This window comes from Hoylesella buccalis ATCC 35310 (genome assembly GCF_000177075.1).
Taxonomy (GTDB): domain Bacteria; phylum Bacteroidota; class Bacteroidia; order Bacteroidales; family Bacteroidaceae; genus Prevotella; species Prevotella buccalis.
This window is the reverse complement of the sequence record NZ_ADEG01000110.1, coordinates 1-55,705: the sequence shown is the minus strand read 5'-3', so window position 1 is coordinate 55,705 and position 55,705 is coordinate 1. Positions and strand designations below refer to the sequence as shown.

At 45.9% G+C, this 55,705-nt stretch carries 41 protein-coding genes, 1 tRNA gene and 3 pseudogenes; 24 read left to right on the top strand and 21 right to left on the bottom strand.

What is annotated here, in order from left to right; translation table 11 throughout:
- Window positions 1-143: 143 nt before the first annotated feature.
- From HMPREF0650_RS11880 to HMPREF0650_RS11865, 4 genes are all read right to left on the bottom strand, one after another.
- Window positions 144-1,028, bottom strand: coding sequence for a carbohydrate kinase family protein (locus tag HMPREF0650_RS11880; protein ID WP_004351079.1), 885 nt, complete (start codon window positions 1,026-1,028; stop codon window positions 144-146).
- Between the two features lie 10 nt (window positions 1,029-1,038).
- On the bottom strand, window positions 1,039-2,214 hold the full coding sequence (locus HMPREF0650_RS11875) for an MFS transporter (RefSeq protein ID WP_004351078.1): 1,176 nt from the start codon (window positions 2,212-2,214) through the stop codon (window positions 1,039-1,041).
- Window positions 2,215-2,264: 50 nt separating this feature from the next.
- Entirely contained in the window at window positions 2,265-3,965 is a 1,701-nt protein-coding gene (locus HMPREF0650_RS11870) for a glycoside hydrolase family 32 protein (RefSeq protein WP_004351077.1), read from the bottom strand.
- Window positions 3,966-4,145: 180 nt separating this feature from the next.
- Entirely contained in the window at window positions 4,146-5,615 is a 1,470-nt protein-coding gene (locus tag HMPREF0650_RS11865) for a hypothetical protein (RefSeq protein WP_004351076.1), read from the bottom strand.
- A gap of 58 nt (window positions 5,616-5,673) precedes the next feature.
- Between HMPREF0650_RS11865 and HMPREF0650_RS13615 the strand changes: the two are divergent.
- The 4 genes and pseudogenes from HMPREF0650_RS13615 to HMPREF0650_RS11850 all read left to right on the top strand — a co-directional run.
- A pseudogene (locus HMPREF0650_RS13615) lies at window positions 5,674-5,838 on the top strand (family 16 glycosylhydrolase); the annotation flags it as partial.
- Between the two features lie 224 nt (window positions 5,839-6,062).
- The gene (locus HMPREF0650_RS11860; RefSeq protein ID WP_004351074.1) at window positions 6,063-8,042 is read left to right on the top strand and encodes a retaining alpha-galactosidase; all 1,980 of its coding nucleotides are present in this window, start codon (window positions 6,063-6,065) and stop codon (window positions 8,040-8,042) included.
- A 184-nt stretch (window positions 8,043-8,226) separates the two neighbouring features.
- Complete coding sequence (locus HMPREF0650_RS11855) at window positions 8,227-10,746, top strand: ribonucleoside-diphosphate reductase subunit alpha (protein WP_004351073.1); 2,520 nt, start codon at window positions 8,227-8,229, stop codon at window positions 10,744-10,746.
- Between the two features lie 119 nt (window positions 10,747-10,865).
- Complete coding sequence (locus HMPREF0650_RS11850) at window positions 10,866-11,909, top strand: ribonucleotide-diphosphate reductase subunit beta (protein WP_004351072.1); 1,044 nt, start codon at window positions 10,866-10,868, stop codon at window positions 11,907-11,909.
- 470 nt (window positions 11,910-12,379) lie between these two features.
- On the opposite strand, the gene HMPREF0650_RS13190 is transcribed toward HMPREF0650_RS11850, so the two are convergent.
- From HMPREF0650_RS13190 to HMPREF0650_RS11835, 3 genes are all read right to left on the bottom strand, one after another.
- The gene (locus tag HMPREF0650_RS13190; RefSeq protein WP_155813650.1) at window positions 12,380-12,523 is read right to left on the bottom strand and encodes a hypothetical protein; all 144 of its coding nucleotides are present in this window, start codon (window positions 12,521-12,523) and stop codon (window positions 12,380-12,382) included.
- A 149-nt stretch (window positions 12,524-12,672) separates the two neighbouring features.
- Entirely contained in the window at window positions 12,673-13,449 is a 777-nt protein-coding gene (locus HMPREF0650_RS11840; RefSeq protein WP_004351068.1) for an ABC transporter permease, read from the bottom strand.
- Window positions 13,446-14,348, bottom strand: coding sequence for an ABC transporter ATP-binding protein (locus HMPREF0650_RS11835; protein ID WP_025073256.1), 903 nt, complete (start codon window positions 14,346-14,348; stop codon window positions 13,446-13,448). Before HMPREF0650_RS11835 ends, HMPREF0650_RS11840 begins: the two co-directional genes overlap by 4 nt.
- 119 nt (window positions 14,349-14,467) lie before the next feature.
- Between HMPREF0650_RS11835 and HMPREF0650_RS11830 the strand changes: the two are divergent.
- From HMPREF0650_RS11830 to HMPREF0650_RS11820, 3 genes and pseudogenes are all read left to right on the top strand, one after another.
- Window positions 14,468-15,447, top strand: a pseudogene (locus tag HMPREF0650_RS11830) (IS982 family transposase).
- Window positions 15,448-15,657: 210 nt separating this feature from the next.
- Window positions 15,658-15,987, top strand: coding sequence for a helix-turn-helix domain-containing protein (locus HMPREF0650_RS11825; protein ID WP_004351061.1), 330 nt, complete (start codon window positions 15,658-15,660; stop codon window positions 15,985-15,987).
- Window positions 15,984-17,111: a type II toxin-antitoxin system HipA family toxin gene (locus HMPREF0650_RS11820; protein WP_004351059.1), complete on the top strand. Its 1,128-nt coding sequence runs from the start codon at window positions 15,984-15,986 to the stop codon at window positions 17,109-17,111. The genes HMPREF0650_RS11825 and HMPREF0650_RS11820 overlap by 4 nt, the downstream gene beginning before the upstream one ends.
- Before the next feature lie 431 nt (window positions 17,112-17,542).
- Here HMPREF0650_RS11820 and HMPREF0650_RS11815 read toward each other — a convergent pair.
- A tRNA-Met gene (locus tag HMPREF0650_RS11815) sits at window positions 17,543-17,616 on the bottom strand.
- Window positions 17,617-17,751: 135 nt separating this feature from the next.
- Between HMPREF0650_RS11815 and HMPREF0650_RS11810 the strand changes: the two genes are divergently transcribed.
- The 12 genes from HMPREF0650_RS11810 to HMPREF0650_RS11755 all read left to right on the top strand — a co-directional run bounded on the left by HMPREF0650_RS11810 (window position 17,752) and on the right by HMPREF0650_RS11755 (window position 34,719).
- Complete coding sequence (locus tag HMPREF0650_RS11810) at window positions 17,752-18,150, top strand: START-like domain-containing protein (protein WP_004351058.1); 399 nt, start codon at window positions 17,752-17,754, stop codon at window positions 18,148-18,150.
- A 1,062-nt stretch (window positions 18,151-19,212) separates the two neighbouring features.
- Window positions 19,213-22,350 carry a SusC/RagA family TonB-linked outer membrane protein gene (locus HMPREF0650_RS11805; RefSeq protein WP_004351056.1) on the top strand — a complete coding sequence of 1,046 codons (3,138 nt, stop codon included), beginning with the start codon at window positions 19,213-19,215 and terminating at the stop codon, window positions 22,348-22,350.
- 22 nt (window positions 22,351-22,372) lie between these two features.
- Window positions 22,373-24,058 (top strand): SusD/RagB family nutrient-binding outer membrane lipoprotein, encoded by a 1,686-nt coding sequence (locus HMPREF0650_RS11800; protein WP_004351055.1) that lies wholly within the window; start codon window positions 22,373-22,375, stop codon window positions 24,056-24,058.
- 540 nt (window positions 24,059-24,598) lie between these two features.
- The gene (locus HMPREF0650_RS11795; RefSeq protein ID WP_004351054.1) at window positions 24,599-26,506 is read left to right on the top strand and encodes an LptF/LptG family permease; all 1,908 of its coding nucleotides are present in this window, start codon (window positions 24,599-24,601) and stop codon (window positions 26,504-26,506) included.
- Between the two features lie 29 nt (window positions 26,507-26,535).
- Window positions 26,536-27,747 (top strand): bifunctional 3,4-dihydroxy-2-butanone-4-phosphate synthase/GTP cyclohydrolase II, encoded by a 1,212-nt coding sequence (locus HMPREF0650_RS11790; RefSeq protein ID WP_004351053.1) that lies wholly within the window; start codon window positions 26,536-26,538, stop codon window positions 27,745-27,747.
- 112 nt (window positions 27,748-27,859) lie between these two features.
- On the top strand, window positions 27,860-29,053 hold the full coding sequence (locus tag HMPREF0650_RS11785; protein ID WP_004351052.1) for a pyridoxal phosphate-dependent aminotransferase: 1,194 nt from the start codon (window positions 27,860-27,862) through the stop codon (window positions 29,051-29,053).
- Between the two features lie 215 nt (window positions 29,054-29,268).
- A complete protein-coding gene (locus HMPREF0650_RS11780; protein WP_004351051.1) occupies window positions 29,269-30,090 on the top strand; it encodes a MotA/TolQ/ExbB proton channel family protein in 822 nt (273 codons plus the stop codon).
- A gap of 31 nt (window positions 30,091-30,121) precedes the next feature.
- A complete protein-coding gene (locus HMPREF0650_RS11775) occupies window positions 30,122-30,742 on the top strand; it encodes an ExbD/TolR family protein (RefSeq protein ID WP_004351050.1) in 621 nt (206 codons plus the stop codon).
- A 2-nt stretch (window positions 30,743-30,744) separates the two neighbouring features.
- Window positions 30,745-31,383, top strand: a complete 639-nt coding sequence (locus tag HMPREF0650_RS11770; protein WP_004351049.1) for an ExbD/TolR family protein — start codon at window positions 30,745-30,747, stop codon at window positions 31,381-31,383.
- A 35-nt stretch (window positions 31,384-31,418) separates the two neighbouring features.
- Complete coding sequence (locus HMPREF0650_RS11765; protein ID WP_004351048.1) at window positions 31,419-32,255, top strand: energy transducer TonB; 837 nt, start codon at window positions 31,419-31,421, stop codon at window positions 32,253-32,255.
- Between the two features lies 1 nt (window position 32,256).
- Window positions 32,257-33,219 carry a PstS family phosphate ABC transporter substrate-binding protein gene (locus tag HMPREF0650_RS11760; RefSeq protein WP_004351047.1) on the top strand — a complete coding sequence of 321 codons (963 nt, stop codon included), beginning with the start codon at window positions 32,257-32,259 and terminating at the stop codon, window positions 33,217-33,219.
- A gap of 84 nt (window positions 33,220-33,303) precedes the next feature.
- The gene (locus HMPREF0650_RS11755) at window positions 33,304-34,719 is read left to right on the top strand and encodes a tetratricopeptide repeat protein (protein WP_040563361.1); all 1,416 of its coding nucleotides are present in this window, start codon (window positions 33,304-33,306) and stop codon (window positions 34,717-34,719) included.
- A 238-nt stretch (window positions 34,720-34,957) separates the two neighbouring features.
- Here HMPREF0650_RS11755 and fdxA read toward each other — a convergent pair whose 3' ends face one another.
- The 11 genes and pseudogenes from fdxA to HMPREF0650_RS11710 form a co-directional block, all read right to left on the bottom strand.
- Window positions 34,958-35,128, bottom strand: a complete 171-nt coding sequence (gene fdxA, locus HMPREF0650_RS12900; protein WP_081454892.1) for a 4Fe-4S ferredoxin — start codon at window positions 35,126-35,128, stop codon at window positions 34,958-34,960.
- A 301-nt stretch (window positions 35,129-35,429) separates the two neighbouring features.
- A pseudogene (locus HMPREF0650_RS13820) lies at window positions 35,430-35,681 on the bottom strand (IS66 family transposase); the annotation flags it as partial.
- 549 nt (window positions 35,682-36,230) lie between these two features.
- On the bottom strand, window positions 36,231-37,784 hold the full coding sequence (locus HMPREF0650_RS11750) for a PKD domain-containing protein (RefSeq protein ID WP_004351045.1): 1,554 nt from the start codon (window positions 37,782-37,784) through the stop codon (window positions 36,231-36,233).
- A gap of 28 nt (window positions 37,785-37,812) precedes the next feature.
- Window positions 37,813-38,934 carry a sialidase family protein gene (locus HMPREF0650_RS11745; RefSeq protein WP_155813649.1) on the bottom strand — a complete coding sequence of 374 codons (1,122 nt, stop codon included), beginning with the start codon at window positions 38,932-38,934 and terminating at the stop codon, window positions 37,813-37,815.
- A 12-nt stretch (window positions 38,935-38,946) separates the two neighbouring features.
- Window positions 38,947-40,407 carry a RagB/SusD family nutrient uptake outer membrane protein gene (locus tag HMPREF0650_RS11740; protein ID WP_004351043.1) on the bottom strand — a complete coding sequence of 487 codons (1,461 nt, stop codon included), beginning with the start codon at window positions 40,405-40,407 and terminating at the stop codon, window positions 38,947-38,949.
- A gap of 14 nt (window positions 40,408-40,421) precedes the next feature.
- Entirely contained in the window at window positions 40,422-43,697 is a 3,276-nt protein-coding gene (locus tag HMPREF0650_RS11735) for a SusC/RagA family TonB-linked outer membrane protein (protein ID WP_245543508.1), read from the bottom strand.
- 119 nt (window positions 43,698-43,816) lie between these two features.
- Entirely contained in the window at window positions 43,817-45,052 is a 1,236-nt protein-coding gene (locus tag HMPREF0650_RS11730) for an MFS transporter (protein ID WP_004351041.1), read from the bottom strand.
- Window positions 45,049-46,686, bottom strand: coding sequence for a sialidase family protein (locus HMPREF0650_RS11725; RefSeq protein WP_004351040.1), 1,638 nt, complete (start codon window positions 46,684-46,686; stop codon window positions 45,049-45,051). The genes HMPREF0650_RS11730 and HMPREF0650_RS11725 overlap by 4 nt, the downstream gene beginning before the upstream one ends.
- A gap of 65 nt (window positions 46,687-46,751) precedes the next feature.
- A complete protein-coding gene (locus HMPREF0650_RS11720; RefSeq protein WP_004351039.1) occupies window positions 46,752-47,660 on the bottom strand; it encodes a dihydrodipicolinate synthase family protein in 909 nt (302 codons plus the stop codon).
- 17 nt (window positions 47,661-47,677) lie between these two features.
- A complete protein-coding gene (locus tag HMPREF0650_RS11715) occupies window positions 47,678-48,664 on the bottom strand; it encodes a kelch repeat-containing protein (protein WP_050774878.1) in 987 nt (328 codons plus the stop codon).
- Between the two features lie 107 nt (window positions 48,665-48,771).
- On the bottom strand, window positions 48,772-49,482 hold the full coding sequence (locus HMPREF0650_RS11710; protein ID WP_004351037.1) for a FadR/GntR family transcriptional regulator: 711 nt from the start codon (window positions 49,480-49,482) through the stop codon (window positions 48,772-48,774).
- A 655-nt stretch (window positions 49,483-50,137) separates the two neighbouring features.
- Here HMPREF0650_RS11710 and hpt point away from each other — a divergent pair.
- The 5 genes from hpt (at window position 50,138) to HMPREF0650_RS11685 (ending at window position 54,650) form a co-directional block, all read left to right on the top strand.
- Entirely contained in the window at window positions 50,138-50,677 is a 540-nt protein-coding gene (gene hpt / locus HMPREF0650_RS11705; protein ID WP_004351036.1) for a hypoxanthine phosphoribosyltransferase, read from the top strand.
- Window positions 50,674-51,246 (top strand): adenylate kinase, encoded by a 573-nt coding sequence (locus HMPREF0650_RS11700; protein WP_004351035.1) that lies wholly within the window; start codon window positions 50,674-50,676, stop codon window positions 51,244-51,246. Before hpt ends, HMPREF0650_RS11700 begins: the two co-directional genes overlap by 4 nt.
- Window positions 51,247-51,474: 228 nt before the next feature.
- Window positions 51,475-52,647, top strand: coding sequence for a GTPase ObgE (obgE, locus tag HMPREF0650_RS11695; protein WP_004351034.1), 1,173 nt, complete (start codon window positions 51,475-51,477; stop codon window positions 52,645-52,647).
- Window positions 52,648-52,739: 92 nt separating this feature from the next.
- Window positions 52,740-53,459: a peptidoglycan editing factor PgeF gene (gene pgeF / locus HMPREF0650_RS11690; RefSeq protein WP_050774877.1), complete on the top strand. Its 720-nt coding sequence runs from the start codon at window positions 52,740-52,742 to the stop codon at window positions 53,457-53,459.
- 69 nt (window positions 53,460-53,528) lie between these two features.
- Window positions 53,529-54,650: a M23 family metallopeptidase gene (locus HMPREF0650_RS11685; RefSeq protein ID WP_040563355.1), complete on the top strand. Its 1,122-nt coding sequence runs from the start codon at window positions 53,529-53,531 to the stop codon at window positions 54,648-54,650.
- A gap of 242 nt (window positions 54,651-54,892) precedes the next feature.
- On the opposite strand, the gene HMPREF0650_RS11680 is transcribed toward HMPREF0650_RS11685, so the two are convergent.
- Window positions 54,893-55,240 (bottom strand): DUF2019 domain-containing protein, encoded by a 348-nt coding sequence (locus tag HMPREF0650_RS11680; RefSeq protein ID WP_040563353.1) that lies wholly within the window; start codon window positions 55,238-55,240, stop codon window positions 54,893-54,895.
- A gap of 120 nt (window positions 55,241-55,360) precedes the next feature.
- The coding region (locus HMPREF0650_RS13385) for a hypothetical protein (protein WP_040563351.1) at window positions 55,361-55,705 on the bottom strand (345 nt) is incomplete at its 5' end.

Below are 55,705 nucleotides of genomic sequence, written 5' to 3'. Positions count from 1 at the left end.
TAATGATACTAAGCATCCAATATTAGCCGCTTTTGCATGTTCTTCTTGCTTACCTTGTACGGTGGGTGAGAGGTCGGTGAATACGAAAGTAGGAAATAAACACCTATGATTAGTGTTTACCTCCTATTCGATTTGGGTCTTGTCTAACCCTTGATCTGTGCCGTGAATTTCTCCGGAAGTCGGGGCATGGCACCCTTTTGTGTGCACACGTAAGCACTCACTTTCACTGCCAGTTCGTGTGCTTCTCTGATGGGTTTTCCCGACAGGATGGCGGCCGTGAAAGCGCCTGTAAACGAGTCGCCGGCTCCAACGGTGTCGGCAACCTCCACCTTGGGCGTCTCCTGAAAGCTCTTCAACCCCTTTGCAAACACGTAGCTGCCATTCGTTCCGCAAGTCAGTACGAGCATGTCGAGGTTGTATTTGCCGAGAATCAACCAGCATTTGTTCTCAATATCAAGACCTGGATAACCAAAAAGACGGCCGATGGCAACAAGTTCTTCGTCGTTAATTTTCAAAATATTGCATCGTTTGAGCGACGCTTGGATAACCTCTTTGGTGTAGAAGTTGCCACGCAGGTTGATGTCGAAAATCTTCAGACAGTCTTCCGGAGTGGCATCGAGAAACTTCCCAATGGTCGCTCTTGACTGTTCACTGCGCTGGGCCAATGAGCCGAAACAAACGGCACTGCAGTTGTGGGCAGCCGCTTCCACCTCAGGCGTGAAAGGAATGTAATCCCATGCCACGCCGGTCCGGATGTCGTAAGTGGGCACACCGTCAGCATCGAGTTCAACTCCTACCGTTCCCGTAGGGTAGTCCACACGGGGCATGATGTGTTTCAACCCCTTTTCATCCAGTTCTTTTGCGGTTTGGTCGCCTAAGTCGTCATTGCCCAAAGCGCTCACAGCCACAGCCGAATGGCCAAACTGACTGGCATGATAGGCAAAATTGGCGGGGGCACCGCCGAGCTTGGCTCCTTCCGGAAGCACATCCCATAAAGCCTCTCCGAGACCTACAATATAACGTTCCATAGCATTGTTTTTAGTGTTTCACTTGAGTTATATAGGTAAACAGATAAGCCACGCCGATAGCCATAACGCCTACTGCGCCAATCTGACCGATGGCATCGCTGGCAAATCCCATGAGTAACGGGAACACTGTACCACCGAAAAGACCCATGATCATCAGACCACTCACGGCATTTTTCTTCTCGGGCACCGAAAGAAGTGCCTGCGAGAACACGATGGAGAAAATGTTGGAGTTACCATATCCCACTAAGGCGATAGCCGTATAGAGTATTGGCTTGGATGTTCCAACAAGCAGTCCGAGCATGGCCAATGTCATCATCGCGACGCTGATGACAAAGAATGTGCGGCTCTTCATAACCCGCAAAAAATAGCTTCCTGTGAGGCAGCCGATGGTGCGGAAAATAAAATACAGACTCGTGGTAAAGGCGGCCTCATTCAGGGTCATGCCCAACCGCTCCATCAAAATCTTCGGAGCCGTGGTGTTGGTGCCCACATCAATACCCACATGACAAATGATGGCGACAAAACTCAACAGCACGGTTGGTGTGCCGAGCAGTCCGAAGGCTTTCGAAAAATGGCTTGTCACGGTGTCGTTCTCATCGGCATCGAGCGTGTCGGTTTCCTCCTCAATGGGCGTCGAGGCCAACAGCAACGAGGCTATCACACCAACAATCATATAGATGGGGAAAAGTACACGCCAACCCAAGCCGAAGGCCGGAATGGTGGCCAATGCTCCCCACATGGCGATATAGGGTGCCATGAGCGACGCGATGGCCTTCACAAATTGGCCGAAGGTGAGCGTCGCAGCAAGGTTTCCCTTGATGACGGTAGACACTAACGGATTGAGCGAAGTCTGCATCAATGCGTTTCCAATGCCCAAAAGGGAGAAGGAGACGAGCATGACGTAGAAGTTTTCACTGAAAATGGGTAACAACAGCGAGATGCTGGTGACCACAAGCGACAGCAAGACGGTTTTTTTGCGTCCGATTTTGTTCATCAAAACCCCTGTGGGAACAGAGAAAATGAGAAACCAGAAGAATACCAGCGAAGGCAGGATGTTGGCAACCGAGTCGCTCAACGCAAGGTCTTCTTTCACATAGTTGGACGCAATGCCTACTAAGTCGACGAAGCCCATGGCGAAAAAACAGAGCATGACCGGTATCAAAGCGAGTTTATTTGTTTTGCTCATGACGTTGTTTTAAAGTTTAAGATTGATTTAGCATTTGCTGCGCAGCCTTATTATTTCAATTTGTAAATACGTGCCTTGCCACCCTTGACCGTAAGCTGCGTATAGGGTGAGGATGGGAAGACTATGTTAGACATGGCCATTTTCCCATCGGCATCGAACACCTCGATGCTGCTTTTGTCGATGAAGATTTGAAGTGTGTTTATTTTTCCGTAGGTTGGGGCTTTGGTCACCGTCGCAAAATTGCTCGAAAAACTTGTGTCGCCGCTCTTGGTACGATCCATCTCAAAAGTTTCGTTCTTGGCATTATAAGTCATGGTGACCGTTTCTCCCTGACCATTGGACAGCGTGATAACAGTGTTGGCACGCAGCCGGACATCGACGCGACAGGCATCGCTGAGCCGCTTAACAGGCTTCGAAGCAAAGGCATTCATGACTTCCGGACTCGGCTTGACGCTGCAATAGGTCTTTCCCTGATAGCTGAACAGACCGAGATCGCGCGGCAAACCGTTGGCTGAACGATACTGCTTGGTGGGCACATCGTTGGCATACTGCCAGTTGCTCATCCAAGGTATGGCTACATGACGTTCGTCGGGAGCATTGCTGAAAGTGACGGTGGCATAGTGGTCCTTGCCCCAATCCATCCATTTGGTCACCTCCGGAGCATCCTCACACATGAACTTGCGACCGTCGAAAGTACCGACAAAATACTGAGTGGCCGAGCCACCGAAAGGTCCGCCGGGGTTGATGTTGCAGATGAGCAGCCATCGGTTGCCTATTCTCAGCAGGTCGGGGCATTCCCAAACCCCATTGTGGTTGCCGTAACCCTCGCCGAAATCGCTTTCATGCGTCCAGTCCTTCAGGTTTAACGAAGAATAAATCTTCATGTGCTGCCCTTCGGCCAAAATCATGTTCCATTTGCCAATTTCCTCATTCCAGAAAATCTTTGGATCGCGGAAGTCGGGCGTGTTGGACACAATTACCGGATTGCCCGTATATTTCCTAAACGTCTGTCCGTTGTCGGTGCTGTAGGCCAAGCTCTGTGTCTGGCTTTGTCCTGCAGAAGTATACATGACCACAACGGCACCACTGCCAAATCCAGCCGTATTGTTCTTGTCTACAACAGCCGACCCACTGAACACCGTTCCCAGAGCATCTGGCATCACAGCATCGTTCTCGAAGGTCCAGTTCATCAAGTCGCGTGAAGTCGAATGGCCCCACGTCATGTTCTCCCACTGCGATCCGTAGGGGTTGTGCTGAAAGTAGAGATGCCAAACACCGTCCTTATAAAACATCCCGTTTGGGTCGTTCATCCAGCCGTAAAGAGGCGTGTGGTGATAGACAGGACGGAATTTCTCACGATTCTGCATATCAAACGTATCAGCATACTTCATTGCCTTCCAACAGATAAATTCCTTGGTGGCTGTATGTCTGGCCTGTTCGTTAGCATTACCGCGTGAAATGGTGATGTCGAGCAAGATTTCTTTCCCGGCAAACTCATCGAGGTGAAGAGGCACAAAGTAGTCAATCTTGTTCATGGCCAACTTGCAATTAAATTCCTTCACCACCTTTTGGTTCTGAAGAATCCGCACATGGTCGTTCTCGCGGCTTTCCTCTATTGGTAGTAACAAGTATTTTGAGGTGGTAGATACGCGCTGCATCACGTGGTTATCGCTAAGGAAATGGGTGGTCTGCGCGTGCAGGAAACTCAGTGCAAACATCGCCGAAATAGTTAGAATGAAAAGTCGTTTCATATTGTTTTATAGCTGTTTAAGTTGTATGTTACTGGTGTTGACGAAGTCAACCTTTTTTTTGTATAGCATCAAAAATTTCTTTCCTTGATGAATGTAGACATAGTTGAGTTTTCAGTTTTATGGTTTACTGCCAACAAATTTACACTAAAAACTCCGTAATCACATGTAATTATCGTTTATCTATCTATAAATTATGAATTTCTTATTATTGATGATGTAGACTCCTTTGGTCAATCCGTCGGCTGCATTGGCTGCATGAACTTGCTTTTTCATCAGCTTACCCGTTATGGTATATACATCAACGAGCATGTCAGTAACATTACTTAGATTGGCTATACCCGTTGCATCGCCAATGGAGAATACCATAGACTTGGTTTCGTTGGTCTGTGTCAGATATGCGTGAAAAGCTTTGATTGTGGCACCCGGGCCACCCAATCTGAACTCATTGTTAGCGATGCCCCAAAGATTTTCCGCACTCTGCGGAGCATAGACTCCGATAAACTTACCGCCTGATGTTGCAGAAGTGGCTATAATCGTTTTGTCAGTAAATTGTTGTTCATCTGAAGCTTTTGCACCATCAGTAATCAGAGGCATGTTGGCAGCTACACTGCCGGTTATATTGAAACTAACAGTAGTTGTGCCATCGGTAGTTGCTGAAGATACATAGGTAGCAATGTTGGTCGCGCCCAATTCTGCTGCAGTTACTGAAAAAGGCAAACAAACCATGTTGTGTCCCTCAGCCATAGCACGTGTCATGGAAACATGATCAGCAAAGAAATCTTCCGGAGCTTTGAAAGCATAGTTCTCGTTAAGGTTTAATTGATTGGTGCGTCCATTAACGATAACATTAAATTCACCAAAGGCCCAGTCCGCATAAATAAGTATATTGGGATTCACATTACCAAAAGCATTATAGGCATCTTTCAAGACGGTGCCCCGCATATTTATGGAGGTGACGTCAGCAGAGAGCTTAGCCGCCAGCTTTTCAAAGTCGTTATAGTTTACTCGGATCCATTCTCCGTTAGTGTTTTGGCAGTCGCCCTTCATCCATGAACCGGTAAGAGTGAGTTCTCCAGTCAGTGACCCATCGACTATTTCATTCAAGGCAGTACCGTTTACCATAGGAACAGGCTCTGCTACTATGTTGTCGATATACACAGTCTCCTCATCTTCAACATTATCGGTTGATGCCGTAATAGACATCACGCCAGGAAAATCGTTCATGGCTGTATTGGTAGAATAGTCTAAAACTATTTTTTGCCAATCTCCATTGCCTCCATACCATGCCGCTACCTTCTCCCAATATCCTGCAGATTCATCCGTAGGATCGGATATTTCGACATTTACGTTACCATTCCCCGACCGTTTTATCATCATAGAAATACGCCGATTCCCCTTGAGATCTGGCTTTATCCAATCACGGAAAGGAACTTTCACCACTTTTTGACTGTTTGTCATCGTGAATGCGAGACATTTGTCGGAAGTATTGATACCACTCGCATCGGGATTAGTTACCACAGTTGGAACACCGTCATCCCAGCATCCACCTCGACTGCCAAGGTCGTATGACTCTCCATCCCAAAGTGTTGTCTGGGCAAAAACAGTCATGGATGACAACATGAAAAATGAAAATAGAACTTGCTTTTTCATAAAGTTTGGTTTTAATATTGATTGATTTTTATGTCCGTTATGGTCAATCCTTTCTTATCAGAATGACGGAACGGGCAAGGATGCGTGGCCTTTCGATCAGCCTTTTTACATCATTCTCAACTTGGCGTGGGGTGGCCAGTGGGGTGGTCAGAAGGGGGTAGACAACAGTTTGTTGCCGCTTACGATGGAAGTTGATTACGTTCGTGTATTTCAGAAGCGATGATGTGAGGTCATCACTATTGCTGTCGTCGATGCGGCTATAGGACAGGCACGAAGCAGACAAAGTCTGGTGGCATGTGTCGAGCATGCTATCATGAACACATCCAGGCGATTACGCTCTCTTGAAATTTTACTTATTTGTGTCAATCGAGAGAAAAATATTTATTCGTATGATTCGCGGATGAAGTTTTTTCTCTATCTTTGTGAAAACATGCTAACATCTATCACATGAAAAAATCATTACTCCTGCTGTTGTTCCCATTGATCACACTGGGAATCAATGCGAAACAGTATAAACTGGTTTCGCCCAATGGTAAACTTACCGTTACAGTGAATAACGACAAGAATCTTACCTACTCCCTGTCGCTCGATGGGCAACAACTCATTGCTCCATCCCAAATAGCCCTGACCCTTGATCAAGGAAAATCGTTTGGCGAAAACGCTTCTGTACAGTCTGTAAAGACCACTACGAGCCATGGCACCATCAACGCCTTGTTTTACAAAAAGAAGGTTGTTGAGGATTATTATAACCAATTGGCATTGAAATTCAGACAAGGATTCACCTTAATATTTCGAGCATACGATGAGGGTGTAGCCTACAGGTTCGTTTCTGATCGAAAGAAAGAGATTATCGTTAAGGACGAAAAGGCCGAGTTCAACTTTGCCAAGGGTTGGTCGTCGCTGGTACCTTATACAAGTCCCAACGGTAGTTTTGAAGAGCAATTCAACAATTCTTTCGAGAACACCTATACGCAAGGACACCTCTCTCAACTCAAAACGGATAAGTTAGCGTTCTTGCCTATCTTGGTGGAAGCCGACCATGGAGTGAGGATTTGTGTGACGGAAGCCGATCTGGAGAACTATCCCGGCATGTATGTCAACCGCACGAAGGGTCATGCCTTGCGTGGCGTCTTTGCCAAATACCCCAAAGAAGTCAGGCAAGAAGGCCATAACAAGCTGCAACTCTTTGTGAAAAGTCGCGAAAACTACCTTGTCAAGGCCACTGCGAAACAGCAGTTCCCATGGCGCATCATCAATGTGTCTACGGATGATCGCCAGCTTTTGGACAATGACATGGTGTATCGCCTGGCCTCCCCATCACGCATTTCTTCCACAGAGTGGATTAAACCAGGTAAGGTAGCATGGGATTGGTGGAACGACTGGGGACTGTATAAAGTTCCGTTCAAGGCTGGCGTTAACACACAAACCTACAAAGCCTATATAGATTTTGCGAGCAAGCATGGCATCGAGTATGTAATTTTGGACGAAGGGTGGGCCGTCAATCTGCAGGCAGACCTTTTCCAAGTGGTACCTGAAATCGATTTGAAGGGCATTGTTGATTATGCAAAACAAAAGAATGTAGGCATTATCCTGTGGGCAGGCTATTATGCATTTGCACGCGACATGGAGCGAGTTTGCCGCCATTACAGTGACATGGGTGTCAAAGGATTCAAGATTGATTTCATGGATCGCGACGATGCAGCCTGTGTCAATTTCCTCTACGACGCTGCTCGAATGGCTGCTAAATATCGCATGCTGGTGGATTTCCACGGAATCTTCAAACCCACAGGACTGCAAAGAACTTATCCGAACGTCATCAACTTTGAAGGTGTCAAGGGACAAGAGAACACCAAATGGTCGTCCCTGGAATCCTACAATCAAGTGCAATACGACGTACAGATCCCATTCATCCGCATGCTGGCTGGGCAGATGGACTACACGCAGGGTGCCATGTTGAACAGTACCATGGAAACTTATCATGCCTCTAACAGCAATCCCATGAGTCAGGGAACCCGCTGTCATCAGTTGGCCATGTACACCGTATTCTTCTCTCCGCTCAACATGCTTTGTGACAGTCCGACACATTACGAAGAAGAACCCGAATGTACAGAATTCATTGCCAAGATTCCTGTGGTATGGGATCAATCTATAGCCTTGACCAGCAAGGTGGGTGAGTATGTGGCCATGGCGCGCCGAAGCGGTAATACCTGGTATGTCGGCGTTATCAACAACTGGACAGCTCGCGACCTCACAATCGACCTCTCTCCGTTGGGTGATATTCCTACCCGTGCGGAAGCTTATTTTGATGGCGCCAATGCCACCAAGTTCGCGCAAGATTATGTGAGGAAAACTATCAGCATCCCATCCAACAAACAGCTCACCGTGCACCTGGCTCCAGGTGGTGGCTTCACCATGAAAATGAATTAAAGAGTGATTTCTCACAGCGTTCCTTTTCTTAGAGTGTTAGGTTAACTGTGATGACGAGTTGATGAGCACGGCGAATAGTCATGCCTCCCTTGTAAAAATTACAAGATATAATTTTTTCTTCCGAAGCATTTCATTAACTTTGCAGAAACAACATTACAACTCATACTTCTTATTATAAAAATCAATGGATATTACTAAGCGTAACGGCTCAACCGAGCAATATGACAAAGAGAAGATTGCTACGGCCATCAAGAAGAGCTTTATCAGTACGAAACACGAGATAGACGATGCCACCATCTACCAAATGGTACAATCGGTAGAAGATATTGTTTGTACCAACCACATCAAGCAAAACGTGGAGAGTATTCAGGATGAGGTGGAAAAGGCGCTGATGAAAAACGGTTATTACGCCGAAGCAAAGAGTTTTATCCTGTTCAGATGGCAGCGAACCGAGATACGCCGTACCTACAGACGCATCGCCGAGGATTTGCAAGACGCACATATCACAGAGGTATTGAAACACATTGCCGCAGATTTTACAGACAAAGAATATAGTATATTGCTGCTCATTGACAAGTATGCCAGCTTCAGCAAGGCGGGTATGACCGCCACCGAACGCATGGACGCGCTTATCAAGGCTGCGGTAGAGCTTACCACACAAGAGGCTCCAGAATGGGAATTCATTGCGGCCCGACTGCTCAATTACCAACTCAACAAACGCATCGCACGCTTTGAAGACAGTGAGGGACTGATGTCACTGTATGACAAGATGAAGTTCTTGACAGACAGAAACCTATATGGCGCATATATCTTACAACAATACAGCAAAGCCGAAATAGAACAAGCGGCAACATTTATGGATGCCAGTCGCAACCACTTGCTCAACTACTCGGGACTGGAACTGCTCATCAAACGTTATGTGATTCGTAATTTTGATAACAGTCCCATTGAGAGTGTGCAAGAAATGTTCTTGGGAATAGCCTTGCATTTGGCGATGAATGAACCGCAAGACCGCATGACGTGGGTGCAACGCTTTTACAACATGCTGAGCAAGCTACAAGTAACCATGGCAACCCCCACCCTTTCCAATGCGCGCAAACCGTTTCACCAACTGTCAAGTTGTTTCATTGATACCGTTCCCGACAGTTTGGAAGGCATTTACCGAAGCATAGACAACTTTGCGCAAGTGAGCAAGTTTGGCGGTGGTATGGGTCTCTACTTTGGTAAAGTGCGCGCTGCTGGCGGCAGGATAAGAGGCTTCAAGGGTGCCGCAGGTGGCGTTATTCGTTGGATGAAATTAGTAAACGACACGGCCGTTGCCGTCGATCAGTTAGGCGTTAGACAGGGTGCGGTGGCTGTATATTTAGATGTATGGCATAAGGATTTACCCGAATTCCTACAACTTCGCACCAACAATGGCGATGACAGGATGAAGGCACACGACATTTTTCCCGCCATCTGTTACCCCGATTTGTTTTGGAAAATGGCGGAAGAAAACCTCAACCAAGACTGGTATATGTTCTGTCCCAATGAGGTGATGACCGCTAAAGGGTATAACTTGGAAGACTATTATGGTGAGGAATGGGAGAAACGCTATTGGGATTGCGTGGCAGACACCTCCATCTCTCGGCGCATCATGCCCATTAAAGAGATTGTACGTCTTATCCTTCGGTCGGCTGTGGAGACGGGTACTCCCTTCACCTTTAACAGAGACACGGTGAACAGAGCCAACCCCAACCACCACAAAGGCATCATTTACTGCTCTAACCTCTGCACGGAGATAGCACAAAACATGTCGCAGATAGAGGAAGTGTCAAACGAGATACGCACCGAAGAGGGCGACACCGTAGTGGTAAGAACCGTGAAACCAGGCGACTTTGTGGTGTGCAACCTTGCCAGTTTGTCGTTGGGACACCTGAAACTGGAAGACGAAACAGAGATGAAGGAGGTGGTATCAAGTGTGGTAAGAGCCTTGGACAATGTGATAGACCTGAACTTTTACCCTCTTCCTTTCGCAAAAATCACCAATCGCACCTATCGAAGCATTGGCTTGGGCGTGAGTGGTTATCATCATGCGCTGGCCATAAGGGGCATCAAATGGGAAAGCGAAGAGCATCTGTCGTTCGTAGACAAAGTGTTTGAGCGCATCAATCGTCTGGCTATTGAAGCCAGTTCGGACATTGCAAAGCAAAAGGGAAGCTACAAATACTTTGAGGGTAGCGACTGGCAAACAGGCGAGTACTTCACCAAGCGACAATATACATCGCCCCAATGGAAAGCACTTGCCAAGAAAGTAAGTCAGCAGGGCATGCGCAACGCCTACCTCTTAGCCATCGCACCCACCAGCAGTACCAGCATCATCGCAGCCACCACGGCAGGCGTAGACCCTGTGATGAAACGGTTCTTCTTAGAAGAAAAGAAGGGTGCCATGCTGCCTCGAGTAGCTCCAAGCTTATCGGATAAAACCTATTGGGTGTACAAAAGCGCATACCTGATAGACCAATCGTGGAGCATGAGAGCGGCGGGAATAAGACAGAAACACATTGACCAAGCACAAAGTGTCAACCTATACATCACCAATAATTATACCATGCGGCAACTGTTGGGACTGTACACCTTGGCTTGGCACTGTGGTGTGAAAACTATCTACTATATCCGAAGTAAATCGTTAGAGGTGGAAGAGTGTGAAAGCTGCGCCTCATAAGACCGATAAAGATTGATGTGATAACAAGTTGATGAGGTAAAAAACAGACTATCAACTCGTAAACTTGTAAACTATCAACTCGTAAACTCATAAACTTAAAAACTCATAAACTAAAAAACATGACACAATTAAAGCGCAATTCGCTATTCAATCCAAACGGAGATACAGACCTACGATTGAGAAGGATGATTGGGGGAAACACCACCAACCTCAATGATTTCAACAACATGAAATACCAATGGGCAAGCGACTGGTACAGGCAAGCCATGAACAACTTTTGGATTCCTGAAGAAATCAACCTCACCCAAGACACAAAAGACTATCCACGACTGGACAAAGCCGAGCGCACTGCCTACGACAAGATATTGAGTTTCTTGGTTTTTCTTGACTCCCTGCAAAGCAACAACCTGCCTTCGCTGTGCGAATACATCACAGCCAACGAGGTAAACCTATGCCTGCACATACAGGCTTTTCAAGAGTGCGTGCACAGTCAGAGTTACAGTTACATGCTCGACACGATATGCAGCCCCGAGCAACGCAATGACATTCTGTATCAATGGAAAACAGATGAGCATCTGTTAAGGCGCAACACCTTCATCGGAAATTGCTATAATGAGTTTCATGAAAAGCAAGATTTGTATGCACTGATGAAGACCTGTATTGCCAATTTCATCTTGGAAGGCATCTACTTTTACAGTGGTTTTATGTTTTTCTACAATCTCAGTCGCAACGGAAAGATGTCTGGGTCGGCGCAAGAGATACGCTACATCAACCGTGACGAGAACACTCACCTGTGGTTGTTCAGAAACATTATCAAAGAATTGAAAAAAGAAGAGCCCGAAATGTTTACGCCCGAAAAGGTGAAAGTGTACGAAGAGATGATGCGAGAGGGCGTTCGTCAGGAGATTGCATGGGGACAATACGTGATTGGAAACGACATTCAAGGGCTCAATGCGCAAATGGTGACAGACTACATTCACTATCTGGGAAACCTGCGTTGGCACAGCTTGGGCTTTGATTATCTGTATGAGGACAATCAAAAAGAACCCGAAGACATGAAATGGGTAGCGCAATATTCTGACCCGAACATGGTAAAGACCGACTTCTTTGAGGCGAAAAGTACGGCATACGCTAAGAGTACAGCCATTGAAGACGACCTATAAGTGCGAATAAACATGCTCAGTATTGCCGTTATTGGTGGTGGACGTTGCAATATCACAAACTCGTTCGCACAAGATTATGTGAAGAAAAACCATCAGCATCCCATCCAACAAACAGCTCACCGTGCACCTGGCTCCAGGTGGTGGCTTCACCATGAAAATGAATTAAAGAGTGATCTCTCACAGCGTTCCTTTTCTTAGAGTGTTAGACAAACTTTGATGACAAACACGGCGAATAATCGTGTCCCTACGGGTGAGCGGAACGTGATGAGTTATGCCATAACCTGAAGGGCGCAAAAGCGTTAGACAGCCATTGCGTTATGCTTGCTTTTGCCCTTGTTTGGTGTACACCTTATTATATGATAGCCCAGGGTGATGCCCTGGGCTATATGCTTATGGGTTTTCAGCCCGATTTAGTTTGTATAATACCGTTTGATTTTTACAGCTGAACAGCTGTTTGATTACTGCAACCTTTATTCCTGTTCAATTTCAGCACCAAGTCGCAGCGTGTTGCCAAGGTCGGCCAGCTTGACCCAATAATTGGATTTGCTCAATCCCGAAAGTGACTCCAGAAGTTCAAACAGGTCGTGACTGCGATATTGTGAGTAGTATTTCATCTAGATTCTTGAATGTTTTAACATCCAAAGGTAGTCATTTTGGGCGAATTGACTAAATTTTATACAACATAAATAGTTAATTGTCAGATAGTTATAGTTAATTAGCAGACCCTAATTAATTATTTGATTTTTTCACCGAAGGGTATCTTTTATTTTTTCCTTATAAATACAAAAAATGAGATAACGACAAAGAATAGCGCATAGGCTATGTTTACGTATTCGCCTTTCGAAAAGTTTATTATCCCGCTATAAAAACAATAGTTTAATCTCCACACTGTACTATAGGGTATAAGGTAGATATAATCTTTATTTTGAGCAATAATACAAAAAATCGTCATGAGGCTAGCAAACCCAATGGGTAAAACAAAACTCTTAAAAATCAAACTAAGATAATATTGTATAAATGAAACAGCAGAAAGTGCTATAAACAAATACGAAAAATAAGAAGCTATTAGGTTATTAACATTATAACTGGAGAATTCATATCCAGGTAATAACTTATCCAGAGCAAAACCAGACAGGAGGAAAGTAAGATAACCTATAAGGAAAGAAATAAAGTTAATCTCTAAAAGGAAGACTATTTTGCTCGAATAAATTGTCAGCTTGCTAATTGGTCTTGTAAAAAGAAGTCTAAATCCATAATTCTTATATTCTACATCGCATAAAGAATAACTCAAAATGGCTGCAAGAATTGGATAAAGCAGAGCATAGAAGTCGAAGATGTATCTACCCAATACCCATACCCAAGGATTATAATCAATAGTTATTGCCGGATTATAGATATCATCAGCATGTTTATGCAAAACATATATATCGATGCATAAAGTCATGAACAAAGGAAATAGCAAGAAAAGCCAAATGGCACTATTAAATCTTAATTTATAGTGTTCACTTTTAAGAATAGTAAAGAACGATATAGGTTTCATAAGTCGGTTTTTATTAGATGAAGGAATACAGACTCCAAATTTTCTTGGTATGTATCTGCAAATAAAATTTGAATGTGGTTTTGTTGCATTAATTTTTTAAAACTGTCAAAGGAACCATCTTGCTCTATTTCTATAATAAGCGTTCCATCAGAGATCCTTTTTGTGGGAATCAAGTGTTCTTTACATATCTTCATGCATCGTTCCGGTTGGTCCGTATGTATTAAATAAGATTGCTTTTTCTGATTGAGTAGACTATTAATTTCTCCTTGAAACAATAATCTTTTATTATTTAATATTCCGATGTGTGTGCATATTTTCTCCATTTCAGCTAAGATATGTCCTGAAATGAAAATAGTTTTTCCTTTACTTTTAAGTTTGAGCATTAGCTCTCTCATTTCAAAAACACCTTGAGGATCTAGTCCATTGAGTGGTTCGTCAAGAATGAGTAATTTAGGATTATGAAACATTGCCATCGCAATTCCCAAGCGTTGTTTCATTCCTGTAGAATATTTTCTAACTTTTTTGTCTTTATCTTTAGTCAAATTCACAAGCTCTAGAACCTCTTGAATGCGTTTTTGTCCACAATGATATAGTATATCCAAATAGTTTAGATTCTCATAGGCACTCAAATCTGCATAGAAGAATGGATGTTCAATCAAGCATCCTATATTTTGAAGGATATGCAATCTGTTGGAATGAAATTCTTTTTTATTGAAAAATACCGTATTTATTTTAGTTTGCTCCAATCCTAAAAGTATCTTTATCGTTGTTGATTTACCCTCTCCATTTTTGCCTAAGTATCCATAAATGGAACCTTCTGGAATCTTCAAGTTAATGTCTTCTAATACAGAATGATTTCTGTAGTTAAAAGTGAGATGGCTAGTTTCAAGTATATTCATAATCAACACTTTCTTTTAAAATTATTCGTATTTAAATGATTTAATATAATCCTGTAGCTCTTCTTTAGAACTATTTGATATTCTATACCCGTTGGCGAAATTAATTGAAGTTGATAAACATGAATAAAAAGTTGCACATGTCGTTAATTTTTAGTAACTTAGTAGTATTCAAAACGTTAAGTTTAAACCATCGTATGCACAACCTTTATACAAAATTCGTCAAAATACTTGAGATATGCAAGCAATTCTCTGAAAATCTCGTCAATGAATCGGGTAATGTTCCACGTCGTGGTCCAGTTCCTAAGTTTTCGGACTTGGAAGTGGTAGCATTATCCCTGACGGCAGAGGCAGAGAGCATTGATAGCGAGAAGAGGCTGTTCGACTATAAATTGCAAGAGTACAAGGACCACATTCCCAATCTCATATCAAGGAGATAATTCAATGACCGCAGAAAGGAAGCAGCTGGCTTGTGTGAGGAACTGCGCAAGAGAATAGCCATGGAAATGGATGGCGGAGAGGAGCAGTTCTTTGTTGACTCCAAGCCAATAGAGGTCTGTAGGGTAGCAAGAGGAAAACGTCGTAAGATGGGACGTACCGGCGATTTCTCGCAAGCTCCCGACTTCGGTTTTGTGCTTCGCAGAATACATATTATTTTGGCTATAAGTTACACGCTCTCTGTGGCTTAAGCGGAGTTATCCATTCCTACGATCTGTCAAAGGCAAGTATGGCTGACCTCCGTTATATGAAAGATGTAAAACATACTTATCACGACTGTAGCATCTATGGCGACAAGGGATATGTTGGAGCTGACGTACAGCTTGACTTGTTCGAAACTGCACACATAAGACTGGAGTGTCCATATCAGCACAACCAAAAGGACTGGAAACCGACATTCATTCCGTTTGCAAAGGCAAGAAAAAGGATTGAAACACTATTCTCGCAACTTACAGATCAATTCTTGGTCATCAGAAATTATGCGAAAATAACGAATGGTTTGTTTGTAAGAATCATTGGCAAAATTAGTGCACTGACCTTTCTGCAATATGTAAACTTCATTAACAACAAGCCCTTTGGCAAAATGAAGTATGCACTAAATTAATTCCGCCAACGGGTTAAAAGATATATGGTAAAGAGAGAATCTAGGCCGTTTCATGGTAGATCAGATAGTTATGAATTGCAGAACAGAGAAATACTGTTAAATTATTGCGTTTAAGACCGTTTTCCTATTTAGAAACGAGGTTATTTAAAATAAAAGTAGTAACATTGCAATTGATAACATATTATTATTAAGATAAAATATCTCAATTTTATGAACAATATATTATCAGTATTAGAGAACTATACGCTTGACAATGCGGATGACATTGCCAAGGCTATGGCTAATGACTTCAGAAAACGAAGAATAGAGAAGAATCTGACACGTGAACAAGTGGCAGAGAAAGCTAATGTGGCAGTAAGCAACATTGTGAGGTTTGAGCAGAAAGGACTTATCTCGCTCAAGAATCTCATTGGCATTGCCATGGCATTGGAATATACTACAGAAGTCAAAAACATCTTTGCTGAGCCAAAATATTCCACTATGGAGGAGTTGACTCAGATACGAAAGAATAGTGGTAAGACAAGAGCACATAAGGTATGAAGAAAATAGATCGACTGACGGTAAAATATCACAATGAAACAGTAGGCGTAATATCGCTTACACCCGATGACAAGCGACTGACATTTGAATACAATCCTCGTTGGCTTGCCGAAGGATTCAGCATATCCCCTTTGGAGTTGCCTTTGAAGCCAGGACTGTTCCTTGCAAATCCAACACCGCTTTACGGCAACTTCGGCATATTCGAGGATAGCCTTCCTGATGGTTACGGGCGATACTTGCTGCACAAGGCTCTCCTTCGCGAAGGTATTGATGACAGAAAACTTTCTGCCATTGACCGATTGAGTATTGTAGGTGGTAGCGGTATGGGGGCTTTGACGTATCAGCCAGAGACGATTATAGGTAAAGAAAATGAAATCTCTGACTTCGACCTTCTTCAGGAGAAGGCATTAGAAGTGCTCAATGAGCAGCAAGATACAGATGCTGGTCTTTTGCTCTACAACAGTGGTAACAGTGGAGGTTGTCGTCCGAAAGCTGTTTTCTCGGACGCAGAAGGACATTGGCTTGTCAAGTTCCGACACACCTACGATCCTAAGGATATGGGTATGAATGAATATCATTATAACGAGGTTGCTCGCAGTTGTGGTATTGATGTGCCGGATTTCAAACTAACCAATGGCAAGTATTTCACCACGAGACGCTTTGATCTATCAGCAGAAGGCGAACGCATACATACTGCAACAGCAGGAGGCTTGCTTTGTCTCTCGCTCTCAAATCCAGTACTCGACTATAGCAACTTGTTGGCATTGACTGGTTATCTTACCCAGGATGCAAAGTATGTTGAAGAGATGTATCGCCGTATGGTGTTCAACTATCTTACCGACAACAAGGATGACCATTGCAAGAACTTCAGTTTCCTGGTTCGTAAGGAGACAAATGGGAAATACGTATGGCATCTTGCACCAGCATATGACCTGACGCTTTGCACGGAGGGTTATAATGGACAGCATGCCACATCTGTCAACAACACCGGCTACCCTACACTCCAAGACTTCATTGCAGTAGGCTCCAAGATAAAGATGAGCGAGAAACGCTGCCGCGAAATCTTTGATGAGGTGTACCAGAACTGTGGTGATCTTCTGCTGAACAATGTGCCAATGAAATAGTGATTCAGCTCTAACTTCAGTAAAAAGAAGTATTGCTGTCCGGTAAAATGTGTACCTTTGTTCATAGTTACTTGAATTTATTTTAGAAAAAACAAAGGTAAGGCTGGTTCTATAAATTAGCTTTGTTAGATTTTGAGCTTAATTTTGATGACTGTGTGCGGTGGTAATTTATAGAACCTGCCGTAACTATAAGGGCTGAATTCCATGCGAAGAATCCAGCCCTATTTTTATGCTCAAAAAAGTTTTAGCGGACAGTAATAAATTTTTTCATGATTTTTCTGTATGATGATGATTTCGTGTATTCATTTTCTTCATGAACGCCGGGTGTGTTTTTTCATTCCGGCGCTCTGTTAGGTTAATCGTTAGAACGATGAAACGCCTTTTCAAGCAAAAAGCCCTGCCAATCTTTCAACAGACTAACAGGGCTTTTGTAGCGGGAACCGGGATTGAACCGGTGACCTCATGATTATGAATCATGCGCTCTAACCAGCTGAGCTATCCCGCCATATCACTCATTTGCGGCTGCAAAGATACTACAATCTTTTTAAATACACAATAAAAATATATTTTTTTATTCCGTTACAATATATTTTGTTATATTTGTACGTATTACATCATTATCACCAAGAAACTATTCAACATGCCCAAACAACAAGTCAAGATAGAGAGAGAGTTAAAGTCTAATTCGCAAAGTATCATCTGGAATCTGATTAGTGAGCCAGATCAGTTGGCTCGATGGCTGGCCGATGACATACAGAAACAAGGTGACCTATTGAATTTCAGATGGGGTGAACTTTATGCGCATCATGAAACACGGCAAGCTAAAGTTGTCGCTAAGGTAAAATTTCATTACCTGCGTTTCAGATGGTTGGATGAGGAAGACGCGAATGCGTACGTGGAGCTGCGCATGGAAAAGTGCGACATTACTGACGATTACATTCTTGTGATTACCGATTTTGCCGATGATGACGATGTAGACACCTTGAAAGATTTGTGGGAGGACAACTTGTTGCGTTTGCGACAGTTCAGTGGTCTTTAAGCAGGCGGTTGGCTCCCTCATGTTTCGCAAACTGTAGGGGCGTAATTGAGCACGTTCCATTCTCCCGTAGGGGCGTGATTTATCACGTTCCGCCCGCCACACAGCGCGCATAAAAAACGGCGTGATTATTCGCTGGACTCATCAACTTGTCATCTCCTTTTCGTTCCCAACCCATTTTTCCCAATATGCGGACGTGATGAATCACGCCCCTACGGTTTGTCCGCAAAAATGACAATAAAAACCCTCCTGTAAAATGTTGAAATAGAAAAGAAAAATAGGCAAATGCACTACAAACCTCACTTGCCGAACAAGAAAAGCGGCTTATTGGCGACAAAAGCATTGCTTTGTGAAGGCAAACTCCATGCCTTTTTCCTCTTATAAGCATGACTTTAGGTCATCAAACGTATCCTTTTTACGGCCAAAATGCGGTTTATAACGTGAAAAACCATGAATAAAACATGCTATGAAGAACTGTGATAGTCGCAATAACTTGACAGATAAGGAGATGTGGTTTTTGCGTATATTTTCAATATTTGCAAGCACTTGGCAGGTTGCTGACAAATAAACAAAACATGAGAGGGTACTTGTCAAGAAAATTGATAACTTCTTACCCGTTGTTGTTGCTCAAACGTACCATGATAAATCACGCCTCTACGCTCCATCGTTCATCGTAAATGTAGATGTGCAAGTGCGCATTCCAAACTGGCATTACACGGCTCTTTCGTTGTAAAAGAATGAGATGTCATTGTAGTTCTTTGTTTGTGAGCAGGATGCCTTGTTCGTTTAGTTTGTAATTTCAAGGCAGTAGTAAGCAAAGGGTGACTGTTTTTTTTGCAGTGTGGTTTATTGTTAGTTGCGTTAAATTCTGAGAAAAATAATGATACTTTTATTTTGACCTTATCTAATTTTTGTTTATTTTTGTTGCGTGATAGCCATATATAGCCATCATGATACAATAACCATTGAAGCTAATCAATAAAAAACAAGAAAAGGTAACCATTTTATTGTGAGAAAACACCCTTTATTCAATTTATAGTTAATTCATTAATACAAACAAGAAGCATGATTAAAAAAGAGTATGCATTCAGGCTTTCCATGAGGGCTTGCTTGGCAGTTTTGTTCATGTTGGTATCATTATCGTTGCATGCACAAAATTCTACTGTAAAAGGTACCGTTGTTGATAACTTAGGCGAGCCGGTTATCGGTGCAACAGTTAAGGTCAAGGGATCCAATGTCAGTACCATTACAGACATTGATGGGCACTACGCCATCGTGTGTCCGTCCCATTCTACCTTGGAGTTCTCCTATGTAGGTACCCGGACGTTGAGTGTGTCTACGGATGGCAAAAGCACCATCGACGTCACACTGGAGAATGAATCGCAGGCCATCGACGAGGTGGTGGTGACGGCATTGGGCATCAAGCGACAATCGCGCTCGCTGGGATATTCCACAACGAAAGTCGGTGGAGAGGACTTCCAGTTGGCCCGTGACCCAAACATCGGAAATGCCCTATCCGGTAAAATCGCCGGTGTGAACGTAGCCGGCAACGGTACGGGATCTACTGGTACATCGCGTGTAATCATTCGTGGCAATGCCTCGTTGACAGGCAACAACATGCCGCTGTATGTGGTTGATGGCGTGCCTTTCGACAACACCAACCAGGGCTCTGCAGGAATGTGGGGCGGCATGGACACGGGTGATGGCTTGAACAACATCAATGCCGATGACATTGAGAGTATTCAGGTGCTCAAAGGCGCCGCTGCATCCGCCCTTTACGGCTACCGGGGAGGTAATGGAGCAATCCTGATTACGACCAAAAGCGGCAAGAAAAACCAGCCTGTCACCGTGGAGCTGAACGAGAACCTCACGGTCAACAGCATTTACGACTATCGCGACTGGCAGGATGTGTATGGCCTGGGGCTCAATGGCATTAAGCCTACTGACGTGAAGGCTGCCCAGGAGGGCGAAAGCAATAGCTGGGGTGCCATGATGGACGGATCGGAAGCCACCAACTTTTTAGGGAATACCTATAAATACAGTCCGGTAGACAACTGGAAGAATTTCTATGGCACGGGTGTCACCTCGAACACCTCTGCCGCGGTGTCGGGATCAGCACAGAACGTCATCTATCGTTTTGGAGCCTCCTTTAACAAGGAGAAGAGCATTCTGCCGAATGCCGGCAACAGACAGCTGGGCTTCAACATGAACACCACCTACGACATCTTCAAGAACCTGCATCTGACGGTTACCGCCAACTACACCTTTGACAAGTCAAACGGCCGGTCTAATCTCTCTGACGGGAATGGCAACACCAACGCAGCCTTGCTTTACCGAGGCAACTCGTTTGACATCACCTGGATGGAAGGAACTGAGAAGGGATGGGGTACCACTCTGGAAGGCAAGGAGATGATTGGTGGAACCAATGTCTACTTCAACAACCCCTACTGGCTGCAGTACCGCAAGACCAATGACTTGCGACGCGAACGTCTGGTGGGTTCGGTCAATTTGAGATGGGACGTCACCGACTGGCTGTATCTACAGGGAGCAGTCCAGCGCGACGGCTACAGCATAGAGTTCAAGCAGGTGCAGCCTATAGGAGCCGCTGCCGACCCCAAAGGATGGATGACAGAAAACGAGAAGAACTTCTATGAAAACAACTTTAACTTCCTGCTGGGCTTAAACAAGGCATTTGGCGACTGGTCGCTTGGAGCTACATTCGGGGGTAACAAACAGTTTAACAACACCCGCCAGTATATCGTGACCGATGGAGGACGCCCCTTCATTGTTAATGGACTGTGGTCCATGAACAACTTGGACGACAAGCGTCCGGCAAAGGCACATATCCGCTACCAGGTGAACTCACTTTACGGCACGGCCGACCTGGGATGGAAGAATCAACTATTCCTGAATCTGACGGCACGCAACGACTGGTTCTCCACACTAGCCGACGACAGCAACAGCCATTTCTATCCATCAGCCACCCTCTCATGGGTGTTCACCGATACGTTCCGCGAGCAGCTGCCCGAGGCGTTCGACTTCGGTAAGTTCCGCGTCGGCATGGCGTCAGCATCGAATGGAACATCTGCCTATCAGAACCTTTTGCTTTATCAGCTGCGCAACTATAAGGTGAACGGTCAGTCCACGGCTACCCAGAACAATGGCAACAAGTTGCCCAACAATACCCTGAAGCCCGTACACATCTCAGAGTTTGAGGCCGGTCTGAACCTTTCATTCTTCCAGAGCCGCCTGAACTTTGACATGGCTTATTATGTCAAGAAGACCACCGACGACATCGCGACGGTATCTACCTCCTCAGCCTCGGGATATGGCTCAAAGGTCATCAATGCCGGCAAGATGAAGAACAATGGCTTCGAGTTCATGGTTGACGCCTATCCCGTAAGGAACAAGGACTTCCAATGGAATACGACACTCAATTTTGCCTACAACAACTCCAATGTGGAGTTTCTGGGCGATGGTGTAGACCGCCTTTCCATCGACGGTGCCCAGAGCCGCAACGGCAATGTGTACATCTATAATGTGGTAGGCAGCCCCTACGGCGAGATCATCGGTAACAAATACAAGAGAAACGAGCAAGGACAGCTGCTCTTGAAGAAGGGACTCCCACAGGCCGGAGAGCAGACAAGCCTTGGCAATGGCGTGTACAGCTGGACAGGTGGTTGGCACAACACGTTCACCTACAAGGACTTCACTCTGGGATTCTTGCTGGATGCCAAGTTCGGTGCCAAGATTTTCTCGGGTACCAACTATATGCTTTACTACTATGGCATGCACAAGGAAACCCTGAATGGGCGTACCAAGGAAAACCCCATTGGCAAAATCGTGGCAGCTGGTATCGACGAAGAAACAGGCAAGGCCAATGCAACGGCCGTCTCCTCGCAGGATTACTATCGTGCCATCACGAGAGCAAACATCGCAGAGGAGTTTGTTTACGACGCAAGCTACATCAAGCTGCGTGAGCTTTCATTGGGCTACACTTTCCCGAAGGCCATGCTCAGCCGCGTGAAGTTTGTCAAGGGACTGAGCTTCTCTATCGTTGCACGTAATCTCTGGACTATCATGAAGCATACGCCGAACATCGATCCGGAGTCTGCACTAAATGCGTCGAACGGACAGGGACTTGAGCTCAACGGCTATCCCGCAACCCGTAATGTTGGTTTCAACTTGAATGTAAAGTTCTAATTTTTTTTAATCGAGATTGAATATGAAAAAGATAAAATATATTGCATTAGCATCAGTGTTCTCTTTGGGCATGACAAGTTGTGGCGATTTCGGTGATCTAAACATCGACCCAGAACACTTGAACGAGGCTAACGTCCCCTTTGAGATGGTCTTCTCCAATGCCCAGCACCAGGCTTTAGGGTCCGACTGGGACATGTGGCGCACAGGCTGTATTTACTCAGCCCAGTGGACGCAGCAGCTGACCTCTATTGACTGGTGGGACGGCTACGGCCGGTACAACTATAGCGATGGCTACTCGGCATCTTTCTGGGATACCTTCAGCGGCGACCGTGGCGCCATGCGTGACGTGACTACCTGCTACGACAAGTGGAAAGATCAGAAGGGGTTGGAGATAGATTGGAACATGGCTCGCGTAATGCGCATCTATGCCTTCGCAAAGATGTCTGACCTGTACGGCGACATTCCATACGCCGAGGCCGGACGCCCCAAAGAGTTCTCGTATCCCAAGTACGACTCGCAGGAGAGTATGTACAAGGAGATGCTGAAGGAACTCGATGAGGCTCAGGCCAAGCTGGCTAGCGGAAAAGCAGCAATGGGTGTGCAGGACCTGTACTATAAAGGTGATGCTGCGCAGTGGAAGAAATTCGCCAACTCGCTGATGCTTCGCCTGGCCATGCGACTTGTAAAGGTTGACCCGACAACGGCTAAGACCTATGCTGCGAAAGCTTACGCCAATGGTGTTATCACAGACGTAGCCGACAATGCCAAGCTGGACCATGCAGGTGGCGTGACAACTAACGACTCTTCTGAGCCTTTTGCAAAAATCAACGCAAGCGAGGACAGGGAGTTCTTCTTGAGCAAGACTTTTGTTGACATGCTTAAGCAGGCCAACGATCCACGCTTGTCGCTCATTGGAACCACTGTGAGCAAGAAAGACCTGATCTCCGTGCAGGATGGTTGGCAGGAAGATGATTTTGGTGATATGACGGCCGAGAAACAAGAAGGAATCCTTTCTGGAGGATACAGTCTGAACCCCACCAGTCCCTACGCTATAGCAAAGGTTGACCCACGGTTCGGGAGAACACCTGAGAACATTGTGGAGTACAAGGAGAGGAAAGCCGATGACGGAAGCGTGAAGAAAGAGCCAGTTTATTGGTACTCGCGTTACACGCGCTATTTCTCAATCCCTAACCGGTATACCTACGGTGATCCGACTGCGCCTACATTCATCATCACGGCCGCACAGACCAACTTCTTGTTGGCAGAGGCTGCCATCCGTGGATATATTAGTGGTGACGCAAAGACTTTCTACGAGAATGGTGTGAAGGCTGCATTTAAGCAGTTCACCCAGTTCCCCAATGCCGGCAAGGTGTACAACAAGTATCTACCGGAAGGCGCTGTTGAGAAGTACCTCAAGGAGAATCCGTTCGACGTAGCTAAAGCTTTGGAGCAGATCAACACACAGTACTACATCACAACCTTCGGCGATCCTCACGAGGTGTTTGCCAACTGGCGTCGTTCGGGCTTCCCTGTGCTGACACCAGCCGCGATGGCCAAGCAGGACGGACAGTGTGCAACCGATGGTTCTATACCACGCCGCTTCCGCTATCCTTCTTCAGAGTCACAGGTCAACAAGGCCAACTACGATGCTGCTGTTAGTCGACAGGGTGGTGATACGTTCAGCACTCGAGTGTGGTGGGATAAATAGTAAAACCATTATATGTCCAAATAAAAATCCAGGCCAGCACAGTGCTAGCCTGGATTTTTATTTGAAGTATGAGTCATTTTGCAGGCTGTGTTTGTGTTAAATGTACAATTGCTCAAATTACAGACTGGTTTAATTTGGGATATTCAAGGAATTTATACACCATCGCCATGCAGTCTGAAGCGCAGTGAGTACTGCCGTGAAGCAACTCCATGAGGAATAGGAGATTGTATAATGTGTATCGAGTAGGAGGTTAACACTAATTTTGGTATTTATCTCTTACTTTCGTGCTTACTGACTTCTTATACTACCATACGTGCAGTTCGGCATATAGCGGTTTCGTTCCTTCCTTTCACACTATGCGTAGCAAGTTGTACTTAGCTAGCCGTTCTAATTTCATCACTTCTATCTTATAATTGGATTTATTGCTGCATGCTTCAAGGCGTCATCATGCTTAAAAAAGCGAAAAACGGAGTATATCTTATTTTTTTATGCTATTTTTGCACATTGTTCGTACACGTGTACAACATATCAAGGGCATAGATGTTTCGTATCAAGAAATTAGATTTATTCATCGCCAAGCAATTTGGGCTGCTGTTTGCCGGAACCTTCTTCATCTGTCAGTTTGTGCTGATGATGCAGTTCTTGTGGAGGTATGTCGACGTGCTCATCGGTAAAGGACTGTCCATGGAGGTCATGGCACAGTTCTTTTGGTACATGGGCTTGTTTTTGGTTCCACAGGCTTTGCCACTGGCCATCTTGCTGGCGTCCCTCATCACGTTTGGCAATTTAGGCGAGAGCAGTGAGCTCACGGCCATCAAGTCGGCGGGCATATCAACCATGCGAACCTTTCGCTCGCTCATCGTCATCTCGGTTGTGGTTTGCTTTTGTTCTTTTTATTTTCAAAACTATGTAGGCCCCAGCGCAAACATGAAGATGGCGCAGCTGATGATTTCGATGTCGCAGAAGAATCCGGAGCTTGAGATTCCTGAAGGCATCTTCTACGACGGCATCCCCAACAGCAATCTTTACGTGCAAAAAAAAGACATGGATACCGGCAAGTTGTACGGCATCATGATTTACAGGATGACGGGCAGCTATGAGGATCAGGCCATTATTCTGGCCGATTCGGGTATGCTCCAGACTACGGCCGACAAGAAGCACCTGCTGCTGACCCTGTGGAGTGGCGAATGGTTTGAGAACATGCAGTCGCAGGAACTGGGCGCCAGTGCCAGCATTCCTTACCGCAGAGAAACCTTTGCCGACAAACGAATCGTGCTCGACTACGATGGCGATTTCAACATGACCGATGCCGCTGCGCTGTCCAACAACGCCAAGGCAAAAAGTTTGTCACAACTCACTTCGGGCATCGACTCGCTTAGTATGACATACGACAGCGTGGGGCGCAGCATCTATGACGATGCGCAACGAATGTATTACCGCATTCCGAAAGTCAATAAAAGAGATTCGCTGGCCGCTGTGAAATTAGCGCAAGGCAAAACATACCATTTTGACTCGATATACAACAAATTAACCAAAGACCAGAAATTGAGCGCGGTGAACATGGCACTCAGTTCTGTTCAGTCGGAGGTAACCGAGCTTAATTTCAGAAGCATGATTACCAGTGATGGCGACCGATTGCTCCGGGAGCATTATATTGAGATGATTAACAAGTTTACGCTGGCCTTGACGTGCATCATCTTCTTTTTCATTGGCGCACCGCTGGGCGCCATCATCCGTAAAGGCGGTCTGGGTATCCCCGTGATTGTGTCGGTGCTGGTCTTCATAGTGTATTACCTGCTTGACAACACGGGTTACCGAATGGCGCGTGGCGACATGTGGACGGTAGAATTCGGCAAGGGTCTGGCCCCTGCGGTGCTCATCCCCTTGGCGAGCTTTGTTACATACAAGGCCAACCGCGACTCCATGGTGTTCAACATCGATCAGTGGAAAGCCGTTATCATGAAAGCGCTGGGCTGGCGAACCAAGCGCCATGTATACGGCAAGGAGGTGATTATCGAAGATCCCAACTATCTCGCAGACAGGCAATTGTTGCTAAACATGAACGACGACATCAGACGATATGTCGAGGAACATCGGTTGAAATCGCTGCCCAACGTGGTGCAGGTGTTCTTTAGATACCAGCCTGACCACGAGGTGGAACGCATCAGCGATGAGCTTGAAAAAGTGATAGATGACCTCACGAACACCCGCGATAAAGTGATTTTGAACGAGCTGAACAACTATCCCGTGCTGGCTGTAAAGGCCCACACGCGTCCCTTCGAGCGCAAGTGGCTGAACATCGTTTCGGCCATCATCATCCCGTTGGGACTGTTCTTCTACCTAAGAATGTGGCGATTTAGGATTCGGTTGCTGCGCGATCTCAGACAAATCGTACAGACAAATGAAAAAGTGACGGAGCAAATTACGAAAATAGTACATTCAAAATAACACCTCTTTATATATAGCTATATACGAATATGGAAAACTTTAAACTGGCCAGCATCGAGGATGCGCTCAAAGATTTTAAGGAAGGTAAGTTCGTCATCGTTGTGGACGATGAAGACAGAGAGAACGAAGGCGATCTCATTATCGCAGCTGAGAAGATTACTCCCGAGAAGGTGAACTTCATGCTGAAACACGCCCGCGGCGTGCTTTGCGCCCCCATCACGCTGTCCCGATGCGAGGAATTGGATCTTCCGCATCAGGTGACGGACAATACATCAGTGCTGGGAACCCCATTTACGGTGACCGTAGACAAACTGGAAGGATGCACGACGGGTGTTTCGGCTCATGACAGGGCAGCCACCATCCTCGCACTCGCAGACCCAACATCCACCCCACAGACATTTGGAAGGCCGGGACACATCAACCCACTGTATGCGCAAGACAATGGTGTGTTGAGGCGAAGTGGGCATACAGAGGCTGCCGTAGACCTGTGCCGATTGGCCGGACTTTACCCCGCCGGTGCCCTGATGGAAATCATGAACGAAGATGGCTCTATGGCTCGCATGCCCGAATTGCAAAAGTTGGCCACGGAGTGGGGAATGAAAATCATCACCATCGCTGATCTCATCGCCTACAGACTGGAGAAGGAATCGATTATAGAAGTAGGCGACGAGGTAGACATGCCCACCCGATACGGGCATTTTCACCTCATACCTTTCAGGCAACAGAGCAACGGCTTGGAACACATGGCCTTGGTGAAAGGCAAGTGGGAACGGGACGAACCGGTGCTGGTTCGCGTGCACTCGTCTTGTGCCACGGGCGATACTCTGGGAAGTTTGCGTTGTGACTGTGGTCAGCAGCTGCAGAAGTCAATGGAATTGATTGAGAAAGAGGGGAAAGGCGTTGTTATCTACATGCAGCAAGAAGGTCGTGGCATCGGCCTAATGAATAAGGTGGCAGCCTATAAGTTGCAAGAAGAGGGCTACGATACCGTGGATGCCAACATACACTTGGGCTTTAAACCCGATGAGAGGGACTATGGCTGCGGTGCGCAGATGCTGCGTCATTTGGGCGTACGCAAGATGCGATTGCTGACCAACAATCCCGTGAAGCGAGTAGGACTGGAAGCTTACGGATTGGAAATTGCCGAAATCGTACCCATTGAGGTGACGCCCAACCGATACAACGAGCGCTATCTGAAGACCAAACAGGTAAGGATGGGGCATAAACTGCACCTCAAATAACTGCCCGAATGTTACAAATGCAAAACATTTGTTGAAATAATATCACTTTTATTTCGCCTCAAAGAATAAAAATGGTACTTTTGCAGTCAACAACTATTCAATTGTAAAATAAATGGCACACCTATCAAACCGTCTGAACCGTCTGGCCCCTTCAGCCACACTCGCCATGTCGCAAAAGAGCAGTGAGATGAAAGCTCAAGGCATCGATGTGATTAACATGAGTGTGGGGGAGCCTGATTTCAATACGCCAGACCACATCAAGGTGGCCGCAAAGCAAGCAATTGATGAGAATTACTCGAAGTATTCTCCCGTGCCAGGGTACCCCGACTTGAGGAAGGCTATCGCAGAGAAGTTGCAAAGAGAAAACCAACTTAGCTACGATACCGCAGCGATTATGGTGTCCAATGGTGCCAAGCAGAGCGTTTGTAACACGCTGATGGCACTGGTTGACGACGGTGATGAGGTGATTATCCCTGCACCTTATTGGGTGAGCTACCCACAGATGGTCAAACTGGCAGGTGGAAATCCGGTGATTGTCAAGGCTGGTTTTGAACAGAACTTCAAAATGACGCCCGAGCAGTTGGAAGCTGCCATCACGCCTAAAACGCGCATGTTGATACTTTGCTCGCCCAGTAATCCTACTGGAAGTGTATACTCAAAGGAGGAACTGGAGCAGCTGGCCAACGTCATCAAAAGGCATGAAGACATGTTTGTGCTGGCTGATGAAATATACGAGCACATCAACTACATCGGTCAACACGAGAGCATCGCACAGTTTCCCGGGATGAAAGAACGTACCATTCTCGTTAATGGCGTTTCAAAGGCTTACGCCATGACGGGTTGGAGAATAGGATACATCGCCGCTCCCGAGTGGATTGTGAAGGGCTGTAACAAGCTACAGGGACAATACACCAGTGGACCGTGTTCGGTGAGTCAGCGTGCCGCGCTTGCAGCTTATGTCACAGAGCAAGCATGTGTGGAGGAAATGCGTCAGGCTTTTCAACGCAGAAGAGATTTGATTGTGCGGTTGGCAAAAGAGATTGGTGGTTTTGAGGTGAATGAGCCACAAGGAGCCTTCTATCTGTTCCCCAAGTGCAGCAGTTATTTTGGGAAGAGTGACGGTCAGCATACCATCAACAGTGCCACCGACCTGGCTATGTATCTGCTTGAAACCGCGCACGTTGCAACAGTTGGTGGTGATGCCTTTGGCGATTCCGAGTGCATACGCATGAGCTATGCCACCAGCGATGAAAACATTCGGGAAGCACTCAAGAGAATGAAAGATGCTCTCGCAAAATTGAAATAATGAAGTCGCAAACGGAGATAAATTGCAAGAAAAAGCATAAAATCACTCGTTAAAACTTCTTAATTTCACAAAGATTTATCTATAATTTATATATCTTTGCGATGTTAAACCCAAAAAATTCTCCTTTTTGAAATAAGAATAGCGAGAATCTTGAAAAACGATTAAGCATATTAACAACTTAAATTATTAATAACCAAAAATTAAAATTTTAAATTATGGCAACAACAAAAGCAGCCCCTCAAAAGAAGTCTAAGGGCTTTCAGGGCGTTAGACATGCGTTTATTATCATTATCTTGGCATTCGTTGTAGGATGGGGATTCTATAACTTTATTCTTGGTGATCCAGCTAACTTCGCTAACGGCGATCGTGAAGGTCATCCTTTGAATATGTTGGGCACCGTGTACAAAGGTGGATGGGTTGTACCTATTATCTTTGGTTTGTTGTGTACCGTAATTGCTATGTCTGTTGAGCGTTGGATTGCTATCAGCGCTTGCTCAGGTAAGGGTAGCGTGATCAAATTCACAGAAAACGTAAAGGCAGCTCTGAGAAATGGTGACATCGCCAAGGCAGAAGAACTTTGCCACAAGCAGGGTGGTTCTGTAGCTAACGTGGTATTAGCTGACTTGAAGTCTTACAGAGAGATGGAAACAACAAATATCAAGTTGAAGGAGAAAGTGGCTACCATTCAGAACTCACATGATGAGGCTACCGCACTTGAAATGCCTACCATGACGATGAACTTGCCGATTATCGCTACGATTGTAACATTGGGTACACTTACTGCTTTGTTCGGAACCGTGCTTGGTATGATTCGTTCGTTCGCAGCTTTGGCAGCTGGTGGTGGTGCTGACTCTATGGCACTTTCTACTGGTATTTCTGAGGCCTTGGTTAATACAGCTTCTGGTATTGCTACATCTTGGTTCTCTGTAGTTTCTTACAACTACTTCACCAACAAGATTGACAAGTTAACATTTGCAATGGACGAGATTGGTTACACAATCGCTCACACATTCGAAGAAAAGCATCCAGAAGCTTAATTTTAGCTAACCCTTTTAAAATTATTCAGTTATGGGTAAGTTAAAAATTAAGAAACATGACATCTGGATCGACATGACTCCTATGTCGGACGTGATGGTGCTGTTGCTGACGTTCTTTATGTTGACCTCAACATTCGTTAAGAACGAACCAGTGAAAGTAAACCAGCCATCGTCTGTCTCTGAGATCAAGGTTCCAGAAAACGACGTGCTAAACATTCTTGTCAATGACAAGGGCAGGGTGTTTATGAGTATGGATAATCAGAACGACTTGCTTTCGCTCATTCAGGGAATGAATGAGACAGGCAGCCTCGGACTGACTGATGCTGAAATGAAGAAGTTCCAGACCGACCCAATGTGGGGCGTTCCTTTGGACAACTTGAAAGGCTATTTGGGTTTGCCTACTGAGAAGATGACTGAGGTAATTACCAGCGCTGAAGCTGGCGTTCCTTTGGATTCTATCGATGGTGGAAAAAGTGAATTCCAACACTGGGTAACCGAAGCTCTGAATGTCAATGAAGATATCAAGATAGCTATTAAAGTTGATGCGAAGACACCTTATGCTAATATGAAGAAGGTGATGTCTGAACTTCAGGATATGAATCAGAACCGTTATTACCTTATCACTACATTAAAAACGGGGGAGGATAAATAAGTATGGCAAAATCAAAAGATACAAGTAAGCAGAAGAAAATCAATGTTCGCGTAGACTTTACGCCTATGGTGGATATGATGATGCTTCTTATTACTTTCTTCATGCTCTGTACTTCATTGGCCAAACCACAAACGATGGAGTTGAGTATGCCTAGTAACGATAAGAACATTACTGATCAAGACAAGTCGGTAACAAAGGCTTCATATACGATTACCGTTTATGTGGCAGGGAACAACAAGATCTTCTACACGGCAGGTTTGCCTAAGTACGACGATCCTTCAACCCTCAAGGAGACTACTTGGGGTAAAGATGGAATCCGCAAGGTCTTTATGCAGCACGTGACCGAGGACAACACGCAACCCGTGCTACAGGTGATGAAGGCCAAGGCCGAACTCGACCAGAAGAAAGATCAAATGCCCGACTCCGTATATAAGGCGGAATTGTCTAAAATCAAAGCCGGTGAAATTGGTGGTCAGAAGATTCAGACAATGACGGTCATTATCAAGGCAACGGATAAAGCGTTAGCACAGAATGTTATTGATGCTCTCGACGAGATGCAGATTTGCAGCATAGCTAAATACGTTCTCGACAAGATTTCCCCTGACGACGAAAAGTTGTTGAAAGCAAAGGGCGTTGAGTAAGAGAACAAAGTATTAACTATTAAAAAAGAGAAACAATGTCAAAAATTGATTTGATCTCTGGTGAATGGACCGACCTCGTTTTTGCCGGTCGTAACCAGGCTTACGGTGCCTATCAGTTAAGGAAAGGTACTGGTAAGAGAAATGTTATCTCTATCATTGCTGTAGTCGCATTAGTGTTGTTGTGTCAAATCGGTCTTTCTTTAAAGAAGGCCGCTGACGCAGAAGCTAGAAAGAGAGCAGCCATGACAGAGGTAGTTGAACTTTCTAAGTTGGAACAGCCTAAGAAAAAGGCCGAAGTAAAACAACAAAAGAAGATTCAAGTTGAACCTGAAAAGGTTGTTGAGCGAGTAAAGAGTTCTATCAAGTTTACCGCACCTGTCATCAAGAAGGACAACGAGGTGAAACCTGAAGAAGAATTGAAAACTCAAGATGAATTGATGAATACGAAAACCGCTATCGGCGCCATTGACGTTAAAGGTAATGACGACAAGGGTGGTGAAGTATTGAAACTTAAAGAAGCAGTGGCTCAGCCAGAGCCAAAACCGGAAGTTGAGAACAAGGTATTCGATGTCGTTGAGCAGATGCCATCATTCCCTGGTGGTCCTTCTGCCTTGATGAAGTATTTGAGCGAAAACGTTAAGTATCCTGTAGTGGCACAAGAAAATGGTGTGCAGGGACGTGTGGTTGTTTCTTTCGTTGTAGAGAAAGATGGACATATCACAGACGTTAAAGTAGTTCGTTCAGTAGACCCATCATTGGATAAGGAAGCAGCTCGTGTTGTAAAGAGCATGCCTAGTTGGATTCCTGGTAAGCAAAATGGCTCAGCCGTACGTGTGAAATACAACGTGCCTGTTTCGTTCAAATTGCAATAATATGAATTGTAAATTATCTTACATCATCGTAGGATTAACACTCTCTGCTTCTCTTTTGGCTTCTTGCCAAAACAAGAAGTCAAAAGATGGCAGAACAGATACTTATTCGTCAGGAGCAATAACTTTTGCTTCTGACGAAAGTTTTAGCCCTGTTATCGAAGAGGAGCGCGAACTCTTCGAGTTTACTTATCCAGAGGCTAAGCTGACTCCCATCTATACGAACGAGTCGGACGCCATTAACAAACTTCTCAAGGGAGAAGTGTTCATGGCAATAACGTCGCGTGATTTTACAAAAGACGAGTTGGAAAGTTTGAAAGCAAACAAACAGTTCCCTCGCTCTATCAAGTTCGCTTATGATGGACTTGCTTTGGTTCAGAATATAAACAACACGGATTCTTGTATCAGTGTTGACAATATAAGAAAAATATTTAACGGAGAAATCACTAAATGGAGTCAAATCTATCCCCATTCCAAGATTGGAGACATCACGGTAGTATTTGACAATCCTAACTCTTCAGCCGTGCACTATGTTGAAGATTCCATCCTCGGAGGAAAGCCTATCGCGAATAAAAATGTAGCCGCAGTCAAAAAGACAGAAGAGGTTATTAAATATGTAGAAGAAAACAAGGGAGCCATTGGTATCATTGGCAGCAATTGGCTCAATGATAAGCGTGATAGCACCAACCTTACTTTCAAGAAAGAAATACGCCCGATGGCTGTTTCTTCAATTCCGGTGGCCAATGTGCAAAACAGTTGGAAGCCTTATCAGTATTACTTCTACAATGCCAATTATCCTTTGGTGCGTACTTTATACATTCTATTGAATGATACTCACATGGGCCTACCCACAGGATTTTCCAATTTCATTATTTCGCAAGACAAGGGCCAGAAAATAATTCTAAGGTCAGGATTGCTGCCCGCTTATGGAAATTTAACTATACGAAACGTCCGCGTTTCAGAATAAAAATGTACTTTTGGCACGAAAAAACTGACAAACAAAACGTGAGGAGCGTTGAATTATCAACAAAACCAAAGAAAGTAGAAGATTATGAAGGCAATTAAATATTTACTGATTGGAGCATTGTTACTAGGTTTTTCAGCTCCATCAATGGCGCAGAATGATGTAGCCATCAAACAAGCGACTCAGATTATCAAGTCAACAAGTCCTCAGACTGTCGAAAAGGCACTGAAGGATATCGTCAAAGCAAACAAAAAGAATCCAGCAGTGCTAGTGGGCATTGGCCATGCGTTTTTGGATCAGAAAAATACGGAATTGGCAATGAAGTATGCTGAATTGGCCATGGCTCGTGATAAGAAATATGCTCCTGCTTACATTTTGGCTGGTGATGTTGAAGTAGCCAAAGACGATGGCGGTGCCGCAGCAGGATGGTATCAGCAGGCAAAATATTTTGATCCCAAAAACCCAGATGCCTACTTCAAGTATGCCAATATCCTCCGTGGTCGTAGCCCCGAAGAGGCTGTAGCAAATCTCAATGAACTTCGTGCACAGCGTCCTGACATTGCGGTTGATGCGCTCGCTGGCCGAATTTATTACAACTCCAATATGCTTGACAAGAGTATGCAAGCATACGAGAAAGTAGACAAGAACAAGCTCGAAGATGTAGATATCACCAATTACGCCATGGCAGGTTACCTGTCGCAGAAGCGTCAGAAGAGTTTGGATATGGCGCTTTATGGACTCAATAAGAATCCACGCAACGCAGCTTGGAACCGTTTGGCATTCTATAACTACACTGACGAAGGTAAAGTTGAAGAGGCTCTGAAATATGCTGACCGCCTTTTCAACGCTTCTGACAGTGCGAAGATTTCTGGATACGACTATACATACTATGGTCAGGCATATTTAGCCAATAAGCAGAATGACAATGCCATTGATATGTTCAAGAAAGCTATGAGCGCCAATGCTGACAATAAGGATTTGGCCAACAGCAACAAGAAAAGTCTCTCTGATGCTTATTTGGCTAAGGGCGACTATGCCAATGCCATTACTTATTACGAAGAATATCTGATTAATGTCAAAGAACCTACTGCAACAGATTTGGCAGGACTAGGCTCAATCTACACGACCATGGCAGCAAGTCAGACTGGTGAAGAGCAGAAAGCTACCTATCTGAAAGCTGATGAGGTGTACAAGCAGTTGGGTGAGAAATTCCCAGCCAACATTGATTTCGCTAATTTCTTGCGAGCACGTGTAAATTCTAATCTGGATCCCGAAACAAAGGAAGGATTGGCCAAACCATTCTATGAGGCACTGGCTAACTCTTTGAGCCAAAAGACTGATCGTGATAATGTGGATAATACTCGTTTAATCGAGGCTTACAGATACTTGGGTTACTACTACTTGCTCAAGGAAGATAAATCAACAGCCGACGGCTATTGGAAGAAAGTTTTGGAGTTGGATCCAGAGAACGAAACAGCCAAGCAAGCTTTGAATATGAAATAATCAATAAAAAAAGAATAAGTTAAGGAGGGTGAAATCACATTTCATCCTCTTTTCATATATATGCTCCTTCATTTGTTGATTCACGATGCGGACATAGTGCGGCGAATATCAAATAATAAGAGGCTGTTTTGACTCGCAAAACAGCCTCTTAAACTTTCAACCCTAGTGAGTTGTTCAATCTTTTTCAGATTTACCTTTCATGTGTCACCGGGTTGTGACTTTCGTTCATTCCATGTTTTTATTCCGGAAGTGAGATAGCCTCATTAGGGCATACCTCTGCACAAGTTCCGCACTCTGTGCAAGCTTCAGGATCAATAGAATAAATGTCGCCTTCAGAGATGGCGCCTACTGGGCACTCATCGATACATGTACCGCATGCGATACAATCGTTTCCAATTACGTAAGCCATAGATTTTAACTTTTAAGTATTCAATAATGTTTTTGTATAATTGTCTTGGTAGATACCTACTTTTAACCATGCAAAGATACGTTTTTTTATTTTGAATACCTATAAGTGGGTAGTGTTTTTTTGTTAATTTATCTCTATATCTCTCTTTAGCGTTCTTTTAGTGTTGTTAAAGTGTAGATTGGCATGTTGTAAGGATTCGCTTTTGGACATTCAGTTCTGTTTTTCGTAATAATCCAATATTTGCCAACTTTCACACTAACAAATAACCCTTATATGTCTGGCAGCATATAAGGGTTATTTGTTATTTGAAGTTTGAAGGTAGCCATTTCGTGAGTTCACCCTCCGTCATGTCTGGCAGGGGCTTTGAAAGAACTTCCTTCATCCACCTGTATGGCTCTATGTTTACTTCCCTGCAACACACCATGAAGGTAAAGAAGATAGATTTGTTCTCTGCTCCCTCTTTGTTACCGCAGAACAGGTAGTTTTTTCTTCCAAGCGTGATGGCCCTGATGGCCTATTCCATGAGGTTGTTGTCTATGTTGAAGCGTCCGTCCTGCACATACAAATAGGGTTTATTCCTTCTATATAGAGTACCAATTCGTCCCAGCGAAGTTCATAAAATCAAACTCTCGCTCGTTTGATATTAGGACTCAAGCAGCCCTGTTCCATCTGCTTGTGATAGATGGCAAAACCACAGCGCTTCCAGTGAATCAACTTGATTCGGTTACGGATCGATAGTAGAAAACGTAGACAATAGCATCAGAAGAATTGAAATCATTGCTGCGTACCAATTGAGACAGGCGAAGAATTCCTTGACGTATGTCTACAGGAGTGCAATAGCCTCGAAAAACATTTGTTTCGTTGAGTACAAATATAAGTTTTTCGGGCAAAGGTAGTAAAGAAGGAAAAGCTTACAAAGGCGGTTAATATTGGATGCTTACAAAGATGCGTAACCATTATCTCAAAGTTTAACTAACTATTGTGCTAAATTGCCTATTGGATGCTTACATTAAAAAGAGGTATGCCTGACAGTTTGCAGGCATACCCAGTGTAATGGCTGACTAAAAAAATTATTTGCCTATTTTTTAGTTTGCTATTTGCTTTATTTCATAGAATCGTACAAGGCCTTTATCTCAGCAGCACTCAGGGCGCGACTGTAGATGACATAGTCGTCAATACATCCGTCTAAGAAGTTTTCGTACGATCGGTTTGTTTCTGCTCCACGATACATCGCACCAATGTAGTAAGGCTTGGCATCGATTTCCTTCAAACCCTTATTTAGTGCCTCAGATACTTTTACGCCGTCTATATAGAGATAGGTACTGCCATTACTGTGTACACAGACGTAATGATGCCACTGCCCGTCTGTCATTGGATGAGCCTTGTAATCGGTCCAGTTGCCTGACTTTTTGCTGTACTCAACGACATATCTCAGATAAGGGCTGCCCTTCTGGAATCTGAACCAGGTCTGCTTGTTCTTGCCGTCCGGACTTGCGTTTGGTCCTGAACCCTGTTGGAATACACCCATTTTGGAGGCTGTTTTGTTGGAAGTCTTCACCCAGAAAGCAGTTGTAACTGGTTTGGCCTGGAAGTTTAGTAAACTATTGTCGGGCAGTGTGAGAATGGCAAAGCGATCATTGCTCACGCTCTGGAATTCAGCCGAATTCGTTCCTTCCTTTCTTGATGGCGCATTGAAATTGACATTGATATTGTCACCCTTTTTCAGAATCTGCGAATGAATGCCGTTTGGACCCACGTCCTTGCCGTCACCATCGAAAGGATAGAAGGCTACGAGATCCTTGGCTGGAAGCACGACGATATAGCCTTCTTGGGTTGCTGTTGATGAGTTTACCTCATTCGATGCTGTGAGCTGAACTTTGTATCGTCCAGCGTTCTTGAAGGTAACAGTAGGCGACTGTGCCGACGAGGTTGCCGGACTTCCTCCCTCAAAGGTCCAGTTCCACTGCGTTGCCCTTCCGAGGCTGCTGTCAGTGAATTTTACACTGTTGCCCTCCACTATCATTCTGTGGTCGGCGGTGAAATTAGCTGATACGGCATTTTTGTCGATGACATTCAGAAAATCGGTTTTCTCTATTGAGTTGGAAGCCTTTGGGTTGCTTGCCTCCAGTTTTACGGTATAGAGCCCAGGCTCGAATTTCAGTAGCGGGTTTTGTTCTGCTGATGTCACCACTGTTCCCTTGTCGGACATGAAGGTCCATTTCCAAGCCGAGGGATAACCTGTAGTGAGGTCGGTGAACTGAATCATTTCATCATTCATAGCAATGGTCTTGTCGGCTGTGAAGTCGGCCGTCATTTGCTTGGGATAGTCCACGGTAATGTATTGCTTCCGTTCAACCATGCTGCTGTCGTCAGAGCGACCTACGGTGAGAGTCACCGTATATACGCCAGGTTTTTCGTAGATGATTTCCGGACTGAACAACTGCGATATGGCTGGTGTTCCTCCTTCGAACACCCAGTTCCATCGGGCAGGATTGCCAGTCGACTGGTCCTTGAACATTACTTTCTCACCCGCTGCCACTTCTAACTTGCTGGCACTGAAGTCGGCATTGAGTATTGTCTGCTCCTCATCTTTACACGAGGCAAACATCGTGAGAGCGACAAACAGGCCGATTGCTGTTTTTATTGATATTTTCATATTATCGTCATTAAAAGTTGTTGCAAAATTATTTCAGTTGTGACAGATTTACTTCCTGGAAGGCAATGCCTCCGATGTTCTTAAAGCCAAATTCATAGAGTACGCCGACCGTTCCTTCGGGAAACATGGAGATGTCTGAATAGCCTCCGAAATCTGAGCCTGTATATGAAAACGATTTTGTCCAAGTCTTTCCATCATCCTCGCTCATCTGCAATGTGTTGTTGTTGCGTCTGGTTATGCTGTTGGGATTTGAGAAGAGGATGCGTCCCATTCCGTTGTCTCCCGTGCCGGCATAGAGGATTGAACCCTGACAAATGGGGTCGAGGAGTGTAGACTGATAGGAAGGTCCCCAACTTTCTCCACCGTCGGTGCTGATGGCATGAATGCGGTAGCGCTTGTTGTTCTGCGACTTGGCGTCCTGATTACGCATGTCAAGCAGTAGATTTCCGTTGCTCAGCTCGGTCACTGAACTTTCATTGGTGTTGAACTTGTCTACAATACCTCCTATATGCCAGGTTTCACCGCCATCATCCGAATAGATGACGTGCGAACGTCCTTGTGGCTGATTTTTCAGATGGTGGTTGCAGGGCACGATGATGCGTCCCTTGTGTGGCTCAAACTGTTTCACGATACCGTGGCAGGGACCGGTGGCATACCATCGGTCGTTGTCGAACATCACGCTTGAGGTGATTTTCTTCTCGGCCGACCAGGTCAGCCCCTCATCGTCAGAATGGGTAACACAGATCTGTATACCCTTCACATCTTCAGAGTCCCAGCACGAAACTAACAATATGCGGTTGCTTTCGGGCAGGTAAATAGGCACCTGGTTGCGGCATCTATTCTTACCGTCGTCCTTCACCTTGATGATGTTGCTCCAAGTTTTTCCCCTGTCGGTTGACCGTTTCAGCACGATATCGATGTCGCCCTGATCGGCCACGCTGTTTACCCTGCCTTCGGCAAAGGCCAGAATGGTTCCGTTCTTGGTAATCACCATGCTCGGTATTCTGAAAAAAGCGTAGCCGTCACTATGGATGGAATATGGCTTGCCGGTCATGACTGGCAGGTCGGCAATACTAGGATCCTCGTTGTAGCAAGATGTTGTGAGGCAGAGGTATACCAAGCTTGTAATTATGATTTTAATAGTTTTCATTTTCATAGAGTTTTAATAGCCTTGGGTTTGAGTAAGATTTGGATTCTGGTCAATCATCTTCCGCAGTATAGGAAAGTATAACGGGGTTGACTTGCCCACCAGATTGGGAACATAATTATAGATATCAATGGTCCCTGCGGCATGGGCACGCATCAGGTCGGGCCATCTCTTCAGCTCGAAGCATAGTTCACGTCCTCTCTCGTTCAGCGCTTCCTTCTGGACCGACAGCTGGTCGGTCGCACCCATGTAATTGCTTACGCCGGCCCTATTGCGTGTCACGTTTAGAATGTCGATAGCTTTCTGTACATTTTCTCCACCGAGATAGCAGAGCAGCTCGGCCTTGAGCAGTAATATTCCGCCCAAACGATATACCACGATATCGTTGTCGAAGTGGCGGTCGTCAGAATAGACGGCTCCGCGATACTTGTTCTGTGAGGTGAATTTCACTTGTCCGTCTTTTGTCACGGCATCGATATAGGCTGAGGCAGCCCGTTTATCTTTGACATCGAAAAGCGACCTCAGACGAGGTGAGGGTGCGTACACGTGGCGCGCAATAGTGGAATTGGTGTACGGAATATCTTCCTTGTTCACCACGTCGGCCGACAGTGTTCCGGCAGCAGCCGACATCGATAGGCGCGACATATACATATCATTGTATTCATCCAGCTTGAGATAGATCGAGAAGATAATCTCACTGTTCTTCTCATGATTCACATCGAATATGTCGGCATAGTTGTCCATCAGGCTCACACCGCTGTTCTCCACTTCCTCAATGGCTGCGATGGCATCGATGAGATTCTGTCTGTCGTTGCTTTTCTGCACAGTGTATTTCCAGGCCAGTGCCTCTGCCTTGACACAGAGAGCAGCAGGCTTCGACATTTTGTTTTTGTCGGGAATCGATGACTCTGGATACAGTTCGATGGCCTTGTTGGTATCTTCGAGAATTTGATTCATCACTTCCTGCTGCGATGAGCGGGCAGGACGTGCATCCTTGTTATAAGTCTCGGTGGGTTCGAGAACCAATGGAACGTCACCCCACGACTCAATCAACGTGAGATAGGTTTTTGCCCTGAGTGTATAGGCCTGCGCCAGGATTCGGTCGCGATCTTTCGGCTGGCCGAATGAGATTTTGGGTGCATGCTTGATGAGCATGTTACAGTGGTGGAGCATCTTGTAGAAGTCAACCCAGTCGTAGCCGTATTCCTCATTCAGCTCATGCTGATGTGCTCGGCTCACGCCGCCAATTACGCCTGATACCATTGCGTCGCCGCGGTCTTCACCATAGAGGGTTTTGTTAGTCAGCGTACGGTTGAAGCTGTAGGCTCCGACAAGATAGCCCTTCACGTCTGATTCTGATTTCCAATAGTTACTGTTGGTAATTTCTGAAATGGGGTCTACCTCCAAAATAGATTCACAACCGGAGAGGATGAATATTGAGGTTAGAGCGAAAATGCTTAAAATATATCTTTTCATTTCGGTCTCAGTTATTAAAATGTAAAATTGACTGTGAATAAGAATTGTCTCGGACGTGCGTATTTACCCGCATCGGCACCGATAACTTCAGGTGTGAGTCCGTCGTAGGCAGTCCAGTATCCTAGGTTGTATACGGCGGCTGAAAGATCCATGCGACTAATCTTGATTGCCTTCAGCCAGTTGGTTTCCAATAGATAGGAAAGCGACAGCTCTCTGAAAGCCAGATAGTCGCCCTTCTTGATGTAGAGCGTGTTCACGCTTCCTCCTTTGAATCCGATGGTAGCAGAGTTGGGACGTCCGTGGTTTCGCTTGCCGTTGTCCCAGTCAGATTCAACGTCGTATCTTGGAATGGTAGCGATGTCGCCCGGCTTATGCCACATCTTGTCGCTGACTACGTCATGAATAGTGGCGTAGTTGTTGCGCGAATTGGCGTTGGCCTGTGCCCTGAATTGGTTATCGATGACATTGCCCATAGAGAAGTCGGTCACGAATCGCAGCCTGAATTTCTTGTAGCTGAAAGTCTGTGAGAGTCCGCCCAGCTTGTCGGGATGCAGGTATCCAACGAATACCATGTCCTTTGAGTTGATGATGCCGTTGTGGTCAACGTCTCGCCAGATGGCGTCACCTGCCTTCTTGCCCTTGCCCAGCCAGTCTGACGACACACCTTCGTCATAAGGGGCGTTGGCAGCGTCTTCGTCGGTGGCATATACGCCGTCGAGCTGATAGGCAAACCGTGCACCGAAACGCTCTCCTTCGGCAAAGCCTCCTACTTCAATATATTTGCCAAGTGTTGGGTCGAAGATGATTCCTCCGCCTGTGCGGTTCTTGTCGGCTCCATTGTTGGGCAGCTTGCTGATGACAGTTCTGAAAATGGTGAAGTTGGCATCGATGGTCCAGTTGAAGTCGTGTGTCTGAACCGGCACTGCGCTCAGGGTAAACTCAAGCCCCTTCGTGTTGAGCGAGCCAAAGTTTGACTTGATGGAGGAAAAACCGGTTTCCGACCATAGTTTCTCATCAATCAGTCGGTTGTTGGTAGTCTTTGTATAGGCATCAGCCGAGAACATTAACCGGTTATTGAACAGACCCAGGTCGAAGCCCAAGTTGGTCGATATGGTCTCTTCCCACAGCAGGTCGCGGTTCATCAGTACATCGTTCAGAATACCTGCCTCACCTCCATAGTTGTGTCCTGCGGCATAAGATCCTTCTGTGTCGCTCAGCGACAGATTGTCGTAACCGGTCTTACCCCAGCTTGCCCTCAGCTTCAGGTTGTTGATGACGTTGGTGTAAGGCTTGAAGAAATTCTCGCGGTGGATGTTCCATCCTGCCGATATTCCTGGGAACATGGCATACTTGTGGTTGGCGGCGAAGTGAGAGGATCCGTCATAACGGAGACTGGCCGAGAAGAGATATTTCATGTCGTAGTTATAGTTCACACGGCCGAAGTAGCTGCTCATCTTCTTGTAGGTCTGCTTAGAGGTTGTCTTGGCGGTCTCGGCCGCAATACCGTTCAGGGTTTCGATATAGTCGGATGTACCTCCATAGCCCGATCCGTTGAAACGGTACCAGCTGTCGTATATGTAGTTGCCTCCGAGCATGAAATCGAAGTTATGTTTCTGAGCGAAGGACTTGTTATAGTTGAGCACCAGGTCATACTGGTAATGCAGATCCATGTTGTGAGCCTCGTAAACAGGGCGGTTTTTTACCACCTCGTTGTAACGCTCAAAATTGTGATCCTTTCCTTCGTTATTGGTGAACGAGAACATCGGCTTGAGATGCAGGCTCGGCAAGAGTTCCCAGTCCAGCTCTACGGACAGATTCAGTCGACTCACCTTGTTTTCCTGCTCCTGATAATAGATTTCATGCTGTCGTGTTCGAAACGAGCTGGTGAGCTCTCCCGGTGCCGGCGTTCCGTCTTCGTACCACTGTCTGATGGTTGGAGGCATCTTAGATGCACGTGACATAACATTTTTCTCGTTGATGCCTCTTGAGTTGTGAATGGAGTAGTTTAGCATAGCTTTCACCTTCAAGTTGTCGAAAATCTTATAGGAAGCATTGGTCAGGAAGCTCCATCGGTCGTAGTTAGATCCTACAACGATGCCATCTTGCGTGAGATAGCCGAGGCTCGTGTAGAACGTAGAGCGGTCGTTTCCTCCACTGAAGGTCAGGTTGTAGTCGTGATTCACGGCCGTCCGGAATAGGTTTTTCTGGAAATCGGTGTCTTTGAATATGAGCATCTTACCTGGTGTAGCGGGATCTTCCATGATTTCCCATCCCTGATTGGTGAGTAGGTTTTCCACATAATCCTGTCCGTATTTGGTGATATAGTCGTCGAGGAAAGCTGTGGTTGTCAGTGTGTTGCGCGCATTATTGGTGCTCATGCCGAATGTTCCGTTGAGATATTTTCCGGGATTGTTGGCGTGCAAGGCTGCGAATCGGGTAGCGGTGAGATATTCACGTGCGTTGGACAGTGGCATCAGCTTAGGCTGGTTGTCAATTGACAGACCATATTTGAAAGAAAGAGTTCCCTTGCCTACCTTTCCCTGCTTGGTGGTAATCATGATGATACCTCTTGAGGCTTTCGATCCGTAGATGGCTGTTGAGGCGGCATCCTTCAATACCTGAATGGTTTCGATGTCAGAGTAGTTGATGTCCTTCACCATTCGGATGACACCATCGATGATAACCAGCGGCGCATCTGATTCAGGACTGGTCGTAGTTCCTCCTCTGACGATGATCTGTGGATTGCTGCCCGGCTGCCCGGAATTGACTCTAATCTGCATACCAGGTACTTTTCCCTGAAGCATCGACATGGGGTTGCCCGACGGAGAGATGGCCATATCCTTCGAATCGACCTTGGTGATAGCACTGGTTAGGGTTGCCTTCGACTGCTTACCGTAGCCAATGACTACCACGTCCGACAATGCTATCTGATTGCTTTTCATCACAGTTGTCAAATGTGTGCGACCTTTGACCGGAACTTCCATCTTGTCCATACCGAGATAGGTCATCACCAGTACGGCGTTGGAAGCTGTTTGAATGGTGAATTTTCCATCTATGTTTGTAACGGTGTTACCTTTCCCATCCTTGGTTGAGACTGTAACGCCCACGAGTGGTTCCTGGTTTTCATCAAGAATAGTCCCCGTCACCGTAATGCGTTTCTCTGTATTGCTTTGCTGAAAATCGGTTGTTCCCGATCTCACTTCTGGAACAAAGAGGAAACAGACGCAAAGAAAGAGGAGCATTCTCACGACAGAATGACTTTCTCTTGTAGTTTTAGGTTCAATTATCATAATAAGGTGGTTATAAATTGTTAGTATTCGTGTAAAAGAATTTATGTTGTTCTTCATTCTTATTCGCTGCTTTTATGGACAGCTGGATAGAACGAGAGGGATGAGAAGGTTGGTGAGGTCTACTGCTTGTCGATTGTCTTGGGACGAAGCAGATAGCCAACGGCAAACATGGCGATGAGCACAGTCAGGGCCATGATATTGAAATCACGGGTTACGTGTCCCGAGTCGAGCGACTTTCCGATGATGCTGGTGATACCTGCACCAGCAAACACGCCGCACATATTCATCAGTCCGTATGCCGTAGATCGGTATTTGGTAGAAACAAACTGGCAGAGAATCGGCATGTTATTAGCATCGAAGAAGCCGAAGCCTATTCCGAATAAGACTGTTCCCAGCATGATGGTGAACATGGACGAGCCATTGCCGATGAGTAGCAGCGCAGGAGAAATCATGCCTAGTCCCAGTACGCCTGTGAAGATACGCCCCCTGATATTGCGGTGTACCCAGCGGTCGGAAATGTAACCGCCAAGAATAACTCCTAAGAGCGATGACAATGCGATGGATAAGGTAGACAACGGACCAGCAACAGATGGTGACAGTGCCAGGTCGTTGGCATAGAGCGTTGGCAGCCAATTCTTAATGGCCCAGCCGGGTGTGCCGGGAATGCAGAAATAAATGAGGATGATGAGGAAGAACTTGTTGGTGAGCAGCTTCTTCAGACTCTGCGTCACGGATGGCTGAGTCTGGTTGGAAACGGCCTCAGTCTCGCTCACTGGTGCGTCTTTCAGGAAGATACTGAGCATCAGACCGTAAGCAATTCCAATGATGCCAAACCAATGGAAGGTGGTCTGCCAAGAGTACATCATCGACAGTGTGGCGCCGAATCCACCAATCGACTGGCCGAAGTAGAGGCCGGTCATGTGAATACCAATCGCCAGAGAGCGGGTTCGGTCTTTGTGGTAGTCGGCTATCAATGAGAGAGCTGCAGGCAGATACAGGGCCTCGCTCAATCCCATGATGCCACGGAGCACAAGCAGCTGGTTGAAAGAGGTGGCATAGCCCATCAGCAACGTGACGGACGACCACACGCACAAACTTCCCACAATGAGACGCTTTCGGCTGAATCGGTCACCAATCAAGCCCGATACCGGGCTCATCAAACCATAAACCCATAGGAAGATGGCCATGAGGTGACCGAAGTTGACGGCCTGTTGCAACTCACTGATGTCTTGCATCATCGGAACACGCATGGTAGATAGCATCTGCCGGTCCATGTAGTTGAGGAATCCAACTCCCCAGAGCAGTCCTACCACCACCCAGGGATAGGCTTTGCTATGTTGTTGTGTCTGTTTCATCGTTTCAATATTTCTTTCAGACTTAGTTTAAGGAATACCAGTTGGGCCTGACTACTCTCGAAAAGGATGCCGACCGACTGTTCATCTATCGACGTGATACTGGAGTAGGCGGGACTTCTGAACTGGTCGAGCATAATCCAGTATTTCTCCGGCCAGCTCATTCCGTCGTCAAAGCTTACCTTCAGCGTAATCTTGTCTCTGATAGATGTGTCGCTGGGATTGACAAACAGCAAGATGCTCTTCCGTTCTCCGTTCTCGGTGTAGTAATGACGGTAGAGGCTTCCCATGCAGGTAGGCTCCACGAGTGCTTTCTTGGAAGTGGGATGCTCGGTCCATGTCTGTCCAAGGTCGTCAGTGGTCGATATTCTTCGTCCGTTGGTTTGAGTGTTGCCCTTGTTGGTGTTGTCGCGCATATTGAGCATAATGCTTCCGTCGGTCAGCTCCACCGCGTTGCTTTCGGTGGCGTTATGATAGGCCGGATTGCTTGTTTTCCACGTCCTACCATGGTCCAGGCTGTACGTGATGTTAGAAAAAGGCATGCCGGTAGAGTCGCGTCCATCGGTTGGGAAGATTAGTTTCCCGTCGCTCGTACACAGTCCCTGGCCGGGTGCGGGAGCTAAGAGCCACCAGTCTTCTTTCTTTACCTTGGGCGTGATGTTGTCGGGATAGCCCCATGTGGCACCATTGTCGGTGCTCTTGGTGATCAGGAATTGCGAAGTTTCCCTCAGTCCAAACCCACGCTGTGAGCCTTTGTTGCGCCATTGGTGTTCCCATTCGTTGTTACTTTCGGTCAGTCCCTGCATCCATTTCCCCTGCTTGTCCAGCAGTCCGTGCATCCATAGACCGGCCACGTAAATGTCGCCGTTCGAGCGGTCTACCAGAATGCAGGCATCGCTTACACCGTTGTATTTCTGCGGCAGATCGCCCCATGTCCCCATGTCGATGACCTTTTGCATGGGTCCCCATGTCAGTCCCTTGTCAAAGCTGCGGTGCATGGCAATGTCTATGTCGCCTTGCAAGTCTCTCGACGATTGATATCGGGCATCGAAAATAGCCATGAGGGTGCCGTCATTGGCCGTCGCAATGCCTGGAATGCGCGAGGTGTTGACACCATCTTGTCCCTTCTGTCTTACCGCAACGCCTATGCGCAGTGGATTGATGTTGGCTGTGGCGCTGCGGAAGGTGAGTTTTCCTCTATTGGTTATCACCTCTTTGCACTGTATGACGACTTTATGGTCGAGACTGACCTTTTCCCTTAGTTTTACTGCTATCCAAAGTGAGAAGGTGTCGGTTGCCACGTTGATGGGGTTGGTGAAAACAATCCTGCCTTTCGGCGCCTGTGGCTTATTGAAAATTTGAAGCGTGTCAACCATACCTTTCTTGCTGGAGCCATAGACTCCGACAGACAGGATGTCGTTCGGGTCGGTGCTCTTCAATGCGTCCACTATTATCTTCTGGATGGTATAGGGGCGTTGGCCATGCTGAATGAAGTTCAACTTGATGGTCGGATTGATCTCTTTTTTAACCAAAACCGGTATGGTGGGAGATTCTATTGTGAGCCGTATTTTTTGTGAAAATGCGCTTTCGGAAAAGGCCAATACGAGCATAAAGAGGATATAATACATCTTCTTCATTTGTGCAAAAATCTATTGTTGATGGTTAGTAATATTTCTCGGCAGTCTCTTTCCTGACAATGGTTTTAGGGTCTGATACCCAGGTATTCCCAATCCTTGCGGATGCAGGCCAGTTCGTCTTCGGTATAGGCTGGCAAGGGGAGTCGGCAGTTGCCGCAATCAATACCGATGAGGCTCATGATGGCCTTCCCACCGCGCACACCACCGCCGTATCTGATGATGAGTTTCACCATCTCCACTGATTTCAGTTGCCATTGTCGGGCCTCTGCCATGTTGTTCTTGCGCATGGCATCGAATACATGCTGGTAGACAGATGGGATATAGTTGTAGGTGCTTCCCACTCCTGCGACTGCTCCGATGGAGATTCCAGCAATCAGAATCTCGTCGAATCCGTTTAAAATCTCAAACAAATGATTTTCCAGATTTATGCACTGCTGCATCTCCATGAGGTTGTTGTGGGTGAACTTCACGCCCACAAGGTTGGGAATTACCTTGCTTCCTTCGGTCAGAAATTCATTTACCGGCAGGTCCACTCCGGTGATCGAGGGCATATTGTAGTAGTAGAATGGCGTTTCGGGGGCTGCTTCGCAGACGGGTTTGAAGTAGTTCACCAGGTCGTTGACTGTGCCTGGCTTGAAGAAGCTGGGCGCTATCGAGGCAATGGCGTCGGCATGACAGGCTGCAGCATGGCGAGCCAGTTGAGCAGAGTCTTTCTGGCAATTGGATCCTACGTGCGCAATGACCTTGAATCTGTGCTTGGAGGCTTCTATCCACCGTGCTAAAATCTGTTGTCTCTCCTCAATGGTGAGTGATGAGAATTCGCCGGTAGTACCGCATACAAATACGCCTTGGATGGTTGTTGACGCAATCCAGTCGGCATAGCGGTCAATCATTTCGAGGTTTACTTCATCTTCTTTAGTAAAAGGAGTAAATACGGCAGCAATCATGCCTTCTAAACGTGTGTGGGTAATCATATTTTTGTTTTTAGTTATTATTTTCGTTTCAGGGTTCCAGTAATTATTTCGGGCGTTCGTATGCCTGGTTGAATCTCGCCGCTCATGATGTAGAAGGTGTTGCCGATGACGACGATATTGGTTGTCACGGCCAGAGGGTAGGGAGACAGGATGGGCGGGTCGAAGGCTTCTTTCCTGGTGTCGTAAACTCTGACCAGCCTGCTGAATCCAGGATGGTTGGGCGTGGTTGGGAGCAATTGTTCCACTCCTCCGAGGAATACCAGCTTCTCCCCTTGGGCGATGGCCGTTCCAGCCATGACAGGGAAATGCCCCTTTAGCCTTCGCCATGTTTGCTTTTGGGTATCAAATACATAGCCGTCTTCGTGCATCGTGGTGGGTTGGTTGCCTGAATAGCTCCTGCCACTGAACAGATATAGACTTCTTCCCTGACCGGCACAGACGGCATAGCCTCTGGAAGGCCCCGGCCAGGATGGCAATTGCTGCCAACCCGCTTTCGGATTGTTAAGGTCAAGGCAGTAGAATAGGTTAGTAGATGCGTCATCGGTCATGGAGGTCTGTCCACCGAGAATGTATATGCAGTTTTTGATTTTGGTTGCTGCCATGTTGGCCAGTTTGACCGGTAAGCGTGGAAAGCGGGTTGAGTCGACTACAATCCTGTCGTTGTCCATTGTCAGATAGAACACAAGGTCACTGCATGCCGTCTTATTGCATCCGCCGATGCACAGAAATCCGTCTCGAAGCTGGATGGATGCACCGTAAGCCAGTTCGCCTGGCAGTGTTTCCTCACAGCAGTTCCAGCGGTCGCTTGACAGCCCATACCGTAGAATTTCCTTGTACCATCGTTTCTTTCCGCCTTCCCAGGGGTAGGCTTTATCAAAGTTGGCACCCCCAATGATATAGAGGTCTTTCCCTATACGTCCTGAGAATGCGCCCGCAAGCCCCCTGGAGTGTGGTGACTGTCCGAGGCTTTTCAGCGACTGAATTGTTTTCCAGTCTATTATCATAGTGCTTTTTGCTATTTTTCCGTTGCCTGCACACAAGGAAGTTGAAACAATCATTTGGGTAATCATTGCTACAGTCAATACTCGTGTATGTAGGTTACGTTTCATCATTACAGATTTCCTTGTTCTTTCATCAATATCCTGTAAACCTCGAAGTGTTGTTCTATTTTATCACGATAGCCCTTTTCATCGCGGTTCTTGATACATTCCAGCAGATCGGTGTGCGTAACGAGCCGATTCCGTTGTTTCAGTTCGATGTTGATTTTGCGCAGTTCTTTGGTATAATTCTCACGTATATAGGTCAATACAGGATGGATGATTTCTTGAAATTCGGAGATAATGGCGTTTCGGGTGATATTGTACAACTTTACGTGGAATGAGAACTCACTGACCAGTGCATATTCATTGTTCTCCGAAGCGATGCCTATTTTGACGATTTCATCGAGTTCCTTGATTTCTTCGTCGGTAATCTTTCTGAAAATGTCGTTGGAGATTCCGATTTCCAGCGCAATACGGAAATTCAGAAGGTTCCAGATGGTCTTGTCACTGAGTATGCGTGGGACCACAACTCTCCTTAGTCCTTTGAGAACAGGAGGCTCGGATAGTACCATCCCCTTGCGTGGCCGAGAGTTGATCATTCCCATCATCTTCAATCCACTCAATGCCTCGCGCACCACACTTCGCCCTACACCAAACTCGTCGGCCAACTGATGTTCGTTCGGAATCGGGTCACCACATCGTAAATCGTTGTCTTTGAAATAGTTCAATAAACTGTGTTCTACCTGGTCTACTAATGTTACGGTATCGGTATTAATCTTCATGTTTAGGTATTCAATTGGTCATTTGTATTATTTGTCTGACAAATAGATGCTGCAAATATAGTTTTTAAAATTTATAAGTGCAAAATTTTAATGATTAAAAGATGTTAAATACCTTCGTTGCTTCTTCTGTTGTCTTACTCGTTGGTTGAATTAAATTAGCGCGTATTTGACTTGATCTATAGGACTATGATTGAGAAAATGAAATACCGCAACACCTGAGCTCGAGATAAGAAAGTGATGGAAGAAGTTGATAATCTTGCTATATTTGTGTATCTTTTTATTTGGTTATTAATTAGGTGTGAATATTATAGTGCCAAAGAAAAAATTACAGAGAGTTTGGTACTGCAGACGACTTTTACAAGGAAATTGACGTTGAAATAGAAGCGCAGAGTCAACAATTTACTTGTCTCGCTGTCTTTTTTTTGGAGTAAGGCAAAAATTTGTGACCTTTGTTCCGAGGTAATTGATGATATTTCACAATACAAAGTTAGTTAATCTTTCGGATACTGCAGTCTCTCTTTTATTTATTTGTATTGCTGGTTGACTCTGTATTGGCCGATTTTTACCTCCGTCCTGTTACTTTCATCGGCGTGTTGTCGCATGTTTATGATATTTTTCGTAACTTTGCGATTGATAATCATCAAATTTAGATTCCATGAGTAAAGTAACGATCAAGGACAAAACGTTCAGAACGTTCATCCCGGAAGCTGATATCTTGGAGCGGGTGAAAGCGGTTGCCGAGCAAATCAATACCGACTTGGCAGGCAAAGAGCCGCTGTTTCTCGCCGTGTTGAACGGCTCTTTCGTGTTTGCGGCCGACCTGATGCGATACATCACGATTCCCAGCGAGATATCGTTTGTCAAGTTGGCTTCGTATCAGGGCATCGCCTCCACGGGTGTCATCAAGGAAGTGATAGGGCTCAATGAGGACATCACCAACCGACATGTGGTCATTGTTGAGGATATCGTAGACACAGGAGCTACGATGCGTCGCATGATCGAAACGTTAGGTACGCGCGGTCCGGCATCGATAGACATTTGTACTTTGCTACTGAAGCCCGGCAAGTTGAGCGTTCCTTTGGACATCAAATATGTGGCCATGGAGATTCCAAACGACTTCATCGTGGGTTATGGACTTGATTACGAACAACAAGGAAGAAATTTAAGAGACATTTATACATTAGTAGAAGAATGAAAAATATTGTAATATTCGGTGCGCCTGGATCAGGAAAGGGCACCCAGAGCGATCGCTTGATTGCAAAGTATGGTTTGGGACACATCTCCACGGGTGACGTGTTGCGAAGTGAAATTAAGAACGGTACGGAATTGGGCAAGACTGCCAAGGCCTATATCGACAAGGGACAGTTGATTCCCGACGAGCTCATGATTGACATCCTGGCCAGTGTGTACGATAGTTTCGGCAAGGATCACAAGGGAGTCATCTTCGATGGTTTCCCACGTACCATCCCTCAAGCCGAAGCTCTGAAGCAGATGTTGGCCGACCGCGGTCACTGTGTAGCAGCAATGATTGAGTTGGATGTGCCTGAAGATGAACTGATGAAGCGCCTCATTCTCCGCGGACAGGAGAGCGGCCGTACCGATGATAACGAGGAAACCATCAAGAAACGTTTGAATGTTTATCACTCTCAAACTGCTCCTTTGATTGAATGGTATAAAAAAGAGGGTATTCATCATCACATCAACGGCTTGGGTGAATTAGAAAGAATCACGAAAGATATTACTTCTGAAGTTGATAAACTTTAAGCATTCGTTTACGCTTCATGCCAGAGCTTTAAGTGAAGTTTGACATGAAGCGTAAAAAACCAATGCTTTATTTGTTAAACATTACGCTTGTTCATTATTCGTTCTGTTTATTTTATTTTTAGTATATAAATAGACAGATTCATAAGGAAGGCAATCTTGGCTGTTGGTGGCCAATGGGTTCTTGTTTGCTAATCATATATTTATAACAGGTTAAGATTTAAAGTAATTATGGCTTCCAATTTCGTAGACTATGTAAAGATTTGCTGCCGTTCCGGTAAGGGCGGCCGGGGATCCATGCACCTTCGGCATGTGAAGTACAACTACAACGGCGGACCCGACGGTGGTGACGGCGGAAAAGGTGGCAGCATCTATCTCCGTGGAAACCATAACTACTGGACGCTGTTGCACCTCAGATACGATCGACACATCTTTGCCGAGCATGGTGGAGATGGTGGTCGCGACAAACGAAGCGGAGCCGACGGCAAGGATGTTTATATCGACGTGCCTTGCGGAACGGTGGTGTACAATGCCGAGACGGGCAAGTATATTTGTGATGTCACCGAGGATGGACAAGAGGTGCTGTTGCTCAAAGGCGGCAGAGGCGGACTGGGCAACTTCCAATTCCGCACAGCTACCAATCAGGCTCCGCGCTATGCGCAACCCGGTGAGCCCATGCAGGAACTCACCATCATACTCGAACTGAAGCTGCTGGCCGATGTTGGCTTGGTTGGATTCCCCAATGCGGGCAAGTCTACCTTGGTGTCAGCCATATCCAGCGCACGCCCCAAGATAGCCAACTATCCGTTCACCACGCTCGAACCCTCCTTGGGCATCGTGGAATACCGTGACCACAAATCGTTTGTCATGGCCGACATCCCGGGCATCATCGAAGGGGCGAGTGAGGGAAAGGGGCTTGGACTTCGTTTCTTACGGCACATCGAGCGCAACTCGCTGCTGCTCTTCATGGTGCCGGGCGATACCGATGACATCAAGCGGGAATACGACATCTTGCTCAACGAGTTGCGAACGTTTAACCCCGACATGATGGACAAGCATCGTGTCTTGGCGGTAACGAAGTGCGATTTGCTGGATGACGAACTCATTGAGATGCTCCATGAAACCCTGCCTACCGACCTTCCCGTGGTCTTCATCTCTGCTGTGACGGGAAAAGGACTCAACGAACTGAAGGACATTCTGTGGCAAGAACTTAACAGTGAGAGCAACAAACTCAAGGGAATCATTGCCGAGGACAATCTGGTACACCGTGACAAAGATCCTGACAAGTTTGCCGCAGAGTTGGCAGATGAGGGAGAGTTTGCCGAGATAGAATACGTCAACGATGATGAACTCGACGATGTTGCCGACCTGGAAGATTTTGAATACGAGGACCTAGACGATTGACAAGTCCTTTAGTTCTACCAAACAACGATATTTTGACCAACCCACAACTCACATATCATTCCCTGCACCCGCGTGTAAGAGCATTCTCTTCCATGCGGAAAGGTGGAGTGAGTGGCGGTCAGTATGGTGAATTTAACATCAATCCTTATTGCGGAGACGCTCCCGATGCGGTCATGATGAACCGCAAGGCCCTGTGTGCCGAGCTGCAAATAGACGATGCCCATTTGTTGATGGCGCACCAGGTTCATGGCACCGAGGCCCGAATCATCGCAGAAGAGTTCTTCTCCCTCTCGCCGTCTACACGTCAGCGGTTGCTCGAAGGCGTTGACGCACTCATCACGGCCATCCCCCATGTTTGTATTGGCGTGTCAACAGCCGACTGTATCCCCGTGCTGTTGTACGATGAAGAGCACCATGCCGCTGCTGCCGTGCACGCCGGTTGGCGCGGAACGGTGGCGCGTATCGTGCAAAAAACCGTTGCGGCGATGCAGCAGTCCTACCACACGCAGCCCGCTCATCTGCATGCTTGTATCGGACCGGGCATCTCGTTGCGCCATTTTGAAGTAGGGGACGAGGTGTATCAGGCCTTTGCACAAGCCGGCTTCAACATGCCTGCCATCAGCCAACACATGGACAAATGGCATATCAACCTGCCCGAATGCAACCGCTTGCAGCTGCTTGAGGTGGGCGTAAGTGATGACCGAATCCTATCCACCGGCATCTGTACGTACGAGCAGGTGGATGCGTATTTCTCGGCTCGGCGGTTAGGCATCCAGTCGGGGAGAATCTATAACGGCATCATTTTGTTGTAAACTATGCAGGCAGCACCGCCCCCGGCAACGGGGAGTAGTGCCTTGTCTGCACATTATTTTTGTTGATGAATGAAACTACAATTAAGAAATATACTCTTGGCTGCAACCACCGTTGTGACGCTGTCTGCGTTTGCACCCGTGGTTAACCAATTCACAGCGGCCGAACAACAGCAAATCAGCATCTCCACACCCCATCTGTTTGACAAGGAAAAATCGTTTTCAATCGACTTCACACAGCTTAAGGACAACGAATATTCGTTTCCGCTTCCCGTTGGAAAGCCCAAAACCTTGCCCAATCTCTACATGGAGATAGCAACCAAGAAGGGCGATGCCGTGAAGGCCATGTTCGGCGGTGTGGTTCGCTTGTCACGCAAGTTTCCCGAATACGGCCATGTGGTGGTGGTTCGACATCCCAATGGTTTGGAAACCGTTTATGGCAACAATGCGCAAAATCTGGTCAAGGTTGGCGAAACGGTCAAGGCGGGACAAACCCTCGCCATCGTGGGTGAGCGGGCTGGCAGGGCTTTTTGCACCTTTGCCATCATGGTGGACGGCAAGCGCATCCGTCCCGAAATCATCATCGAGAGCAACAGTCATCAGCTCAGACGTCGAATGATCCAATGCACAAAAAAGGGCCGTCATGTGGATGTTGCCGTGGTGTCCGAACAGGAACGACGACTGGGTGTCGATCCCGACAATCCCTTTGCTCAAGGTAACTCGTTCCAGTTGGATTTGGCTGAGGTGGAAAAATCTGGTAATTGGGCATTTCCCTTGCCAGGTGCCAAGCTCATTAGTCCATACGGAGGCAGACGAGGTCATAGCGGATCAGACCTCAAGACCAAGCCGAAAGATAAAATCTTGGCCGCCTTTGATGGCGTGGTGACCCTTTCCGGGCCGCATTATGGTTACGGAAATTGTATCACCATCAAGCACCGGTATGGCTTTGAAACACTGTACAGTCATCAGTACAAAAACCTCGTCAAGGTGGGACAGCGCGTGAAGGCTGGTGATGTGATTGGCCTTACGGGGCGTACGGGCCGAGCCACCACAGAGCATTTGCACTTGGAAGTGAAGTTCAGGGGAAGGCGAATGAATCCGAACGTGATATTCGACATCCCGAACCGCAAGTTGCAGAATGTGACGTTAACATTGACAAAGTCGGGCCGTGTTACCTCCAAGCGCAACCGCTAACCGTGAAAAAATTAGTCAATCCTTTTATAAAACTCTTGTTTGGTGTTGAAAACTTGAGTTTTTTACTCCCAACCTGGAGCGCAAAGTACCAATGCGTTCTCGTATATTCATTTTTCTTTGTTTTGGACTACAAATATAGCAAAAGGCAGAGAATCTATCCCTGCTTTTATGCTTAATCTTTTAAAAATTAAAATGATAATCAGATGGTTATTTTGATAACTCCCGTTTGTAGCATTACTGAGTTATAATATTAGGGTCCCTTTTTCCCACTCATCTATAGTCATTTTAGCTGTTAGCGAATGAATATTATTGCCACTTGCAATACTTTGCAATATTTGCATAGCATTGCGTTCAAAAATAGGCAAAAGATATGTTGCAGCCCACATGCGAACACCAACAGATTCGCTATATAGAAGTTTAGACAATTGCTTTAGGCTATTTGTCTCTTTTAAATAACGAGCACTTTTAGCTATTACCTGATAGCTTTTGTTTGCTTGTGCATAATTACCTGTTTCTGTTGCTTCAGCATGCTTTATCGCAGCTTCTTCAAATCTCCTGCAAGCCGCTTCTATTTTTTTTAAGGATTCCATTCAAATTTCTTTAATGTTTCTTATCGCTGTCGTGCATTGTCGTTTGTGTGCCACGTTTGTTGTTCTTTTTATTTTGACAACGCCCGATTTGGGACATTACCTAATCTGAAATATAATCATTCATTTTTCATATACTTGAGTCTTAGTGACATCCGCAATACCTTCAAATATTACACTCCTGTCATTTAGTTCCATGATTTTATTTACATATTTCTTCCCATAAATATCTACAAGATATAATGAGTCTTTTCTTATGGAAAATGTAAATTGATATATTGTATCTGCGCGTGAATGGAAAACAGCACTATCATTGTCAAAAAATTCAATATAAGGATAATTTACCTGTTTTTCGCCTCTCATTAACACCCATTCCCCATACAACCTCTCTTTAGATATTGTTATATTATGGTTTTTCTTCGGAGTACAAGATACAAAGAGAATGCAACAAGTTAATATATTAAAGAA

Bases quoted from the DNA above. Each gene is read 5' to 3' on its own strand.
- HMPREF0650_RS11880 (WP_004351079.1), bottom strand. From the start codon at position 1,028: ATGGAACGTTATATTGTAGGTCTCGGAGAGGCTTTATGGGATGTGCTT.
- HMPREF0650_RS11875 (WP_004351078.1), bottom strand. From the start codon at position 2,214: ATGAGCAAAACAAATAAACTCGCTTTGATACCGGTCATGCTCTGTTTT.
- HMPREF0650_RS11870 (WP_004351077.1), bottom strand. From the start codon at position 3,965: ATGAAACGACTTTTCATTCTAACTATTTCGGCGATGTTTGCACTGAGT.
- HMPREF0650_RS11865 (WP_004351076.1), bottom strand. From the start codon at position 5,615: ATGAAAAAGCAAGTTCTATTTTCATTTTTCATGTTGTCATCCATGACT.
- HMPREF0650_RS11860 (WP_004351074.1), top strand. From the start codon at position 6,063: ATGAAAAAATCATTACTCCTGCTGTTGTTCCCATTGATCACACTGGGA.
- HMPREF0650_RS11855 (WP_004351073.1), top strand. From the start codon at position 8,227: ATGGATATTACTAAGCGTAACGGCTCAACCGAGCAATATGACAAAGAG.
- HMPREF0650_RS11850 (WP_004351072.1), top strand. From the start codon at position 10,866: ATGACACAATTAAAGCGCAATTCGCTATTCAATCCAAACGGAGATACA.
- HMPREF0650_RS13190 (WP_155813650.1), bottom strand. From the start codon at position 12,523: ATGAAATACTACTCACAATATCGCAGTCACGACCTGTTTGAACTTCTG.
- HMPREF0650_RS11840 (WP_004351068.1), bottom strand. From the start codon at position 13,449: ATGAAACCTATATCGTTCTTTACTATTCTTAAAAGTGAACACTATAAA.
- HMPREF0650_RS11835 (WP_025073256.1), bottom strand. From the start codon at position 14,348: ATGAATATACTTGAAACTAGCCATCTCACTTTTAACTACAGAAATCAT.
- HMPREF0650_RS11825 (WP_004351061.1), top strand. From the start codon at position 15,658: ATGAACAATATATTATCAGTATTAGAGAACTATACGCTTGACAATGCG.
- HMPREF0650_RS11820 (WP_004351059.1), top strand. From the start codon at position 15,984: ATGAAGAAAATAGATCGACTGACGGTAAAATATCACAATGAAACAGTA.
- HMPREF0650_RS11810 (WP_004351058.1), top strand. From the start codon at position 17,752: ATGCCCAAACAACAAGTCAAGATAGAGAGAGAGTTAAAGTCTAATTCG.
- HMPREF0650_RS11805 (WP_004351056.1), top strand. From the start codon at position 19,213: ATGATTAAAAAAGAGTATGCATTCAGGCTTTCCATGAGGGCTTGCTTG.
- HMPREF0650_RS11800 (WP_004351055.1), top strand. From the start codon at position 22,373: ATGAAAAAGATAAAATATATTGCATTAGCATCAGTGTTCTCTTTGGGC.
- HMPREF0650_RS11795 (WP_004351054.1), top strand. From the start codon at position 24,599: ATGTTTCGTATCAAGAAATTAGATTTATTCATCGCCAAGCAATTTGGG.
- HMPREF0650_RS11790 (WP_004351053.1), top strand. From the start codon at position 26,536: ATGGAAAACTTTAAACTGGCCAGCATCGAGGATGCGCTCAAAGATTTT.
- HMPREF0650_RS11785 (WP_004351052.1), top strand. From the start codon at position 27,860: ATGGCACACCTATCAAACCGTCTGAACCGTCTGGCCCCTTCAGCCACA.
- HMPREF0650_RS11780 (WP_004351051.1), top strand. From the start codon at position 29,269: ATGGCAACAACAAAAGCAGCCCCTCAAAAGAAGTCTAAGGGCTTTCAG.
- HMPREF0650_RS11775 (WP_004351050.1), top strand. From the start codon at position 30,122: ATGGGTAAGTTAAAAATTAAGAAACATGACATCTGGATCGACATGACT.
- HMPREF0650_RS11770 (WP_004351049.1), top strand. From the start codon at position 30,745: ATGGCAAAATCAAAAGATACAAGTAAGCAGAAGAAAATCAATGTTCGC.
- HMPREF0650_RS11765 (WP_004351048.1), top strand. From the start codon at position 31,419: ATGTCAAAAATTGATTTGATCTCTGGTGAATGGACCGACCTCGTTTTT.
- HMPREF0650_RS11760 (WP_004351047.1), top strand. From the start codon at position 32,257: ATGAATTGTAAATTATCTTACATCATCGTAGGATTAACACTCTCTGCT.
- HMPREF0650_RS11755 (WP_040563361.1), top strand. From the start codon at position 33,304: ATGAAGGCAATTAAATATTTACTGATTGGAGCATTGTTACTAGGTTTT.
- fdxA (WP_081454892.1), bottom strand. From the start codon at position 35,128: ATGGCTTACGTAATTGGAAACGATTGTATCGCATGCGGTACATGTATC.
- HMPREF0650_RS11750 (WP_004351045.1), bottom strand. From the start codon at position 37,784: ATGAAAATATCAATAAAAACAGCAATCGGCCTGTTTGTCGCTCTCACG.
- HMPREF0650_RS11745 (WP_155813649.1), bottom strand. From the start codon at position 38,934: ATGAAAACTATTAAAATCATAATTACAAGCTTGGTATACCTCTGCCTC.
- HMPREF0650_RS11740 (WP_004351043.1), bottom strand. From the start codon at position 40,407: ATGAAAAGATATATTTTAAGCATTTTCGCTCTAACCTCAATATTCATC.
- HMPREF0650_RS11735 (WP_245543508.1), bottom strand. From the start codon at position 43,697: ATGATAATTGAACCTAAAACTACAAGAGAAAGTCATTCTGTCGTGAGA.
- HMPREF0650_RS11730 (WP_004351041.1), bottom strand. From the start codon at position 45,052: ATGAAACAGACACAACAACATAGCAAAGCCTATCCCTGGGTGGTGGTA.
- HMPREF0650_RS11725 (WP_004351040.1), bottom strand. From the start codon at position 46,686: ATGAAGAAGATGTATTATATCCTCTTTATGCTCGTATTGGCCTTTTCC.
- HMPREF0650_RS11720 (WP_004351039.1), bottom strand. From the start codon at position 47,660: ATGATTACCCACACACGTTTAGAAGGCATGATTGCTGCCGTATTTACT.
- HMPREF0650_RS11715 (WP_050774878.1), bottom strand. From the start codon at position 48,664: ATGATAATAGACTGGAAAACAATTCAGTCGCTGAAAAGCCTCGGACAG.
- HMPREF0650_RS11710 (WP_004351037.1), bottom strand. From the start codon at position 49,482: ATGAAGATTAATACCGATACCGTAACATTAGTAGACCAGGTAGAACAC.
- hpt (WP_004351036.1), top strand. From the start codon at position 50,138: ATGAGTAAAGTAACGATCAAGGACAAAACGTTCAGAACGTTCATCCCG.
- HMPREF0650_RS11700 (WP_004351035.1), top strand. From the start codon at position 50,674: ATGAAAAATATTGTAATATTCGGTGCGCCTGGATCAGGAAAGGGCACC.
- obgE (WP_004351034.1), top strand. From the start codon at position 51,475: ATGGCTTCCAATTTCGTAGACTATGTAAAGATTTGCTGCCGTTCCGGT.
- pgeF (WP_050774877.1), top strand. From the start codon at position 52,740: ATGCGGAAAGGTGGAGTGAGTGGCGGTCAGTATGGTGAATTTAACATC.
- HMPREF0650_RS11685 (WP_040563355.1), top strand. From the start codon at position 53,529: ATGAAACTACAATTAAGAAATATACTCTTGGCTGCAACCACCGTTGTG.
- HMPREF0650_RS11680 (WP_040563353.1), bottom strand. From the start codon at position 55,240: ATGGAATCCTTAAAAAAAATAGAAGCGGCTTGCAGGAGATTTGAAGAA.